The sequence below is a fragment of the Sphingomonas sp. genome (genome assembly GCF_031426035.1).
Classification (GTDB): Bacteria; Pseudomonadota; Alphaproteobacteria; order Sphingomonadales; family Sphingomonadaceae; genus Sphingomicrobium.
The window spans coordinates 1-41,266 of the sequence record NZ_JANPKO010000036.1 but is presented as its reverse complement, the minus strand read 5'-3'; the positions used below and the strand labels follow the sequence as shown (position 1 = coordinate 41,266).

Below are 41,266 nucleotides of genomic sequence, written 5' to 3'. Positions count from 1 at the left end.
CACCGCGCCGAGCACGCCCAAAATGCTGTTGCGGGTGGTGGTCGACTGGCGCGCCTGGGCGTGGTTGGCGGCGATATGGCCGACCTCATGGCCGAGCGCGAAGGCGAGCTCGGCCTCATTGTCCATCAGCGCCATCAGCTGCGGGTGATGTAGACGTAGCCGCCGGGCACCGCGAAGGCGTTCTCGACCGCCGAGTTGAGCACGGTGAAGCGATAGGCCTGGGCGTAATTGGAAGTCCCCGAATGGACCGCGACGCGGCGGCCGACGGCCTCGGCATAGGCGCCGCGCGCGCCGGTCTCGGCGCCGCCGAACTCGGCGACCAGTTGCGGGTGCTGCTTCTGCGCCTCGGCGACATAGCGCTGGTTGAGCGTGCGCGCCGAGCGCTGGGCATCGGCGGCGGCCGGGGCCACGGCAACCGCGACGGCGCTCAGCAGGAGGATCGAAGTGCGCATGGAAATCTCTCTCGTTCTTCGCAAAAAAGCCGTGATAGGTCGCGGCCTTGAACGAGAGATGACTGCGCGCGGTTCCTGCCGCGCCGCGCGGCTCAGGCGATCGCGAGATACTTGGCGCGGCGCTGGGCGAGCAAATCGGCGCCCTTCAATTCGCCCAGCCCCTCCAATTCCTCGAGGATGAAATTCTTGAGCGTGGCGATCGCCGCGGCGGGTTGGCGGTGGGCGCCGCCGAGCGGCTCGGGGACGATGCGGTCGATCACGCCAAGCGCCTGGAGGTCCTGGGCGGTGATCTTCATCGCCTCGGCGGCGTCGGGCGCCTTGTCCGCGGTGCGCCACAGGATCGACGCGCAGCCCTCGGGCGAAATCACCGAGTAAACCGCATGCTCGAACATCAAAACGCGGTTGGCGGCGGCGATCGCGACCGCCCCGCCCGACCCGCCCTCGCCGACGATCACCGCGATCATCGGCACCTTCAGGCCAAGGCATTCGGCGGTCGAGCGGGCGATCGCCTCGGCCTGGCCGCGCTCCTCCGCCTCGACCCCGGGAAACGCGCCCGGGGTGTCGACCAAAGTCACCACGGCGAGCCCGAAGCGGTCGGCGAGCATCATCAGCCGCACCGCCTTGCGATAGCCCTCGGGCTTGGCCATGCCGAAATTATGCTTGAGCCGCGATGCGGTGTCGTCGCCCTTCTCATGGCCGATCAGCACCACTTTCTCGTCGCCGATTCGCGCCAGCCCGCCGATGATCGCCGGGTCGTCGGCAAACGCGCGGTCGCCGGCGAGCGGCAGGAAATCGTCGGTCAGCCCGGCGATATAGTCGTTGAGGTGGGGCCGCTCGGGATGCCGCGCGACCTGCGACTTCTGCCACGGGGTCAATTTGGCGTAGGTGTCGCGCAGCAATTTGCCCGACTTCGCCTCGAGCCGCCCGATCTCGGCCTCGAGGTCGATCGACCCCGCGCTCGCGGTCTCGCGCAGCTCGGCCACGCGCGTTTCAAGGTCGGCAATCGGTTTTTCGAAGTCGAGGAAGGTCAGCATCGCGGCGCGAGGTAGGGCCAGCCCGCTGGCGCGTCAACGAATGCGCGTCGCCAGCGGGTGGCGGGCGTTGACCAGCTCGACCAGCCGCGCGCTGTCGACATGGGTGTAGATCTGGGTCGTCGCGATGTCGGCGTGGCCGAGCAAGGTCTGCAACACGCGCAGGTCGGCGCCGCCCGACAGCAGATGCGTGGCGAAGGCGTGGCGCAGGACGTGCGGGCTGATGCGGTCGGGCGCGATTCCGGCGTCGGCGGCGATCGCCCGCACGATCTGAAACAGCCGCACCCGGCTCAGATGCGCCTTGCCGCTCGGGAACAGCCACAGCCCCGGCGGAACCGCCTCGTCGCGGTAACGCGCGACCGCGGCGTGGGCGCGGGTCGAGACCGGCACCATGCGGTCCTTGTTGCCCTTGCCGCGCAGGATCAGGAACGGCTGGTCGGCGCGTACCGCGGCGCGCGGCAGGCTGACCAGCTCGGTCGCGCGCAGCCCCGACCCGTAAAGCAATTCGAGCAATGCGAGGTTGCGCAGCGCGCGCGGCTCGCCCGACGCGGCCTTGTCCTCGGCGGCTTCGAACAGCCGCGCGACGTCGGCCTCATCGAGGATGCGCGGCAGCGGGCGCTCGAGGGTCGGGCGCGGCAGCGCCGCCGACGGGTCGTCCGCCCGCAGCCCCTCGTCGATCAGGAACCCATAAAACCGCCGCAGCGCGGCCGACCGCCGGGCCACGGTGGCGCGGGCGAGATGCGCCCATTTTTCACCCAGCCGCGACAGGCCCGCGGTGGTCGCGCCGGCGACCTCTCCCCCCAAATCCTCAGCCGCGCGAGCCAGATCCGCGCGATAAGCGCTCAGCGTGTGGGGCGAGGCCCCGGCCTCGGCGGCGAGCATGTCGAGGAAGCGATCGACCAGGGCCCGGTCGTCGGGCGTCACGTCCGCGCGAGCGCCTCGGCGGCGATCATCCTGGCAATGAAATCCTGCCGCGTCCGGCGCAGCGCCGCCACCGCGTGAAACAGATGCGCCGGCGGCAGATCCTCGAAGCTCGCCCCCTGCAGCCCGGTGCCCGCCATCACCAGCGCGCTGCCGCCCTGCCCGCGCGCCGCCGCCCCGTCGATCATCCGCGTCCACCGCGACGCGCGCTCGAGCCGCAGCCCGTGGCGATTGTTGAGCCGCGCCGCGCTGCGCGCATCGAGCCGCCCGCTCCCCGCCAGCGCCGCGACCAGCAGCGCCCCGCGCTTGCGCCCCGGGCTCTTGTCGCGGCTGATGAACGAATTGACCCGCCCATAGCCGATGTCGAGCGCGGCGGGATTGGGCGCGGCCAAGGCCAGCATCGCCCAGCAGCGGTCGGCGAACTCGTCGTCCATGCGCCGCACCGCCCCCGCCCAGCGCGCGGCCTCGCGGTCGTAGCCCGCGGCGAGCATCGAGGCGATCAGCTGCGGCGCGTCGGACTGCAATTCGGGGTCGGGCGCGATGCGCGCCGCCGCCCTGCCGAGCAACGCGCGCGACGCCTCGCGCTCGAGCCGGTCGTCGCCGGCCTTGTCCCACAGGCGCCGCATGGCGGCGAGCCGCGCAGCGCGGTCCTTGCCGACGAACGCCATGCGCAACTGCCACGCATCGCTCTCGCTCAGATCGTCGGGGTCGGTGCGGTCGTAAATCTGGGAATAGAGGTCGATCAGCGACTGCGACGAGAACACCCCGAGCCCGGTCGCCAGCCGCGCCGATGCAAGCCGCGCCTCGGGCGACAGCAAAGGCGCCCGCGCCTGCCACGCGCGCAGCCGCAGCGGCGCCTGGCGGACCAGGTTTTCAGGCAGCGTCATCCCGGTCGCGGTGGCGAGCCCGAAGCGCCAGCTGTTCAATTGCCGCACCGGCTCCCACTCGACGGTCGCCGCGCTGCCGGTGTCGGCGCCCGCCCCGACCACCTTCTGCGCGAGCACCAGGTCGATCCCGCTGGCGAGCCCGCGGCGGCGCGCCGATTCGATCTGCGCCGCGGCCGATTCGGGCTCCCCGGCGAGCGCCGCGCACATCGCCTCGACCAGTGGCATGACGCGCCGCTCGACGTCGCGAATGCCGTCCTCGAGCGGGCACAACCCGGGCGGATCGGCATTGGCCAGCGCGCTCTGCACCGCGACCTGGAACATTTTGGGCGTGAACTCATCGACATCGACCCCCGCCACCAGCATCCGCGCCGCGTCCGCCTCGCCCAGCCGCAGCAGCAGCCAGGCGCGCTCGGCGGTCCAGTCGACGGGATTGACGTGGCGCGGCGCGCGCGCGGCGGCGAGCACCGCATTGCGCAGCGCCATATGCGCCCAGCGCGATGCGATCGGCGTCTCCATCCGCCGCATCAGGGTCGACAGGAAGGCCCCGCTGGCGTCCCCCCACGGGTTGGCGCCAAGCCCGAGCTCGGCCGGATCGAGGGTACCGGCCACCATTGGGTCGCGCCGGGCATGGTCGGGCAATTCGACCGGCGGCGGCGGGGGCTCGAGCGACAGCTCGGAAATATCGACCAGCTCGAACCCGCCTTCGCCGCCACCGGGGTCGCGCGCGGTGCGGGGGGGAGTCGTCGCGGCCGGGCTCGCGCCGGGCGAAGGCTGCGGCGACGGCGCCACGCTGTTCTGCGCCGCCACCGGCTCCGGCCGGTCCTGCGCCAACGCGGGCAGCGCCAGCGCCAGCGCGGCCGACGCAATCAGGAAACGCTTAGCGCGGTTCGGCACTGGTGGTGACGTCTTGCTCGATGGTCCGCGTCGGGACGGGCTCGACGCTGGTCGACAGGAAGATCAGCCCGCCAGCGAGGAGAAGCACGAAGAGGATAAGGAGAAGCGTGGCACGCGGCATCGGCAATCCGTACATGGTGACCCGGGAACGGCGGCCTTTTGCCCGACCATCATGCCCGCTGTATAGCCCCCGACCGTGGAAAAGCTGAGCGAGCGTCTCGACCGTCCGGTGGTGCTGGTGGGCCTGATGGGCGCCGGCAAGTCGACTGTCGGGCGGCGCCTGGCCAAGCGCCTGCAATTACCGTTCGTCGACAGCGACGTGGCGATCGAGGATGCCGCCGGGTTCACCGCCGCCGAAGTGTTCGAGCGCTTCGGCGAGGAGGATTTCCGCGACGGCGAGCGGCGGCTGGTGGCGCGGCTGGTCGAGGGCGAGGTGCGGGTGATCGCCACCGGCGGCGGCGCGTTCGTCGACCCCAGCACGCGCGAATTGCTCAACGAGCGCGCGATCACGGTGTGGCTCGATGCCCCGGTCGAGGTGCTTGCCGACCGCACCGGGCGCCGCGACACGCGGCCGCTGCTGCGCACCGGCGACCGCGCCGAAACGCTCAAGCGGCTATCCGACGAGCGCCGACCGACCTACGCCGAGGCGCATATCCATGTGAAAAGCGGCGAAGGCGCGCACGGCGACGTGGTCGAGGCGATCGTCGCCGCGCTCGAAGATTATCTGGGCGCGGCGTGACGCGTTTTTCCGTCGAGGGCGAGGGCTGGGAGCATCCGGTGCTGGTCGGCGCGCTCGCCGAGGCCGGCGCCGAACTGGCCGGGCTGTCCGACGGAAGGCGACTGCCGCTGGTCACCGATGAACAGGTGTGGGCGCTGCACGGCGCCAGGATTGCGGCGTTGGCCGAGGTCGAGCCACTGTTTGTCCCCGCCGGCGAAGCGGCCAAGACGTGGGACACGCTTCACGCGCTGCTTGAGCGCTTTCACGCGCTCGGCGTCACCCGCGACACCCCGGTCATCGCGTTTGGCGGCGGCTCGGTCGGCGACCTCGCCGGGCTGGCGGCGTCGCTGTTCAAGCGCGGCTGCCCGGTCGTCCACATCCCCACCACCTTGCTCGCGCAGGTCGACAGCGCGGTCGGCGGGAAGACCGCGATTGACGCCTTCGGCCACAAGAATTTGATGGGCACCTTTCATCCCCCCGCGCTGGTCGTCGCCGACATCGGCTTGCTCGCCACGCTCGACCCGCGGCAATTGCGCGCCGGCTATGCCGAGGTGGTCAAATACGGGCTGATCGGCGACGCCGAATTCTTCGCCTGGTGCGAGGCGCATGGTGGGGATCTGCTCGCGGGCGACGACCAGGCGCGCAGCTATGCCGTCGACTACTGCCTCCATGCCAAGGCAGCCGCGGTCAGCCGCGACCTTCACGACCGGACCGGGCGGCGCGCCTTGCTCAACTTCGGCCACACCTTCGCCCACGCGATCGAGGCCGCGGCGGGGCTCGGCGTGGTGCTCCACGGTGAAGCGGTCGCGATCGGGCTGGTGCTGGCGTTCGAGCTGTCGGCCGAGCTCGGGCTGTGCTCCGCCGGCGATGCGCAGCGGGTGCGCGCGCACTTCGTCGCTGCCGGGCTGCCGACCCGCCTCGCCGATTTCGCGGTCGCTGGCCCGGGCCTGCTGCCGCTGATGCTCGCCGACAAGAAAGCCGGGGCCGGCGCCCCGGTGCTGATTCTCGCGCGCGGGATCGGCCAGGCGTTCGTCAGCCGCGACGTCACCGCCGACCAGCTCGCGGCCTTCCTCGGCCGGACCGCTTAGTCCCTTTCGGCCGGCGCTTCGTCGGGCAGCGCGCGGCCGACCGCGAACATCCGCTCCGACGCGGCGTGGAGATCGCCGGTCGCGGCCTGCAGCTCGAGCCGCTCGCAATCGCGCGCGCGATACTCGGCCTCGACGCGGTCGACCTCGCGGATCGCGACGCCGACGCTGAGCAACGCCTTGCGCCCCATCCGCACCGCGCTTTCGAACAGTTCGCGCTGGACGAACTCGAGGTCGAGCCCGTCGAGCTCGATCACCTGGCGGCGGTCGTAGGCGCGGACCAGCACGCGCGCGTGGGGAAACGCCTCGAGGATCGGCTCGAGCGTGGCGCGGCCCGGCCCTTGCCCGTCCTGGCAAAACAAGATCGCCTCGGCGGTCTCCGCGCCCGCCGTGCGCAGCAGGTCGATGCGGGTGCCGTCGCCGTAATAGACCTTGGTCCCGAATTCCTCGCTCAGTTCGATCTGCGACGGCTTGCTGTCGATCAGCGTCACCGGGATGCGCTTGGCCATCAGCATCTGCGCGACGGTCTGCCCGAAGCGCCCGTAGCCGACCACGATGGCGTTGGTTTCGGGCGAGAATTCAGGCCCCTCGAGCGCGGCGTCGGGCTCGGGGATGCGCTCCAGCACCCATTCGGTGAGGCGCATCAGGAACGGGGTCGAGACCATCGACAGCGTCACCACCGCCGCCATCAGCGACGCCGTTCCCGCCGTGATCAATTGCGCCGCCGCGGCCTGGCCGAACAAGACGAAGCCGAACTCGCCGGCCTGGCTGAGCAGCAGCCCGAGCCAGATCGCGCGCCCCGCGGGCATCCCGAATAGTCGCGCGATGGCGGCGATCACCAGTGCCTTGATCGCGATGATCGCCACCGCCAGCCCGACCACCAGCCACGGCTGCGCGGCGACCACCCCGAAATCGAGCAGCATCCCGACCGACAGGAAGAACATGCCGAGCAGCAGCGAGCGGAACGGATCGACGTCGCTCTCGAGCTCGTGGCGGTACGGCGATTCGGCGAGCACCACCCCGGCGATGAACGCACCCAGCGCGGTCGACAGATGCAGCGAGTGCATCAAGGACGCGCTGGCGATCACCGCGAACAGCCCGGCGACGACGAACAATTCGCGCTCGCCAAGCCGTCCGACGAGGCGGAACAGCGGGTTGATCAGGAACCGCCCGGCGAGCACCAGCCCGACGATCGCGCCTGCGGTGTACAGCACCAGCAGCCACCCGGGCGGGGCCGACGGATCGGCCGGAGCGCGCGACATCGCGGCGATGATGGTGATCATCGGCACGATCGACAGGTCCTGGAACAGCAGCACCGAGAATGCCCGCTCGCCGCGCGGATGGCTGAGCTCGCCCGACGAGCGCAGCATCGGCAGCACCTGCGCGGTCGACGACAGCGCCAGCGGCATCCCCAGCGCGAGCGACGCCTCGGGGCTGAACCCCAGCCCGAAGCGCATCAGCGCGGCAAGCGCGGCGCCGCACAGCAGCACCTGGATCAGGCCGAGCCCGAAGATATCCTTGCGCAGCCGCCACAGCCGGCTCGGGTGAAGCTCGAGCCCGACCAGGAACAGCAGGAACGCGATGCCGATCTCCGACACCCGCATCACCGATTCGGGGTCGCGCACGAGGCCGAGAAATTGCGGGCCGATGATCGCCCCGCCGACGATGTAGCCGAGTGTCGCGCCGAGCCCGAGGCGGCGGAACAGAGTGACGAAGATCAGCGCGGCGCCGAGCATCACCGCGCCGTCCATCAGCACGCTGCCGGTGAGGGCTTCGGCGGTGTCGTTCACCGCCGCGCGGCCTTGATCGCGTCAAGCAAAGTTTCGAACGGCAGAACAATTGCCCCGTGGCGACCAATCCGCGACCGCGCCGCGGACAGCGCCGAAAGCCCCGGCCACGTCCCCGGATCATCGTGGTCGCCGCTCAGCCAATTCCGCAAGGACTCAACGGCTTGCGCCACCTCCTCGGCGCTCCGCCCAACCGCCGACGCCGCCACCAGGCTGGCCGAAGCCTGCCCGAACGCGCACGCCGTCACGGCCTGCGACAACCCCGCAACGCGCCCTTCTCGGTCCAGCGCTACGTCGGTGTGAACTTTGCTACCGCAGGTCGGCGAGCGCCGGTCGGCCATGCCATCGATCCGTCCCAACGTGACTGGAGCGGGCAACGACGCCGCCAATCTCAGGATTTCGACCGTATACAGCGGCGCATTCATCCCCGCCTCCAGATCGTCCCGTCGGGCCCGTCCTCGAGCAGGATCCCCTCGCCCGCGAGCTCGTCGCGGATGCGGTCGGCGGTGGCGAAATCGCGGCTCGCCTTGGCCGCCGCGCGCGCCGCGATGCGGCTGTCGATCTCCGCGTTGTCTCCGGCCCCCTGGAACCATTCGTCGCGGCTCAAATTGACCAGCCCGAGCATCCGCGCCGCGCGCAGGCTCGATTGCAGCATGTCCTCGCGCCCGCCTTGGAAAAACTTGTAATCTTCGCTCAGGGGCCCCTGCGCCGAGGTCAGAAATTCGTTGAGCACGGCGATCGCCTTGGGGGTGTTCAAATCGTCGTTGAGCGCCTCGACGAACGGCGCGATGTCGCTCTGGTTGGGCTCGACATCGCCGAGCACCCGGTACCAGCGGTCGAGCGTCGCCTTGCTCTGCGCGATCAGGCTCTCGGTCCACGCCAGCGGCTGGCGGTAATGCGCCGAGAGCAGGGCCAGCCGCAGCGTCTCGCCGTGGTGCCCCGCCGCCAGCAACTGGTCGACCGTCACCACATTGCCGAGCGACTTGGACATTTTCTCCGCGCCCATGTCGACGAACCCGTTGTGCACCCAATAGCGCGCCAGCGGGGCGCCGCCATGCGCGCAGCGGCTCTGCGCCAGCTCGTTCTCGTGATGCGGAAAAATCAGGTCGAGCCCGCCGCCGTGGATGTCGATCGTCTCGCCCAGATGCGCGCGGATCATCGCCGAGCATTCGATGTGCCAGCCCGGCCGCCCGCGCCCCCACGGCGACTCCCACCCGATCACGCCTTCGCTACTCGGCTTCCACACCACTAAATCGGCCGGGTCGCGCTTGTACGGCGCGACCTCGACCCGCGCCCCCGCCAGCATCGCCTCGCGGTCGCGGCGGCTGAGCGCGCCATAATCGGGGTCCGACGGCACGTTGAACAGCACGTGGCCCTCGGCGGCGTAGGCGTTGCCGCGCTCGATAAGCGCCGCGATCATCGCGATCATCGGCGCGATCTCGGCCGTCGCGTGGGGCGCGATGTCGGGGTCGGCCACCCCCAGCGCGCGCATGTCGTCGAGGTAAAATTGCTCGTAGCGCGCGGTGATCACCGCCGGGTCGACCCCCTCCGCCGCGGCCGACGCGATGATCTTGTCGTCGACGTCGGTGACATTGCGGGCATAGGTCAGGCTGCCGGCCCCAAAGGTGTGCCGAATGTGCCGCGCCAGCGTGTCGAACACCACCGCCGGCCGGGCATTGCCGATGTGGGCGCGGCCGTAGACCGTCGGCCCGCACACATACATCGTGATCCGCTGCGGGTCGGCCGGCTCGAATGCGCGCTTCTTGCGCGCCAGCGTGTCGTGGAGCCGGATCACAGCATTTCCTGCGCCGAGCGGCGCGCCTCGACCCAGTCGACGATCGCGCGGCCGCTGGCGTTGAGCAGCGGAAACGTGCGCGAATTGGCCATCCAGTCGGGCCGGTCGGCCTGCGGGCCGTAGAGCAAGTCGGTGGCGAGGTTGGCCAACAGGAAAAAGAGGGTCGCGCCGAGCAGTCCCTTGAGCATCCCGAACCCGCTGCCCAGCACGCGGTCGATCGGCCCCAGCACCGAGCGCCGCGACTTGCCGCCCAGCGAGCGGGCGAGCAGCTTGACGAGCAGGAAGCTGGGCAGGAACAGCAGCGCGAAGGCGACCACGGCCGCGCCGGCATCGGTGCCGACGCTGGGTGCCAGCCCGGCGGTGACCGGGGTGTGGAACAGCTTGAGCACGGCGATCGCGACGATCCACGCGAACAGCGACAGCACCTCATGCACGAACCCGCGCACGAACCCGATCAGCGCGCCGCCGCCGAGCAGCAGGATGACGAAGATATCGAGCGCGGACATGAGAGTTCGGCTATAGCGGCAGAGCTCGAGACGCTACCCCCAATTCCTCCCCGGCATTTGCCGGGGAGGGGGACCAGCGTAGCTGGTGGAGGGGTTCAGGCGCACCCGAACCCCTCCACCATCTGCTCTTCGGCAGATGGTCCCCCTCCCCGCGAAATCGCGGGGCGGAATCACCGCCCCATGATCTGCTCGACGAGGCGGCGCAAATTGCCGAACTCGGCGAGCGCGATGCCTTCCACGCCCTTGACCCCAGCCGGCACCCACGCCGTCTCGAACCCCAGCTTGGCCGCTTCCTTGAGCCGCAACCCGGCATGCGCCACCGGACGCACCTCGCCCGACAAAGCGACCTCGCCGAGCACCACGCAATCGCCCGGCACCGGTCGCTCGGACAGCGCCGAGACCAAGGCCGCGGCGACCGCGAGGTCGGCTCCAGGGTCTGTCAGCCGGTACCCCCCGGCGACATTGAGATAGACTTCGGCGGTGGCGAAGCTCAGCCCGCAGCGCGCCTCGAGCACCGCCAGCACCATCGCCAGCCGCCCCGCATCCCACCCGACGGCGGCGCGGCGCGGGGTAGCCCCGCTCGCCAGCCGCACCACCAGCGCCTGGATTTCGACCAGCACCGGGCGGCTGCCCTCGAGCGCGGGGAACACCGCGGTGCCGCTCACCGCCTCGCCGCGCTGGGTCAGGAACAGCGCCGACGGGTTGGGCACTTCGCTCAACCCCGCGCCCTCCATCGCGAACACCCCGATCTCGTCGGTCCCGCCGAAGCGGTTCTTCATCGCGCGGAGGATGCGGTACTGGTGGCTGCGCTCGCCCTCGAAGCTCAATACCGTGTCGACCATATGCTCGAGCACGCGCGGGCCGGCGATGCTGCCGTCCTTGGTGACATGGCCGACCAGCACCACCGCGCTGCCGCGTTCCTTGGCGAAGCGCACCAATTCCTGCGCCGACGCGCGCACCTGGCTGACCGTCCCCGGCGCGCCCTCGATCAGGTCGGAGTGCATGGTCTGGATCGAATCGATCACCAGCAGCGCCGGCGGCTCGCCCTCCCCCATCGTGGTCAAAATATCGCGCACCGAGGTCGCCGCGGCGAGCTGGACCGGCGCTTGCCCGAGCCCGAGGCGGACCGCGCGCAGCCGCACCTGCTCGGCCGATTCCTCGCCCGACACATACACCACTGGGTGGCCGGCCGAGGCGAGATGCGCGCCGACCTGGAGCAGCAGGGTCGACTTGCCGATCCCGGGGTCGCCGCCGACCAGCATCGCCGAGCCGCGCACGATCCCGCCGCCGATCGCGCGGTCGAACTCGGCGATCCCGCTCGGCAGCCGCTCGGGCAGCGCCGCAGGGCTGTCGAGCCCGACCAGCGCAATGCTCCGCCCGCCGCCCTGAAGGTTATGCTTGGCGGCGAAGATGCTGGAGACCGCCGCGCCCTCCTGGACTAGCGTGTTCCATTCCGAGCAATCGCCGCACTGCCCCTGCCAGCGGCTGCTGACCGACCCGCACGCCTGGCACACATATCGGGATTTGGGCTTGGCCATGGCTCCCCCGGTCTAAAGCCTGCGGAGCCAAGCGCAACGGGCGCGCGTCGGTGTCTTGTTGCCCCCGCGCTCCGTCGCTAGGCCGCGAACGATGCGCATGCTGCCCGAACCGCTGCGAATACCGGCCTTTCGCGCTTACTGGCTGGCGCGGCTGGCGGCGACCATCGCGCAGATGGCGATGGTGATCGTGATCGGCTGGCAGGTCTACGACATCGCGCGCCAGACGATGGATATTCCGGCCGCCGCGTTGCGCCTCGGCTTCATCGGCGTGGTCCAGTTCGTGCCCCTGTTCGCGCTCAGCCTGGTCGCCGGTTGGGCCGCCGACCGCGTCGACCGCCGCTACATCGCGCGGGCCGCGGTCGCGCTGGAACTGGCCTGCGCCGCAACCCTCGCGATCGTCACCTGGGCCGACGCGATGAGCCTCTATTGGCTGTATGGCATCGCAGCCTTGCTCGGGGTGGCGCGGGCATTTGCCGGTCCCGCGCTCGGAGCGCTGGCGCCCAACCTGGTGCCGCCCAAAATCCTCCCCAACGCGATCGCCTTGTCGTCGATCGCGTGGCAGGCGGGCACCGTGGTCGGGCCGGCGGTCGGTGGATATCTGTATGCCTGGACCCCCGCCGCGCCGTACGAGGCGAGCGCCGTCCTGTTCGCTGTCGCGCTGATCGGCCTGTTCACCATCGGCCCGGTCGAGCGGCCGGCGGCGAAGCTCGAAGGCAATCCGTGGGCCGAGGTGCGCAACGGGCTGCGCTATGTCCGCCGCAACCGGCTGGTGCTCGGCGCGATCAGCCTCGACCTGTTCGCGGTGCTGCTCGGCGGGGCGACCGCGATGCTGCCGATCTTCGCCCGCGATATCCTCCACACCGGCCCCGAAGGCCTCGGCCACCTGCGCGCCGCGCCAGCGGTCGGCGCGACGCTGACCGCGGCGTGGTTCGCGTTCCGGCCGCTCAAGAACAATGTCGGGGTCAAGATGCTGGTCGCGGTCGCGGTGTTCGGTGCGGCGACCGTCGTGTTCGGCTTCTCGCGCTCGATGCCGCTGAGCCTCGCCTGCCTGTTCCTGCTCGGCGCGGCGGACATGCTGTCGGTTTACGTCCGCCAGTCGCTGATCCAGATCTACACCCCCGATGCGATGCGCGGGCGGGTCGGCGCGGTGTCGACGCTGTTCATTTCCGCATCGAACGAATTGGGCGAGGCCGAGAGTGGCTTCCTCGCCGCGTTGGTCGGGCCAGTGGTGGCGGTGGTCGGTGGCGGCATCGGCGCGATCCTGGTGGTCGGGCTGTGGGCGTGGCGATTCCCCGAGCTCAGGCTTGCAAGACGCTTCGAACCACCCGATTTACCGCAGTCCGCCCGGCAGGAGAGCGCGCCATGAAAGCAACCACGATCCTCGAGACGATCGGCAACACCCCGCATATCCGCGTCAACCGCCTGTTCGGCGACCGCGCCGAGGTGTGGATCAAGTCCGAGCGGTCGAACCCAGGCGCGTCGATCAAGGACCGCATCGCGCTGTCGATGATCGAGGACGCCGAAAAGTCGGGCAAATTGAAGCCCGGCGGGACGATCGTCGAGCCGACCAGCGGCAACACCGGGATCGGGCTGGCGATGGTCGCCGCGGTCAAGGGCTATAAACTGGTGCTGGTGATGCCCGAGAGCATGAGCCTCGAGCGGCGGCGGCTGATGCTGACCTTCGGCGCCACCTTCGACCTCACCCCGCGCGAGAAAGGCATGAAGGGCGCTATCGCCCGCGCCGAGGAGATTCTGGCGGAGACGCCGGGCGCGTGGATGCCGCAGCAGTTCGACAACCAGGCCAATATCGACATCCACGTGCGCACCACCGCGCAGGAGATCCTCGCCGACTTCCGCGACGAGCCGTTCGACGCGCTGATTACCGGGGTCGGTACGGGCGGCCACATCACCGCCTGCGCGCAGGTGCTCAAGAAGGCCTGGCCGGGGCTCAAGGTGTTCGCGGTCGAGCCGACCCTGTCGCCGGTAATCAGCGGCGGCGAGCCCGCGCCGCACCCGATCCAGGGCATCGGCGCCGGCTTCATCCCCGCCAACCTCGATGTTTCGCTGCTCGACGGGGTGATCCAGGTCGCGCCCGAGGACGCCAAGGAGATGGCGCGGCGGGCGGCGCGCGAGGAAGGCGTGCTGGTCGGCATCTCGTCGGGTGCGACGCTGGCTGCGATCGAGCAGAAATTGCCCGAGCTGGGCCAGCGTCCGCGTATCCTCGGCTTTAACTATGATACCGGCGAGCGTTACCTGTCGGTGCCTGATTTCCTCCCTGACCAGGCCTAACTAACGGGCTGCTAACTGTTTATCTTGACCCCAGTGTTAACCCGCGCGGACTAACGCTCGTACCCCCGTGGACAGCCCCGCGGCGAGGGGTCGACAACGCCGTATGCGCAGATCACGTTTCGCACGCGCCGTAGGAAGCAGCAACGAGGCCCCCGACCGGGCCTCGATTAGCGAAGCGCTGTGGTTCGATATCCGCTCGGCGGACAGCCCCGGCGACGACGCTTTGTCAGCGACCCGGGTCGCCGCGCTCGACCATTGTGCCGTGCTGCTCGGCTTCACGCATCTGGTGGCATGGATCGCGTCCCTGGTCTTCCATCGCGACAGTGCCACCACGCTTGCCTTCTCCAACCCGCTGGTGCCGCTCAGCGGGCTGCTGCTGCTCGATGTCGCGGCCATGGTCGGAATCCGCTGCCGCGACGGTCTCGGGCTCCGGCCTCACCACGTGGTCCAGGCCCTTTGCCTCTATTTTGCGATGGCCGGAACGCTGTGGATCTTCGCCGGCTCGGCAATGGCCGCGCAATCCCATGCGGGGCATCCCTCAATGCCGATCCTGGTGCTTGGCGGCGGAGTGATGATCGCTGCGTTGGTCGCCGTCACCTCGCCGCCATTGTCCGCGGTCAACCTCGTGATGATCGCGATCGGCGCGATGGCCATGGCCCAGTCGCCAGTCGCCGCGGCGGGCGCCGCGCTGCTGTCGCTGATGACCCTTGCCTACAGCATCGCCGGTGCGCGAACGATGATCGCCGCCGGGCGCCAGCGACAGAATCTCGACGCCGAAGCGCGCAAGGCGCTCACGTTCGTCGATGAATTCGAAAACAGCGGACGCGGCTGGTTTTGGGAAACCAACGCCGAGGGCACATTGTCCTACGTCTCACAGCAATTGGCGGACGATTTCGAATGCGACCCCAAGGCGCTGCTCGGCCGGCAATTCACCGACTTGCTGTCGGTCGAAACCGAAGCCGAGCGGGCGGTCGAACAGCACAAGACCCTGGGTTTTCACTTGTCGGCGCGCTTCCCGTTTGCCGATGTGGTGGTGCGCGCGGCGTCGGACCGCGACATCCACTGGTCGCTGTCGGGCAATCCGGTGTTCGACGAGCGCGGGCGCTTTCTCGGCTTCCGGGGGATCGGCACCGACCTCACCGAGCAGCGCCGCTCCGAGCAGGAAATCTCGCGCCTGGCGCGGTTCGATTCGCTGACCGGGCTGCCGAATCGCGCGCTGATGCGAAAGACGCTCGATGAGGCGCTGCGCAACGCCGCTCGGCGGCAAAAGGGCTGCGCTCTGTTCCTGATCGATCTCGACCGCTTCAAGAACGTCAACGATACCCATGGGCACCCGGTCGGCGATGCGTTGCTGCGGCAGGTTGCGGAGCGGCTGAAATCCGTGATGGGCGACCACGGCCAGGTCGGCCGGCTGGGCGGAGACGAGTTCATGGCGGTGCTGCCCGGCAACGTCGACGTCGGAATGCTCGAATCGCTGGCGCGGACGCTGATCGAACAGGTCTCGCGGCCATATACGATCGAGGGCCACCGGGTCAGCATCGGCGCCTCGGTCGGCATCGCCATCGGGGACCCCGGGCGCAGCTGCGCCGACTCGCTGGTGCGCAATTCGGACCTGGCGCTGTACGCGGCCAAGGCGGCGGGGCGCGGCAAACATTGCTTCTACGAAGCCGCGATGCACAGCGAGGCAAGCGATCGCTCGGTGCTCGAAAACGACTTGAGGCAAGCGATCGACCGCGGCGAACTGCATGTCGCTTACCAGCCCATCGTGCTTGCTGCCGGGGAAGAATTGTCGGGCTTCGAGGCCTTGGTGCGCTGGAATCACCCGGTGCGCGGATCGATTTCGCCGGCGCTGTTCATCCCGCTCGCCGAGGAATGCGGAATGATCGGTCGCATCGGCAGCTGGGTGCTGGACACGGCGCTGGCCGAAGCCGCGCAATGGCCGGACACCGTGCGCATCGCGGTCAACCTGTCGCCGATCCAGTTCAACGACCCAACAATCGCCAACACCGTCGCGGAGCTACTGAAGAAAAACGGCGTGCGCGCCGAGCGGCTCGAGCTCGAGATCACCGAGGGTGTGTTCCTCGCCGAGGGCGACGCCACCGACGAGACGTTCAGCCGGCTCAAGGAAATCGGGGTGCGTCTCGCGCTCGATGATTTCGGCACCGGATATTCATCGCTCGGCTATCTCAAGAAAGCGCCGTTCGACAAGATTAAGATCGACCAAAGCTTCGTCCGCGGCGCCGCTTCGGTGACCAGCCGCAACAGCGCCATCATTCGCGCCATCGTCACCCTCGCCGACAGCCTGAAAATGGACACCACGGCCGAGGGCGTGGAGACCCACGACGACCTTCACCTGGTGCGCGAACTCGGCTGCAGCCAGATCCAGGGCTACATCTTCGGCCGCGCGGTGGACGGTGAAGCGGCGCGCGCCATGATCCACGAGGCGACCGTCGATCCCAATGGCTTCCAGTGCGTGCGCGAGGCGCGCCACCGGTTGATGCGCCGGGCGATCGCATTGATCGAGGGTGAGACGCGCGAGGTCAAACTGCGCAATATTTCGGCAATGGGCGCGCTGGTCGAGTGCACCCGCCCAGTGTCGCCCGACACCCAGATCACCCTTGATATCGTTGGGGTGGGGCCGGTCGTCGGCACCGTGCGGTGGGCGCACAAAGACCGCTTCGGGCTCCAGTTCACCGAATTCTTCCCGCTCTCGCGGCTCGCGCCCAAGAAGCAAAAGCGCAACGACGCGATGATGATGCGCCCTTATTATTTGGACCAGCGGGAGGCTGGCTAAAAAGCTTCCGCGGGCAGCGCCATCATGCTCTCGGCGCCCGCCTCGACCTTGCGCCTGAGGGCATTGGCGCCAACCAGCTCACGCTCGGCATAGAAGCGCGCGGTGACCAGCTTGGCGTCATGAAAGGAGCGATCTTCGCCCGGCTCGTCTTTCAGCCGGTCGGCTAGCACGGCCATCTTGAGCCACATCCAGCCGAGCACGACCAGGCCCATCAGATCCATGTAGGAATAAGCGCCGGCCCCGGCATTGTCGGGATCGGCCATGCCGTTTTGCGCGAGCCACATAGTCGCCGCCTGCAATTCGCCGAGCGCGGGCTCGAGCACCGCCGCGACGCCGCCCGGGTCGCCGGCCGATTTGGCGTCGGCGATGTCGGTCGCGATCGCAGTGAACAAGCTGCGCACCGCGCGCCCGCCGTCCTTGCCCAGCTTGCGCCCGACCAGGTCCATCGCCTGGACGCCATTGGTACCCTCGTAGATTTGGGCGATGCGGGCATCGCGGACGAACTGGTCCATGCCGTGCTCACGGATGTAGCCGTGGCCGCCGAAGATTTGTTGGGCGTCGACCGTCACCTCGAAGCCGCGGTCGGTGAGGTAGCCTTTGATCACCGGGGTCAGCAGCGAGACCAGGTCGTCGGCGAGCTGGCGCTCCTCCTCGCTTTGGGCGCGGCGCGACAAGTCGACCTGCAGGGCGCCCCACAAGATCAGCGCGCGGGCGGCCTGGTTGAAGGCACGCGCCTCCATCAGCATGCGCCGCACGTCGGGATGGACGAACAGGGTGTCGGCGCGGGCGTTGGGATCGCGCGCGTCAGGCTTGAGCGCACGACCCTGGCGGCGATCGCGGGCGTAGGCGACGGCGTTCTGGTAGGCGACCTCGCCTTGCGCCAGGCCCTGCAACCCGACGCCGAGGCGGGCGGCGTTCATCATGATGAACATCGCCGCGAGGCCCTTTTCCGCCTCGCCGACCAGCCAGCCGGTGGCGCCGTCGTAATTCATCACGCAGGTCGAATTGCCGTGGATGCCCATCTTCTTCTCGATCGCGCCGCAGCTGACCGCATTGCGATCGCCGAGCGAGCCGTCGGCGTTGACCAGGAACTTGGGCACCACGAACAGCGAGATGCCCTTCACATTGTCGGGGGCGCCGGTGATCTTTGCGAGCACCATATGAACGATGTTCTCGGCGAGGTCGTGCTCGCCTGAGGAAATGAAGATCTTGGTCCCGGTCAGCTGGTAGCTGCCGTCGGGCTGCGGCTCGGCGCGGGTCTTCAATAGGCCGAGGTCGGTGCCGCAATGCGGCTCGGTGAGGTTCATCGTGCCGGTCCATTTGCCCGACACCATGTTGGGCAAATAGGTCGCCTTCTGCTCGTCGCTGCCCTTGATCACCAGCGCCGCAACCGCGCCGGCGGTGAGGCCGTGATACATCTCGAAGCTGTGGTTGGCCGACAGCACATATTCGCTGATCGCGGTGGCCAGAACCTGCGGCAGCCCCTGCCCGCCATATTCCTCGGGCGCCGACAGCGTCGGCCATCCGCCTTCGCAGAACTGCCGATAGGCGTCCTTGAAGCCGGTCGGAGTGGTCACCGAGCCGTCGGCGTGGCGGGTGCAGCCTTCCTCGTCGCCGCTGCGGTTGAGCGGGGCGAGCACCTCGGAGGCGAAGCGGCCGCCTTCCTCGAGAATTGCCTCGATCAGGTCGGGCGTGGCGGACGCGAATCCGGGCAGGTTGGAATAGCGGCCGATGTCGAGCACATGGTCGAGGATGAAGCGCGTCTCGCGGACGGGTGCGGCGTAAATCGGCATCAGTCGGGTCCTTCCTGGAGATCGCCACCGAGCTGGGCGACGAAATTTTCGAGATCGTGGATGGTGGCGTCGATATCGACGCGCTGGCGGCGCATGGCGGCGATGCGGTCGTTGCAGCGCTCGATGGTTACCCGGCGCTGAGTCGCGCGCTGGTCCCCGACATCGTAAAGGTCGAGCATCTCGCGAATGTCGTTCAAGCTGAAGCCGACCCGCTTGCCGCGAAGAATCCAGGTCAGGCGTGCGCGGTCGCGCTCCGAATAGAGCCGCGCGGTGCCGCGCCGCTCGGGCGCGATCAATTGCTCGTCCTCGTAGAAGCGCAGGGCGCGCGCGGTGACGCCGAACGCCTCGCACATCTCGCCGATCGAGAACTTCCGCCGTTCCGAATCCATCGCCGCCCTATGCTTTACGTTTCCGTAAGCGTCAACACAACGAATCGCCCGCCAGGTCGGTGATTTTGGCGGGGGTGTCCGCCGCTGGCTGCAATACGCGGTTGGAGAAATTGGCGCCCGGCCCGCAATAGTAAGAGCAGGCTTCGGACAACGGTCCGAGGCGTGCCTGTTCGCCCGTGATCGCGACCTCGACCCGGCAGTTCGTGTCGCCTTGCGGGGTAATGGTCAATTTGTCCCCTGCCCGATCTGCCTTGCCGGCCAGGCTGCAGTTCGCGTCGCCCGCGCCGTAGGCAATCAGCCCGGCCCGCAACGCTCCCGCCTCGCCCACCAGACACAGGCCATCCCGGCCGTCGCGCCAGGTTTGCGCGACGTCCTCCGGCTCGCTTGAGCAAGCGCCAGCCGAAAACAGCAAAAATACGCCGAATATGCGGACTTTATGCATCACTGGAGAAACCTTCAGTTCACGCGGGTGGCGACAAAGCGCACCGACATCCCTATATGCCCACCAGCATCAGCGCGAGGGCCGAACTTTGCTGACGACCAATCCGTTCGACGACGACAAGTTGCGCGAGGAATGCGGGATTTTCGGCATCTGGGGTGCCGACAACGCCGCCAGCTTCGTCGCACTCGGGCTCCATGCGCTGCAGCACCGCGGCCAGGAAGCGGCCGGCATCACCACTTATGACGGCGCGCACTTCCATTCCCACCGCGCGATGGGCCATGTCGCCGGCGGCTTCGACCGCGAGGACATCATCCGCAAACTGGCCGGTCGCACGGGCATCGGCCATGTCCGCTACTCGACCACCGGCGAGACCGCGCTGCGCAACGTCCAGCCGCTCTATGCCGAATTGAACGACGGCGGTTTCGCGGTCGCCCACAACGGCAACCTTTCCAACGCGATGAAAGTGCGCCGCACGCTCAACCGCCGCGGCTCGATTTTCCAGTCGACCAGCGACACCGAGGTGATCATCCACCTCGTCGCAACCTCGAGCCTGACCGCGCCGCTCGACCGCCTGACCGACGCGCTCAAGCAGGTCGAGGGCGCGTATTCGCTGCTGGTGCTGACGGAGGAAGGGCTGGTCGCCTGCCGCGACCCGCTCGGCATCCGCCCGCTGGTGATGGGCAAGCTCGGCGAGGCGACCATCTTCGCGTCCGAGACCGTCGCGCTCGACATCATCGGCGCGACCTATTTGCGCGATGTCGAGCCGGGCGAGCTGGTGCTGGTCAACAATGCCGGAATCCGCTCGTACCGCCCCTTCGCGCCCGCTGCGCCGCGCCCGTGCGTGTTCGAACATGTCTATTTCTCGCGTCCGGACTCTGTTGCCGAGGGCAAGTCGGTCTACGAAGTCAGGAAGAACATCGGCGCCGAGCTGTCGCGCGAGGCGCCGGTCGAGGCCGATTATGTCGTTCCCGTGCCCGACAGCGGCGTGCCGGCGGCGATCGGCTTCAGCCAAGCCAGCGGGATCCCGTTCGAGCTCGGGATCATCCGCTCGCACTATGTCGGGCGCACTTTCATCCAGCCCAGCCAGGAAGTCCGGCACCTCGGCGTCAAATTAAAGCACAACGCCAATTCGGCGCTGGTCCACGGCAAGCGCATCGTGCTGATCGACGATTCGATCGTGCGCGGCACGACCTCGGTCAAAATCGTCCAGATGATGCGCGATGCGGGGGCCAAGGAAGTCCATTTGCGGATCGCCTCGCCGCCGACCCGCCACAGCTGCTTCTACGGCGTCGACACCCCCGAGCGCGCCAAATTGCTCGCCGCGCAGATGGGGATCGAGCAGATGGCCGATTACATCAACGCCGACAGCCTAGCCTTCATCTCGATCGACGGGCTGTACCGGGCACTCGGCGACCAGCGCGATGCCACCGCGCCGCAGCGCTGCGACGCCTGCTTCACCGGCGATTACCCGACCAGCCTGACCGACCTCGAAGACCAGAGCGGCGGCGCGCCTTTGTCGCTGGTCGCCAGCCGCTAACCCAGAGTCCGCATGACCGACCAGAAGCCTTTCGCCGGCAAGCTCGCGCTTGTCACCGGTGCCAGCCGCGGGATCGGCGCCGCCACCGCTGAGGTGCTGGCCAGCGCCGGCGCGCATGTTGTGCTGGTGGCGCGAACGGCGAGCGCGCTGGAAGCGGTCGAGGACCGTATCCACGATGCCGGCGGCAGCGCGACGATCGCCCCGCTCGATCTCACCGACGCCGATTCGGTGGCCAAGTTGGCGGCGGCGATCGGCGAGCGCTGGACCGCGCTCGACCTGCTCGTGCTCAATGCCGCGATGCTCGGCTCGCTGACCCCGGTCGAGCATATCGACGCCAAGGAATATGGCCGCGTGCTGACCACCAACGTGCTCGCCAACCAGGCGCTGATCGCGGCGTTCGACCCGATGCTGCGCCGCGCCGAGCGGGCCGAGGTGGTCGGGCTGACTTCTTCGGTGGGACGCGAGCCGCGCGCCTTCTGGGGCGCTTACGGCTCATCCAAGGCGGCGCTCGAGGCGCTGCTCATCGCCTACGCCGACGAAACCGCGCACAGCGGCCGGGTGCGCGTCCACGTCGTCGACCCCGGAGCGACCCGCACGCGGATGCGCCAGCTGGCATTCCCCGGCGAGGAGCCGGACAGCGTCAAGGCGCCGGAGGTGGTGGCTGCGGCGATCATGGAGCGGTTGCTCGGGGATGCCCCGACCGGCGAACGGGTCAGGATCGACGCTTAGCCTTTCGTCAGCGTCACTTGCGCGACGTCGATGCCGCCGCCGCGAAAGCCGCCTTCGCAGTACATCAGATAATAGCGCCACAAGCGGTGGAAGCGGTCGTCGAACTCGGCCAGCGCGCCGCGCGCGACCGCGGCGTCGAAGCGCTCGCGCCAGTGCCTGAGCGTCTCCGCATAGTCGAGCGCGAAACCATCGCGGTCGTGCCACGACAGGCCGCGCTGCCGGGCCAATGCCTCGAAGCGCGGTTCGTCAAGCAGCATGCCGCCGGGGAAAATGTAGGTTTGGATAAAATCGGCCGAGCTGGCGTAGCGCTCGAACAGGGGCGACGCGATGCTGATGAACTGCAGCGCCGCGCGGCCGCCGGGTTTGAGGTTGCCGGCGATGCAATCAAGGTAGGCGCCCCACCAGCGCATCCCGACCGCCTCGACCATCTCGACCGAGGCGACCGCGTCGAAGCGCTCGCGCACCTCGCGATAGTCTTGGAGGCGGACCTCGATGCGGTCGGCGAGACCGGCTTCGGCGATCTTGCGGTCGGCCCAGTCTTTTTGCTCGGCGGACAGGGTCAGGCCGACGACCGACGCGCCGCGTTGCGCCGCGGCAATGGCGAGGCTGCCCCAGCCGCAGCCGATCTCGAGCAGGCGGTCCCCGGGTGTGAGATCGAGGCGGTCGAGCAGCAGCGCGATCTTGTGTGCCTGCGCGGCCTCCAGCTCCCCCTCCCGCCAGCGGGAGGGAGTTGGGGGGAGGGCCTGTGAGTCCTCGACATCCCCTCCCCCGACCCCTCCCGCGGGCGGGAGGGGGGAAGCAAAGCGCGCCGCGGAGTAGGTCATCGTGTCGTCGAGCCAGGCGGCGTAGAAATCGTTGCCGAGGTCGTAGTGCGCGGCGACGTTTTCGCGCGCCTTGCCCGGGGCGTTGTCGCGCAGGGCGTGGGCGGCGCGGTTGACCCAGCGGAACACGCCCTTGGCCCGCGCGGTGTCGCCGAGCGCCACCGCATTGGCCATGAACAGCTCGAACAGCACCACCGGGTCGGGCGACGCCCACTCGCCCAATTCCCACGCCTTGTACCAGCCGACCGAGCCCGAGGTCGCCAGCCGCACCAGCGCCATCCAGCTGTGGAGGTGCACGATCGGTTCCGGGCCGGGCGCGCGGAAACCAAGGCGGCGGGGGCTGCCGTCGGGCAAGGTGGCGTCGATGCCGCCGGTGGCGAGGCGCGCGTCGAGCTGGTCGAGCACGCGCGAAAATGCCGGGGCGCTCAATCGGGCAAGCAGGCCGCCGCCGGTCGCAAAGCCGCGGTCGGCACGGACGAGGTGGCGGCCGCGGCTTGCCATCGGATCAGATCTTGTGCGGCTCTTTCTCGACCATCCAGCTTTGCCCCTTGGACACCAGGGCCTGGAGGTCGGGCGTCTTGCCGCTGGCCGCGCTGCGGTTCTGCTCGGCCACCGCGCTTTCGAAGGTCGGCGCGGGGTCGTCGTAGAGCACGCCCAGGGCGACCGGGAAGCCCTCGCCCGGCATTTCGATCAGCATGTGCGCGATCGAGCGGTTTTTGGGGTCGTGGACGATCACCGCGGGATCGTCGGCGGCGACCACCTTCAATGCCAGGCGCTCGACGTCGAGCGCGATGCCCGTGGTGCCGCCGGCGAACAGCATCTTCTCGCCCGCCGCGAGCCACAATTGCTTGTCCGACGCCGCATCGCGCGCAGTGAACGGCGCGAACACGTCGTCGTTGTAGACCACGCAATTCTGGAAGATCTCGACGAAGCTGGCGCCGCGGTGCGCGTGGGCCGCCTTGAGCACGTCGGGCAGCGACTTGTGGACATCGATGGCGCGCGCGACGAACCGCGCGCCCGAGCCGAGCGCGAACGCGCACGGCCGCATCGGGCGGTCGATCGAGCCGTAGGGCGTCGACGGCGAGCGCGTGCCGATGCGCGACGTGGGCGAGTATTGGCCCTTGGTCAGGCCGTAGATCTCATTGTTGAACAGCAGCACCTGGCAGTCGAGGTTGCGGCGCAGCAGGTGCATGGTGTGGTTGCCGCCGATCGACAAAGCGTCGCCGTCGCCGGTGATGATCCACACGTCCAAGTCGGGGTTGGCGAGCTTGACGCCGGTCGCGACCGCGGGGGCGCGGCCGTGGATGGTGTGGAAACCGTAGGTCGCCATGTAGTAGGGGAAGCGGCTCGAGCAGCCTATGCCGCTGACAAACACCGTTTTTTCGCGCGCGACCTGCAAGTCGGGCATGGTCCGCTGGACCGCCTTGAGCACTGCATAGTCGCCGCAGCCGGGGCACCAGCGCACTTCCTGGTCCGACGCCCAGTCCTTGGCGGTGGTGACGGCGGTCATCTCGTTCATCGGCCAACTCCGGACAGCCACACGATCAGGCCGACCACCACGATCAGCATCATCAGCATCGGCCACACATTGATCTGCTTCATTGCAGCGCGCTTTCGATCGCCGCCTCGATTTCGGCGATGCGGAACGGCAGGCCGCTGACCTTGGTCAATGACTTGGCATCGACCAGATACTGGTCGCGCAGCAGGGTCTTGAACTGGCCCATGTTCATCTCCGGCACGATGATCTTGCCGAAGCCCTTGAGCAATTCGCCGAGATTGTTCGGGGCCGGCCAGATGTGGCGGACGTGGACGTGGGCGACGTCGAGCCCGCGCAATTGCGCGCGGCGCACCGCCTGGTGGATCGGGCCATAGGTCGAGCCCCATCCGACCACCGCCAGTTTCGCGCCCTCGCTGCCGAGTGCGATGGCCTGGTCGGGGATGCTGCCGGCGACGCCCAAGACCTTGGCGGCGCGGGTGTCGGTCATCGCCTGGTGGGACGCCGCGCTATAATCGATGTTGCCCGAGCCCGGTGCCTTCTCGATGCCGCCGATGCGGTGCTCGAGGCCGGGCGTGCCGGGCTTGATCCACGGCCGCGCCAGCTCGTCGTTGCGGGCGTAGGGCATGACCCCCTCGCCTTCGGCCGGCGGGGTGTCGTGGAACTTGACCGGGAACGGCGCGAAGCCGCTCATGTCGGGCACCTTCCACGGCTCGGCGGCATTGGCGATGTAGCCGTCGGTGAGCAGGATCACCGGGGTCATGTAGCGGGTCGCGATGCGCACCGCCTCGATCGCGCATTCGAACGCGTCGGCCGGCGAGCAGGCGGCGATCACCGGCAGCGGGGTGTCGCCGTTGCGGCCGTACACCGCCTGGTAGAGATCCGACTGCTCGGTCTTGGTCGGAAGGCCGGTCGACGGCCCGCCGCGCTGCGAGTTGACGATCACCAGCGGCAGCTCGGTCATCACCGCCAGGCCCATCGCCTCGGTTTTGAGCGCGATCCCGGGCCCCGATGAAGAGGTGACACCCAATTGCCCGGCATAGGACGCGCCAATCGCGGCGCAGATCGCGGCAATCTCGTCCTCGGCCTGGAAGGTGGTGATCCCGAACTCCTTGAGCCGCGCGAGATGATGCAGCAGCGGGCTCGCCGGGGTGATCGGGGAGGATCCGAAGAACATCGGCAGCCCGGCCAACTGCGCGCCCGCGACCAGCCCGACCGCGAGCGCCTCGGCGCCGGTCACGGTGCGGTACAGGCCGGGCTCGGCCGGCGCCGGCTCGAGGTGGCGCTGGCGAATGCTGGCGCCGATCTCGACCGTCTCGCCATAGGCGTGGCCGGCGTTCAAGGCCGCGATATTTGCTTCGGCCAGCTCGGGCGCCTTGGCGAACTTGGTCTTGAGCCAGTCGACGATCGGCTGGCGGTCGCGGTCGAACATCCACAGCGCGAGGCCGAGCGTCCACATGTTCTTGCAGCGCAGCGCTTCCTTGTTGCCGAGCCCGAACGGCTTGACCGCGTCGAGCGTCAGCTGGGAGATGTTGAAGCGCACCACTTGCCAGCGCGCCAGGCTGTCGTCGTCGAGCGGGTTGGCGGCATAGCCGGCCTTGGTCAGGTTGCGTGCCGTGAACTCGCCCTCGTCGGCAATGATCAGCCCGCCGTCGCGCAGTGCCTCGGCGTTCACCTTCAGCGCCGCCGGGTTCATCGCGATCAGCACGTCGGGTTCGTCGCCGGCGGTGTCGATCGCGGTCGAGCCGAAGTTGATCTGGAACGCCGAGACGCCAAACGTCGTCCCCTGCGGGGCGCGGATTTCGGCGGGAAAATCGGGGAATGTGGCGAGGTCGTTGCCGGCCAGCGCGGTCGACAGCGTGAATTGCCCGCCGGTCAATTGCATGCCGTCGCCGCTGTCCCCGGCAAAGCGCACGACGACCGCTTCGACCGGCGGCCGCGCGGTCGCTTCTCGTTCGGTAAGTAAATGGGTGGCGGAGGCCATGGTGATCCTGAATCGGGTGTTGGGAGCCTATTAGACCCGCAGCGGGCTCATTGCGAGCGCGGTCGGCGGTGTCCGCCTATCGGTTGCCGACTGCAAGCCCGGGCCCGAGCCGGGCCGCCCAGTCGATCCGGCTCAACTGGTAGAGCGAGATGACATAGGCCAAGGCAATGCCGGCGCTGACGGCGCCGACCCGGTTGGCGGGAAACAGGTGCCAGGCGAGCAGCACGAAGGCGATCCGCATCGCCAGATGGTAGAAGCCGACCGGGTGGCCGATAGTCCACGAGAACACGACCCAGTGCAGCGCGAACGCGATCCCGACCGTGAGCGGAAACAGGGTCGGCGCGTAGACCCACACGGGGATGTGGATCGCCCACGTCGCCAGCGCCATCACCCTCGCTTTGGCCGACAAATCGAACAGCGGGTTGTCGGCAGCACTGCCGACTTGCTCGCCGCGCAGGCGGCTGATCAAGGCGCCGAGCGGCGGGATCAACCAGAAGCACGCCGCGAGCACCCAATTGTGCCACCGCGCGTCGACCAGCAGAGTAAGGATCGCGGCCAGCGAATAGACCAGCACGCCGGTCATCGGCAGCGCCATCGAGCCCTTGCGCCGGGTGATGAAATCGGCGCGCATTTCGTCCAGCGTCATGCGGCTCCTCCCCCAGGCACGACCGAAAGCTAGCGATGCTCCGGCGCCGGCGCTAGTCAGTGGCGATGACCAAGGATCGTTATCGCCGCGGGGTCGGCGTGATGCTGCTCAATGCCGAAGGCAAGGTGTGGGTCGGCAAGCGCATCGATAATACCGACGAGGCGTGGCAGATGCCGCAAGGGGGGATCGACAAGGGCGAGGAGCCGTGGGCGACCGCATTGCGCGAGCTGGAGGAGGAAACCGGCATCCCGCCGTATCTAGTCGAGCGCATCGCCGATTGCCCGGAAAAGCTGACCTACGACCTGCCCAAGGAACTGCGCGGCAAATTGTGGGGCGGCAAATGGAAGGGCCAGGAACAAGATTGGTATCTGTGCCGCTTCCTCGGCGTCACCAGCGACATCGACATCGCCACCAAGCACCCCGAGTTCAACGAATGGAAATGGGTCGAGCCGGCCGACCTCCCCGACCTCATCGTTCCCATCAAGCGTGACCTCTATCGGCGGCTGTTGAGCGAGTTCGCCGAGTATCTGTGATGCCGCCGGCAGCATCGACGCTGTACACCTATCGCTTCGTCAGCGACGCGCTGCCGCCGGGCGCCGGGAGCGTGCTCGAGGTCGGCTGCGGGGCGGGGGCGCTGGCGGCGCTGCTGCAGGCCGACGGGCTGGCGGTGCGGGCGATCGACAGCGACGCGTACGCGGTGGAGCAAGCGCGCCGCGCCGGCGTCGCCGCCGAGGTTGCGCAATGGCCGGCCGAGCTTGGCGCCAGCTACGATGCCGTGCTGTTCACCCGCTCGCTCCACCACATCCACGACCTCGCCGGCGCCGTCGCCGAAGCGCGCCGGGTGCTCAAGCCGGGCGGCCGCGTGATCATTGAAGACTTCCGTGCCGAGGGCGGCACCGCGCGCGCCGATGCCTGGTTCACCGCGCTTGCGCGAGACCTGCATGCGAGCGGTTCACTCGGCCAACCCGTCGAGCTCGACACGGCGCATGACCACGAGCTCCATTCGTCCGACGCCATCGCCGGCGCGCTGTGCGCGTTCGCCACGGTCGAGCGCGCCGACGCCGCATATTATTTCCGCTACCTGGAGCCGCACCTGCGCGAACCGGCGGCCGCTGCGGCGCTGCTCGAGCAAGAACTGGCGACCATCGCGAGCGGCGCGATCGAGGCGCTTGGCCAGCGCTTCGTCGCGTTCGACGGCTAGCCCACGAGGTGTGTGGCGTTCGCCCGGCGGCGCGGCTAGATGAGCCGCCATGGGGACCCTGACCGCGACCGAACAATCCGCCGTCGAGCACGCCGCGGCCGAGCCGATGCTGCGCCAGGTCGAGGCGTGGGCGGCGGTCAATTCGGGTTCGCGCAACCTCGCCGGGCTGGCGACGGTCGCCGGGCTGATCGCCGATGCGTTCGCCGCGCTGCCGGGCGCGTTGGCGCTGGTCGATCCGGCGCCGGTCGACGCGGTTGACGACGGCGGGCGGCGGGTGCCGCTCGAGCACGGCCGCAACCTGCACTTGAAGGTTCGGCCCGAGGCGCCGGTGCAATTGCTGCTGACCGGGCACATGGACACGGTGTTCGGCGCCGACCACCCGTTCCAGGCGCTGACTTGGCTCGAGGACGGCGTGCTGGGCGGGCCCGGCGTCGCTGATATGAAGGGCGGCATCGCGGTCATGCTGGCGGCTTTGAAGGCGGTCGAGGCGAGCGAGCTCGGGCCGCGGCTCGGCTACGAAGTGATCATCAACAGCGACGAGGAAGTCGGTTCGGCCGGCTCGGCGGCGCTGATCGCGGCGGCGGCGCGGGGCAAAAGCGCGGCGCTGACCTACGAGCCGTCCGCGCTGCCCGACGGCACGCTGGCGGGGGCTCGGCCGGGAAGCGGCAATTTCTCGCTGATCGTCCATGGCCGCTCGGCCCATGCGGGGCGCAATCCCGAGGACGGGCGCAACGCGCTGGTCGCGGCGGCGGATCTCGCGTTGCGGCTGAAGGGTGCGCGTTATCAGGGCCTCAGCATCAATCCGGCCAGGATCGACGGCGGCGGGCCGAACAATGTCGTGCCCGACCTCGCTATCCTGCGCGTCAATCTGCGTCCTGCCACCCCCGACGACGAGGCGCGCGCGCACGCGCTGACCGAGCGCCTGGTCGCCGACGTCGCCGCCGAGCATGACGTGACGATCGACGCGCACGGCGGGTTCGGGCGGCCGCCCAAGCCGATGACCGCCGACGCCGAAAAACTGTTCAAGCTGGTCGCCGCGGCCGGCGCCGACCTTGGCCAGGCGATCGGCTGGCAGGCCACCGGCGGGGTGTGCGACGGCAACAACATCGCCGCGTGCGGCGTCCCGGTGGTCGACACCATGGGCGTGCGCGGCGGCAAAATTCATTCGATGGAGGAATATCTGATTGCCGACAGTTTGGCCGAGCGCAGCGCGCTATCGGCACTGACCCTGCTGCGGCTGGCCGGGGCGGCGGCATGAGCTTTCGCGTGCGCGCCGCGCGGCGGGACGACGCCGACGCTATGTTCGAAATGGCCAAGCTGACCGGCGGCGGGTTCACCAATCTGCCGGCCGACCGCGACACGTTGGTCGCCAAGCTCGAGCGCTCCGACGCGTCGTTCGCACGCGCCGGCGACGACCAGCAGGCCGACCTCTACGTGTTCGTGCTCGAGGATCCCGCGCAAGGCATCATCCGCGGCACCTGCCAGGTGTTCGGCAAGGTCGGGGTCAAGCAGCCGTTCTATTCCTACCACCTCAGCACGCTGACCCAGACCAGCCCGGAACTGGGCAAGACCTTCCGCAACCAGATGCTCAGCCTGACCACTGACCTCGAGGGTTCGTCCGAGGTCGGCGGGCTGTTCCTCCACCCAGATTCGCGCTCGGGCGGGCTCGGCACGCTGCTTGCGCGCAGCCGTTATCTGTTCATCCGCCAGCATCGCGCGCGGTTCGGCGAGACCACGCTGGCGGAACTGCGGGGAGTGCTCGACGAGGACGGCAATTCGCCGTTCTGGGACGCGCTCGCCGGCCGCTTTTTCGACATGAGCTTTCCCGAAGCGGACCAGTTCAACGCCATCCACGGCACCCGCTTCATCGCCGATCTGATGCCGCGCACGCCGATCTACGTTTCGTTGCTGGCGGACAGCGCGCGGGCGGTGATTGGCCTGCCGCACCCGACCGGCAAGGGCGCGCTGCGCATGCTGGAGGAGGAAGGCTTCGAGTTCGACCGCTATGTCGACATTTTCGATGGCGGGCCGACCGTCATCGCGGCGACCGACGACATCCGCTCGGTCGGCGGGGCGGTGGCGCGCACCGTGGCCGAGATCGGTGACGGCGGAGAAGAAAAAATGCTCGTCTCGCGCGGGCGGCTAAAAGACTTCGCCGCCTGTTTCGCGACCGTCAGGCAGGTCGGCGACGGGCTCGTCATCGACGCCGCGACCGCCGCCTTACTCGGCGCCCAGGTCGGCGACGAACTGCTCACGGTCGGGCGCTAGGGATGGCGCTGGTCGAGATCAATTTCGACGGCATCGTCGGCCCGAGCCACAATTACGCGGGCCTCAGCCTCGGCAACCTCGCCTCGACGCGCAATGCCGGCCACGTCTCGCAGCCGCGCGCCGCCGCGCTGCAGGGTCTCGACAAGATGCGCGCCAACCTCGCGCTCGGCCTGGCCCAGGGGCTGTTCGTGCCGCACCCGCGCCCGCATCATGCCTGGCTCGGAGCACTCGGCACGTCCTACGCCGACGCCGATCCGGGGCTCGCCGCGAACGCGATGTCGGCCTCGGCGATGTGGGCGGCCAACGCGGCGACCGTCTCCCCCGCGCCCGACACACGCGACGGCAAGTGCCACCTCACCGTCGCCAATCTGAAGACCATGCCGCACCGCAGCCACGAATGGCCGGCGACGCTGGCGCAGCTGCGCCTGGCTTTCGCCGATGCGGTGCATTTCGCGGTGCACGACCCGGTCCCGCCCGCGTTCGGGGACGAGGGCGCGGCCAACCACATGCGGCTGGCGCCGGGCCACGGCGAGCCGGGGGTGGAAGTGTTCGTCTATGGCGTGACCGGCGGCCCGTTCCCCGCGCGCCAGCATGTCGAGGCGTCGCGGGCGATCGCGCGGCTGCACGGGCTCGACCCCGAGCGCACATTGTTTGCACCGCAGTCGGAGGATGCCATCGCCGCCGGCGCATTCCACAACGATGTCGTCGCGGTCGCCAACGGGCCGGTGCTGTTCGCCCACGAGCAGGCGTTCGCCGAGCGCGACGCGCTGGTCGCGGCGTGCCAGCGGCTGGTGCCCGGGTTCGAGTTCGTCGAGGTGCCGGCCGCCGACGTGCCTTTGCCCGACGCAATCTCATCGTATCTGTTCAACGCCCAATTGGTCACCCCGCCCGACGGCCAGACCACGCTGGTGGTGCCCGAGGAAGCGCGCGAGACGGCGTCGGTATGGGGCTGGCTGCAGCGCCACCTCGCCGGCAACGGCGCGATCCGCCGGGTCGAGGTGGTCGACGTGCGCCAGTCGATGGCCAACGGCGGCGGGCCGGCGTGCCTTCGCCTGCGCGTGGTCGCCGACCCGGCGACGGTCGACCCGCGGTTCATCGCCGACCCGGCCAAGCTGGATCAGCTTGCCGAAGTCGTTGCGCGGTGCTGGCCGGAAGAATTCCACAACGACGACTTGCAGGCGCCAGCGCTGATCGCCGACATCGAACGCGCCCGCACCGCGCTGCTGGAAGCGCTCGACCTGACCGAACTCGCTTAGGGCACGACCCGCCGGGCGAATGCCGGGTTGGGACGTGTCCAGTCGGCAGGCGAGAGGCGCACGACGAACGCATCTTCAGACGCGGATCCCAGCCCCTTGCTGTAGCCGGCGGCGATTGCCCCGCCGTCGTCGAGCGCGTGGATCGCCGTGCCATTGTCGTCGGCCGTTGACCCCAGCGTCGCCACGCCGGGCATGAACTCGCCGCGTGAGTCGAGCCGCGCGACGAGCACGTCCCAATCGCCAGCGGAGCTTGCGCTCTTGGTGTAGCCAACCACCCATGCCTCACCGGCGGGGCCTGGCTTCAGCGAAATCGGCCGGTCGTCGCCGGCGCCGCCGAGCAGCGCCTTTTTGAGCAGGACGCCCGCGGGCGAGAAGGTGGCGGCGAGGATGTCATTGTCGCGCGAACCCCAGCTTTTGACATATCCGGCGACGACGATCGTGCCATCGGGCTTGACCAGCAGCCCGTGATTGACGTCCGGGGCGGCCGCCGTGCCGACGGTCCGCCGCCACAGCTCCTGTCCGCCGCCGTCGAGCTTGAGGATGAAGATGTCGCTGTCTTCACCCCGGCGAAGACCACCGGCAACGATCAGGCCGCCATCGCCGGCCGGGGCGACGTACAGCGCGGCCAGCGCGTCGGGGTCAGCGTCGATGGTCCGCTGCCAGACGGCGGACCCGCGCCGGTCGAGCTTGACCGCGAACAACCGTCGGCGCTCGACGTCGGGCGGCTCGCTGTGGCCGACCAGGACGTAGCCGTCCGCGGTTGCGGCCAGGCTGGTGAACCGGTCATAGCCGCCCCCGCCGAAGGTCTTTTCCTCGAGGAGTTTGCCGTCAGCCGCGATGCGTGCGGCCCAGGCGTCGATCCCGCCCGCGCCGATGCGCGAGGTGAAGCCGGCCAGCCAGGTTTCGCCGTCCGCCGCAGCGGCGCCGGCCCAGAAGGCATCGATCCCCCTCCCGGCCCCGAATTCATGGCGCGCGCGGACTTGCCCGTTCTGGGAAATGCGGGCGTAGAGCGAGCGCCAGTCGGCCCCCGCGGCATCGGCGCGGTCGACGAAGCCGGCCAGGCCGAACTCGCCCGGGGCAAGCGCGAAAATATCGTTGATCCAGTCGTCGCCGGGTGAGGCGATGGCCTGCGCCCACTCGATGCGCAGTCCGGAAGGCGCATCCCGCCCGATGCCGACCCGGTTTTCCGCAGCGGGGGCCGAAAGCGCCGCCGCCAGGCCGATCCAGATTGCGGGGGAAGCCATCCGTGGGTCGTGCCACGGGCCGGGTTGAGCGAGGAGGCTTTCCTCGCCGAGACGCGGGACTGCTTCGACCAACGGCGCGAGGTCAATCACAGAGTGCAATGCAGGGCGGCGGCGCCTGCCGCCGCGCCGCTCGTCCAGTATCGGGACAGGACCGGCGGCAAATCCCCTCTGGCAAATGGTTAAGCGCCCCTTTACCAATTCCCTTAGCCTGGAAATGGCGGAACCGCTGGCTTGGCACGGGGTTGGATTAACTTATGCGCAGCAAAATTGCCCGGCTGTTCACGATCAAGACGCGCTTCGAGGCGTGGCTGGTGATCTACGCAATCGCGATGGGCGCGGTCGAGCGCGGGCAGCACTATCTCGAAATCTATCCGGGGACGTTCGGCTGGGTGCTGGCGGCGCTGTGCACCGGCGTGGTGTTCCTCGCCGGCGCCAAGCTCCTCGACTCGGTCACGCCGGCCCGGGCAACCGCCACGGCAGCCGCGGTTCACTCAGTGGCGCCGACGCGGCGCCACCGCCTCAATCGTAATCGACCCAGACAGCGCCCGCTGCACTCCGGCTTAGGGTCACCGATTTCGCTTCGCAAAGATTGACGCCGCTCCACGTCGCGGTGGCGCCGCCATCGAGGTTGGCGCGGATATCGAACGCGCAATCAGGATCGGAGAAGCTCACCGCGCTGCGAGCGCCGGGCGAGGACGGAGCGTTGATCGACTTCCAGCCAGACGTGCCAAAGCGGCGGATTTCGACACTTTTCATGCCGACACCGGTGCCGTTGACGAGGGTGAAGTTTCCAGCGCCGGCGTTAGCGGGCGCAGGGGCCACGGCGACAAGCGCGGCGGCGGCGATCCAGGCGACTCTGCTCATGCGCAATATATACGCTTGAGCAAAGCCGCTTGGAACAGGTTTCGCTATCGGGCTGTCAGGCGGCGTTGAGCGCCGGCTCGAACGGGCGCGAGCGGCGGATCACCGGCGCGGCGGCCGGGCCCTGGCGGTACGCCTCCTGCAGCGGCAGTGCCGTCGCGCAGAACGCGCACTCAGCGAGCACGCGCCCGAGGTACCAGTGGGTGCGCCCGCAGCCCGGGCAGTGGTTGACGGCGTTCTCGCGGTAGACCGCGTGATAGCCGCGGTTGCTCGGGTTGAACGCATTACGGTGGGAGTCGATCGGCATCAGCATAACGTGTTCCTTCGAACCTTTTGCTGCCCAACGAGCGGCGAGTCGTTAGGTTTCGGCGATAATCCGTGAAAACGAGGTGGGTGTCACCACTCGGCAACGCCCCGTCCCGCTGCGGGACGAAAAAAACTGGCGCCACAGAGGGGGAGAACCCTGTGGATATTAACCCTCTCTTAGCCGCTTGCGGGTCATGGTGGCTGCGGGGATCGGGAGTTTGGTCAATGGAGTCCAATCAGCTTTACTATCGACGCCGGGCGATCGAGGAACGGATGGCGGCGCAGCGCGCCATCACCGCGGCAGCGCGCGAATGGCATGCCAAACTGGCAGCCGATTTCGCCGAGCGCGCCAGCATTGCGACGCCGGTCGAGTTTCCGATGGCGTTGTCCGCCTGACCAGGCCGAGGCTGGCCGCGACGCCAGCCTCCCCCTTTCGCCGGTTCAAGGGAACCGCCGCGACCCCCCAGCGATTCTAGCTCCCGGCACCGCGGTTCCCCGCGGGCAGTCCAGTCAAGGAGTTAGGCCATGCCCCGCGAATTGATCGATACTGGAACCGACAAGCGCTATGTGCGGCGCGACGAAGAGGGCCAGTTCAGCGAATCCGACAATGTCGGCAAGAGCCACGCCGCCGACCAGCGCCGGCATTCGGAGACCAAGCCCAAGAAGGGCGAAGGCGACCGCGGCGACCGCTAGCTTTCTCGCCGTGGCGGATGCTGGAAAAAATGGCGCGCCCGGAACGATTCGAACGTCCGACCCTCAGATTCGTAGTCTGATGCTCTATCCAGCTGAGCTACGGGCGCGCGGCCATCAACGGCAGAGCGCGACATAGGGGGATGGGTTTCAGCGCGCAACCCCGCGGCGCCGGGCCGAGGCTGCGCTCGGCGGCAATTGCGTGGCGCGAGGCCGCGGCCTAACACCGCGGCGATGCGCTTCCCGCTCCTTCTTGTCGTGATTGTCGGCGGCTGTTCGACGCCTGCCGTGCGGACGCCGTCGCTGGCGCCGCGCGCGGCCGAGGCAATCGATCCCAGGGTGCCGGTGCGGCCCGAGCCGATGATCGGCGCGCCGGCCGCGGCGCTGGCGGCGCGGCTGGCCGAGCTGGTCGGCGCGGCGCGGGCGAGCGACGCGGCGTTCGCGCCCGCCGCCGACCACGCCGAGCAGCTCGCCGCATCGGCTGGCGCGCCGCACAGCGAAGGCTGGATCGTGGCGCAGCAGGCGCTGTCGGTAGCGGTGGCGGCGCGGCGCGATGCGGCGCGGGCGCTGGGCGACATCGATGCGCTCGGCGCCGATGCGCTCGAGCAGCGCGGCGGGCTCAGCCCGGGCGATCTTGCCGCGATCGAGGCGGCGGCGGACGAAGCCGGCGCCATCGAGCGGCGCCAGGCGGCGCGGGTCGAGGCGATCCAGCGCCGGCTCGGCGGCTAGGCCACGGCGGCGGCGCGCGCCGCCGGCCACTCGGCGGCGTCGATGCGGTAGATGATCGTCGGATTGAGCTCGGGCCCGAAGCGCGGGTCGGTGTAGTCGAGATCCTCGCGCCGCTGCATGCCGAGCCGGTGCATCAGCCCCTGGCTGTCGGTATTGCCCGCAACGGTCAGCGCAACCACGTGCTCGGCGCCGAAGCGGTCGAACGCGAGGTCGAGGCTGGCGATTGCGGCTTCCTTGGCGAAGCCCTGCCCCCACGCGTCCTCGCGTAGGCGCCAGCCGACCTCGAACTCGCGGGTCAGCGCGCCCGCGCCGGGCGAGTTGACGCGTTTCAAGCCGCAGAAGCCGAGCAGGGCCTCATCGGCGATCCGCTCGACGATCCACAAGGTGTGGCCGAACTCGCGCTGATAGCCGTCGATGCGGTCGAACGCCGTGACGTAGAACGCCTCGTCCTGGACGCCGCCGAGCCAGCGCATCACCGCCGGGGTGTTCAAACGACGGACGAATTCGGCGCGGTCGCGAGCGCGCCAGCCGCGCAGGCGCAACCGCGCGGTCTCGGCGACGATGTCAGTCATGAGCGGAGACTGCCGCGACGCCGTCGACAAGCGCGGCAATCATCTCGTCGACATGCTCGAGATGGGTGCGGAAGCAGAGGATCGCGCAGCGCAGTGTGAAGCGGCCGTCGATGCGCGTGCCACTAAGCATCACGCGGCCCTCGTCCTGGATGTGGCGCAGCAGGCGCTCATTGAAGGCGTCATCGGCGCGGTAGCGGAAGGCGACCACGCTGAGGTCGGGCGGGGGGCCAACCTCGAACCCGTCGAGTTCGGCGAGCCGGGCGTGGGCATAGCGGGCCAACGCCAGTTTCTCCTCCTGCGCGGCGCGGAAGGCGGCGACGCCGGCGAGCTGGAGCGGCAACCACAGGCGCAGCGCGCGGAAGTGACGGGTCAGCTCGGGCGACAGATCGGCGGGCGACGGGCCAACTTCGGATTCGCCGAGCGGCCGGATGTAGTCGGCGACCGCGCTGAACGAGGCGAGCAGATGGGTCCGGTCGCGGACCAGCACGGCGCCGGTGCCGTAGGGCAGGAACAATGTCTTGTGCGGGTCGAGCGCGACGCTGTCGGCCTGCTCGATCCCGGACAGGCGCGCGCGGCCTTCGTCACACAGAGCGAACAGCCCGCCATAGGCGCCGTCGACATGGAACCAGGCACCGTGGCGGCGGCACAAAGCGGCGATCTCGGCGAGCGGGTCGATCGCGCCGGTGTCGACGGTGCCGGCCGAGGCGATCACCAGCCACGGCCGGATGCCGGCGGCGGCGTCCTCCTCCAACGCGGCGGCGAGTGCGGCGGCGGACATCCTGTGGTTGGTGTCGGTGGCGATCTGGCGCCGCGGGGCACGGCCGCGCCCGGCGATGTGCAGCGCCTTGTCGATGCAGTGGTGGGCGAAGCGGCTGGTGTAGACCGCGCCGCCGCCGGCATCGTCGCGGGCATCGCGGGCGGCGACGATTGCCGTCAGATTGGCGATGCTGCCGCCCGAGGTCAGCGTACCCGCGGCGGTGTCGGGGAAGCCGATGACCTGCGCCAGCCAGTCGGTCGTGGCATTCTCCAGCCGCACCGCGCCGGGGCTGGCCGAGGCGAAGCCGGAATATTTGTTCGATGCCGCGGCGAGCAGGTCGCCGAGCCCCGAGTGGAACAGCCCGCCGCCGGGGATGTAGGCCATGAAGCGCGGCGAGGTGGTGGCGAAGCCGGGGCGGTCGACGCACTGCGCGACATAATCGAGCACCGCGGCGGGGTCGCGGCCGCCTTCCGCGAACTCGGGGTCGAGGGTCTGGGCGAAGACTTCGGACCACGGGCGGTTGCTCGGCGCCTCCTCGACCTGGTCGAGATAGGCCAGGGCATGGTCGAGTGCCTGGGCGCCGAGCGCGCGGCGGGCGGCGGCGTCGGGCTCGAGCGGCAGCGCCGCTTCGCGCAACCGGGCGATGTCGGCCTTGAGCGCCGCTGTCATCGGCCGATCAGGCGCGCCGCGTCGAGCGCGTGGTAGGTCAGCACGCCGGTCGCGCCGGCGCGCTTGAACGCCAGCAATGTCTCGAGGATCAGCGCATCGCGGTCCCCTGCCCCGGCCGCCGCGGCAGCCTCGATCATCGCATATTCGCCCGACACCGCATACGCGAAGGTCGGCACGCCGAACCGCGCCTTCACCGCCGCCACCACGTCGAGGTAAGCGAGGCCGGGCTTGACCATCACCATGTCGGCGCCCTCGGCGATATCGAGCGCGACCTCGCGCAGCGCCTCGGCGCCGTTGGCCGGGTCCATCTGGTAGCCGCGCTTGTCGCCCTTCAAGCGCCCGGCCGAGCCGACCGCGTCGCGGAACGGGCCGTAAAACGCCGAGGCATATTTGGCGGCGTAGGCCATGATCGCGACGTCGCAATAGCCGCCACCCTCGAGCGCGGCGCGGATCGCGCCGACGCGGCCGTCCATCATGTCCGACGGGGCAACGATGTCGGCGCCCGCCGCGGCCTGGACCAGCGCCTGCTCGGCGAGGATCGCGACGGTGTCGTCGTTGAGCACGCAGCCGCGGTCATCGACCAGGCCGTCGTGGCCGTGCGCGGTGTAGGGATCGAGCGCGACGTCGGTGAGCACGCCGATCCCGGGCACCGCATCCTTGATCGCCTTGATCGCGCGGCACAGCAAATTGTCGGGGTTGAGCGCTTCCTCGGCGCGTTCGGTGCGCAGCGCGGCGGGGGTGTTGGGGAACAACGCCACGCACGGGATGCCGAGGGCGGCCGCGGCTTTGGCTTGCCCGGCGATGCGGTCGACGCTCCACCGGCTGACCCCGGGCAGCGACGCGATCGGCTCCCCACAGTCAGCGCCATCGCATACAAACAGCGGCAAGATGAGGTCGCTCGGGTGGAGTCGATGCTCTGCCAGCAGATCGCGGATCCACGGCGCCGAGCGGCCGCGCCGCATGCGCAAGGCGGGGTAGGACGCGTGGGTCATGTGGCGCGGGGGTTTAGCGCCCCTCCGGGCAGGTGCAAGGGCAGCCTCGCCGCGCTTGTCCGGCGTTTGCAACGGTGACATTCTCTCGAGCGTGCCGATGCCGTCGAACAGGGGATCGATTCCATGCCATCCGCATATTCGCCCGCGCTTATCGCCGCTTCGCTCGCCTTCACCCTGGCTGCCGCGCCCGCGCCGGCCGCAACGCCAAATCCGGTGCTGTACCTGACCAGCACCGAGAATTATTCGGCAAACGGCAAGAACTGGGTGCGTTACCGCTTCGACGTGTTCAACAAGGAGCAGTATCCGGCCGACATGTTCACCGCCGCGCCGACCCTGCCGCCGTGCGGGCTCAACACCAATTCGGCGCGCACCTGGGTCGACATCTTCGATGCGACCGGCAAGCGGCTGTACGGGTTTTGCGCGCTCGGCTCGCCGGACGATCTGGGCAGGCTGTGGTTCGCCTTGGAGGAAGGCGTGGTGCCGCCGAGCTGGATCTACATCGAGCTCAACGACCGCCAGGCCAACACCAAATATAAGTCGAACTTCGCCGACACGGTGATGTAGGCCGTCCGGGGCGGAACCGTTGGTGCTGCTGCCGCTTATGGATGAGTGACAAGCAAGCCTTTGCCCAAACAGGCGATCCTGATCGTCAATGCGATGAGCCGCCGCGGGGCGGACGTGTTCGACGAGGCGCGCGCCAAGCTCGAGCTGGCCGGGGTCGAACTGATCGACGCCATCGCGGTCAACAAGCCGGACCAGATGGACCGCACGGTGATCGATGCGGTGGCGCGCGCGCCGATGGTGATCATCGGCGGCGGCGACGGCAGCCTGTCGAGCACGATCGACCATTTCGTCGGCAAGGACACGGTGTTCGCGATCCTTCCGCTGGGCACCGCCAACAGCTTCGCCAAGTCGATGGGCATGGCGACCGACGTCGATTCAGCGGTCGACGTGATCGCCAACGGGCGGCGGCGACGGATCGACCTCGGCGTCATCGATGGCGACTATTTCGTCAACGCCGCGGCGCTCGGGCTGAGCCCGCTGATCGCCGATACCGTGCCGCATCAGCTCAAGCGCTGGCTCGGCATGGTCGGTTATCTGATCTGGGCGGTGCGCAGCGCGTTCCATTTCCGCCCGTTCCGCCTGCGCGTCACGCTCGACGACGGGTCGCTGGTCAAGGCGTGGGCGACCGAGGCGCGGATCGCCAACGGCACGCACCACGGCGGGGTCGAGCTGGTCGAGAGCCAGGCGGTCGATTCGGGCGAGATCGTGATCCAGGCGGTGACCGGCAAAAGCCTGTTCGGGCTGGCGTGGAGCTGGTTCGCGACCTTGTTCAAGCTGCGCTCGCGCGGCCAGACCACGACCGAGTGGCGGGGAAAGACCCTGCGGCTCGAGGCGCGGCCGCGGCAGAAAATCTCGGTCGACGGCGAGATCGCGGCCAAGACCCCGGTCACGGTGTGCATCGCCAAGGGCGCAATGGAAGTCGCCGCGCCGCGCGAATAGTCACCCCAACCGCGCCAGCGCCGCGCTGAGCCGCTCGGCTTCGGCGGCGCGGGCGGCGTGGTCGGCGCGGGCTTTTTCGACCGCTTCGGGCTTGGCGCGCTCGGTGAAGGCGGGGTTGTTCAAGCGAGATGCGAGGGAATCACGGTCTTTCTCGGCGGCGCTGACGGATTTCGCCAGGCGCGCTTTTTCGGCGTCGAGGTCGATCGCCCCGCCGAGCGGGAAGGCAATGGTCACGCCTTCGACGACGATTTGCGCCGAGCCCGACGGGACAGCGTTGGCGGCGACCGGCGGGTCGAGCTTGGCCATGCGCGACAGCGTGGCGGAATTGGCCGCGAGCCGCTCGAGCATCGCCGCATCGCCGCCGATGACGTGCGGGGTCAGCGCCGCGCTCCACGGGATGGTCAGCTCGGCGCGCACCGCCCGCGCTTCGGCGATCAACGCAACGAGACTGCCGATTTCGGTTTTCGCCGACTTGTCCGCCTTCGCCTCGGGCGCCGGCCATTTCGCGACGATCAACTCATACGGGCGCTCGCCCATGCTGCCCCACAGCTCCTCCGTGACGAACGGCATGAACGGGTGGAGCATGACGAGGATCTGGTCGAACGCCCACGCGGCGACCGCGCGGGTTTCGGCTTGCCCCCCTCCCGCTTGCGGGAGGGGTTGGGGGAGGGCCTGTGAAGCCTCGGACAGGCCCTCCCCTTCGCCGCTTTGCGGCTCTTCCCCTCCCGCTGGCGGGAGGGGGTTAAGCTCACCCTTCACCAACTCGACGTACCAGTCGCAAAAAGTGCCCCAGGTGAAATGATAGATGGCATTGGCCATGTCGTCGAAGCGCAGCTCGGCGAACGCCTTGTCCAGCTTGGCCAGCGTCTCGACCACCTCGCCGATGATCCAGCGGTTGACCGGTAGCTCGGCGTCGGGCGCGGCGATGCTTTGGCTGGCGCCGACGCCGTTCATCTGGAGGAAGCGCGCGGCGTTCCACAGCTTGGTGGCGAAGTTGCGGTAGCCCTCGACGCGCTTTTCATCGAGCTTGATGTCGCGCCCCTGGCTTTCCATCGCGGCCATGGTGAAGCGCAGCGCGTCGGCGCCGTAGCGGTCGATCAGGCCAAGCGGGTCGACGGTGTTGCCCTTCGACTTGGACATTTTCTGCCCGTGCGCGTCGCGGACCAGGCCGTGGAGGTAGAGCGTCTTCCACGGGGGTTCGCGCATGAACTCGATCCCCTGCATCGCCATGCGGGCGTCCCAGAAGAACAGGATGTCGAAGCCCGAGATGAGCACGTCGTTGGGGTAGTGGCGGGCCAATTCCTCGGTCTGTTCGGGCCAACCCAACGTGGCGAACGGCCACAGAGCGGAGGAGAACCAGGTGTCGAGGACGTCTTCGTCGCGGCGCAGTGTGCGGTCGCCGGCCTCGGCGCGCGCCTCCTCTTCCGATTCCGCGACGAATATAGTGCCGTCGTCGTCAAACCACGCCGGAATCCGGTGGCCCCACCACAATTGCCGCGAGACGCACCATGGCTGGATATTTTCGAGCCAGTTGAACCAGGTTTTCGACCAACTTTCCGGCACGATCTTGATCGCGCGCAAGCGGGTTGCTTCGAGCACCGGCTTCACCAGCGTCGCGGCATCGACATACCATTGGTCGGTTAGCCATGGCTCGATCACCACCCCCGAGCGGTCGCCGAACGGGG

42 protein-coding genes and 1 tRNA gene are annotated in these 41,266 nt (G+C 69.0%); 18 read left to right on the top strand and 25 right to left on the bottom strand.

Annotated elements, in window-relative coordinates; all coding sequences use genetic code 11:
* The 5 genes from RMP08_RS02335 to RMP08_RS02315 form a co-directional block, all read right to left on the bottom strand.
* Positions 1-126: M48 family metalloprotease (locus RMP08_RS02335; protein ID WP_310467362.1), on the bottom strand; the 126-nt coding region annotated here is incomplete at its 3' end.
* A gap of 8 nt (positions 127-134) precedes the next feature.
* The gene (locus tag RMP08_RS02330) at positions 135-452 is read right to left on the bottom strand and encodes a hypothetical protein (protein ID WP_310467360.1); all 318 of its coding nucleotides are present in this window, start codon (positions 450-452) and stop codon (positions 135-137) included.
* A gap of 92 nt (positions 453-544) precedes the next feature.
* Positions 545-1,486: an acetyl-CoA carboxylase carboxyltransferase subunit alpha gene (locus tag RMP08_RS02325; RefSeq protein ID WP_310467359.1), complete on the bottom strand. Its 942-nt coding sequence runs from the start codon at positions 1,484-1,486 to the stop codon at positions 545-547.
* Between the two features lie 33 nt (positions 1,487-1,519).
* Complete coding sequence (locus RMP08_RS02320; RefSeq protein WP_310467358.1) at positions 1,520-2,407, bottom strand: tyrosine recombinase; 888 nt, start codon at positions 2,405-2,407, stop codon at positions 1,520-1,522.
* The gene (locus tag RMP08_RS02315) at positions 2,404-4,185 is read right to left on the bottom strand and encodes a hypothetical protein (RefSeq protein ID WP_310467357.1); all 1,782 of its coding nucleotides are present in this window, start codon (positions 4,183-4,185) and stop codon (positions 2,404-2,406) included. The genes RMP08_RS02320 and RMP08_RS02315 overlap by 4 nt, the downstream gene beginning before the upstream one ends.
* Positions 4,186-4,381: 196 nt before the next feature.
* Between RMP08_RS02315 and RMP08_RS02310 the strand changes: the two genes are divergently transcribed.
* Both RMP08_RS02310 and RMP08_RS02305 read left to right on the top strand, forming a co-directional pair.
* The gene (locus RMP08_RS02310; protein WP_310467356.1) at positions 4,382-4,924 is read left to right on the top strand and encodes a shikimate kinase; all 543 of its coding nucleotides are present in this window, start codon (positions 4,382-4,384) and stop codon (positions 4,922-4,924) included.
* The gene (locus RMP08_RS02305; protein WP_310467355.1) at positions 4,921-5,991 is read left to right on the top strand and encodes a 3-dehydroquinate synthase family protein; all 1,071 of its coding nucleotides are present in this window, start codon (positions 4,921-4,923) and stop codon (positions 5,989-5,991) included. Before RMP08_RS02310 ends, RMP08_RS02305 begins: the two co-directional genes overlap by 4 nt.
* On the opposite strand, the gene RMP08_RS02300 is transcribed toward RMP08_RS02305, so the two are convergent.
* The 5 genes from RMP08_RS02300 to radA all read right to left on the bottom strand — a co-directional run bounded on the left by RMP08_RS02300 (position 5,988) and on the right by radA (position 11,614).
* A complete protein-coding gene (locus tag RMP08_RS02300) occupies positions 5,988-7,739 on the bottom strand; it encodes a monovalent cation:proton antiporter-2 (CPA2) family protein (protein ID WP_310467361.1) in 1,752 nt (583 codons plus the stop codon). The two genes, RMP08_RS02305 and RMP08_RS02300, sit on opposite strands and share 4 nt — an antisense overlap.
* A gap of 35 nt (positions 7,740-7,774) precedes the next feature.
* Complete coding sequence (locus RMP08_RS02295) at positions 7,775-8,200, bottom strand: iron-sulfur cluster assembly scaffold protein (RefSeq protein ID WP_310467354.1); 426 nt, start codon at positions 8,198-8,200, stop codon at positions 7,775-7,777.
* Complete coding sequence (gene cysS, locus RMP08_RS02290; RefSeq protein ID WP_310467353.1) at positions 8,197-9,570, bottom strand: cysteine--tRNA ligase; 1,374 nt, start codon at positions 9,568-9,570, stop codon at positions 8,197-8,199. The genes RMP08_RS02295 and cysS overlap by 4 nt, the downstream gene beginning before the upstream one ends.
* Positions 9,567-10,076 carry a CvpA family protein gene (locus tag RMP08_RS02285; RefSeq protein WP_310467352.1) on the bottom strand — a complete coding sequence of 170 codons (510 nt, stop codon included), beginning with the start codon at positions 10,074-10,076 and terminating at the stop codon, positions 9,567-9,569. The genes cysS and RMP08_RS02285 overlap by 4 nt, the downstream gene beginning before the upstream one ends.
* A gap of 170 nt (positions 10,077-10,246) precedes the next feature.
* Positions 10,247-11,614: a DNA repair protein RadA gene (gene radA, locus RMP08_RS02280; RefSeq protein ID WP_310467351.1), complete on the bottom strand. Its 1,368-nt coding sequence runs from the start codon at positions 11,612-11,614 to the stop codon at positions 10,247-10,249.
* A gap of 91 nt (positions 11,615-11,705) precedes the next feature.
* On the opposite strand from radA, the gene RMP08_RS02275 reads away from it, so the two are divergent.
* The 3 genes from RMP08_RS02275 to RMP08_RS02265 all read left to right on the top strand — a co-directional run bounded on the left by RMP08_RS02275 (position 11,706) and on the right by RMP08_RS02265 (position 16,697).
* Positions 11,706-12,980 (top strand): MFS transporter, encoded by a 1,275-nt coding sequence (locus tag RMP08_RS02275; RefSeq protein ID WP_310467350.1) that lies wholly within the window; start codon positions 11,706-11,708, stop codon positions 12,978-12,980.
* Positions 12,977-13,903: a cysteine synthase A gene (cysK, locus tag RMP08_RS02270; protein ID WP_310467349.1), complete on the top strand. Its 927-nt coding sequence runs from the start codon at positions 12,977-12,979 to the stop codon at positions 13,901-13,903. The genes RMP08_RS02275 and cysK overlap by 4 nt, the downstream gene beginning before the upstream one ends.
* A 103-nt stretch (positions 13,904-14,006) precedes the next feature.
* Positions 14,007-16,697, top strand: a complete 2,691-nt coding sequence (locus RMP08_RS02265; RefSeq protein ID WP_310467348.1) for an EAL domain-containing protein — start codon at positions 14,007-14,009, stop codon at positions 16,695-16,697.
* Here RMP08_RS02265 and RMP08_RS02260 read toward each other — a convergent pair.
* Genes RMP08_RS02260 through RMP08_RS02250 form a run of 3 tightly spaced genes read right to left on the bottom strand, consistent with a single transcriptional unit; the run spans position 16,694 to position 19,321 of the window.
* The gene (locus RMP08_RS02260; RefSeq protein WP_310467347.1) at positions 16,694-18,490 is read right to left on the bottom strand and encodes an acyl-CoA dehydrogenase C-terminal domain-containing protein; all 1,797 of its coding nucleotides are present in this window, start codon (positions 18,488-18,490) and stop codon (positions 16,694-16,696) included. The two genes, RMP08_RS02265 and RMP08_RS02260, sit on opposite strands and share 4 nt — an antisense overlap.
* Positions 18,490-18,879, bottom strand: coding sequence for a MerR family DNA-binding transcriptional regulator (locus tag RMP08_RS02255; protein ID WP_310467346.1), 390 nt, complete (start codon positions 18,877-18,879; stop codon positions 18,490-18,492). Before RMP08_RS02255 ends, RMP08_RS02260 begins: the two co-directional genes overlap by 1 nt.
* A gap of 31 nt (positions 18,880-18,910) precedes the next feature.
* The gene (locus tag RMP08_RS02250) at positions 18,911-19,321 is read right to left on the bottom strand and encodes a hypothetical protein (RefSeq protein ID WP_310467345.1); all 411 of its coding nucleotides are present in this window, start codon (positions 19,319-19,321) and stop codon (positions 18,911-18,913) included.
* 88 nt (positions 19,322-19,409) lie between these two features.
* Between RMP08_RS02250 and purF the strand changes: the two genes are divergently transcribed.
* Both purF and RMP08_RS02240 read left to right on the top strand, forming a co-directional pair.
* A complete protein-coding gene (gene purF, locus RMP08_RS02245) occupies positions 19,410-20,858 on the top strand; it encodes an amidophosphoribosyltransferase (RefSeq protein ID WP_310467344.1) in 1,449 nt (482 codons plus the stop codon).
* Positions 20,859-20,870: 12 nt separating this feature from the next.
* A complete protein-coding gene (locus tag RMP08_RS02240; RefSeq protein ID WP_310467343.1) occupies positions 20,871-21,587 on the top strand; it encodes an SDR family NAD(P)-dependent oxidoreductase in 717 nt (238 codons plus the stop codon).
* Here RMP08_RS02240 and RMP08_RS02235 read toward each other — a convergent pair.
* The 4 genes from RMP08_RS02235 to RMP08_RS02220 form a co-directional block, all read right to left on the bottom strand.
* Positions 21,584-22,909 carry a cyclopropane-fatty-acyl-phospholipid synthase family protein gene (locus tag RMP08_RS02235; protein WP_310467342.1) on the bottom strand — a complete coding sequence of 442 codons (1,326 nt, stop codon included), beginning with the start codon at positions 22,907-22,909 and terminating at the stop codon, positions 21,584-21,586. The two genes, RMP08_RS02240 and RMP08_RS02235, sit on opposite strands and share 4 nt — an antisense overlap.
* A 4-nt stretch (positions 22,910-22,913) precedes the next feature.
* Complete coding sequence (locus RMP08_RS02230) at positions 22,914-23,927, bottom strand: 2-oxoacid:ferredoxin oxidoreductase subunit beta (protein ID WP_310467341.1); 1,014 nt, start codon at positions 23,925-23,927, stop codon at positions 22,914-22,916.
* Between the two features lie 79 nt (positions 23,928-24,006).
* Positions 24,007-25,887, bottom strand: coding sequence for a 2-oxoacid:acceptor oxidoreductase subunit alpha (locus RMP08_RS02225; protein WP_310467340.1), 1,881 nt, complete (start codon positions 25,885-25,887; stop codon positions 24,007-24,009).
* 76 nt (positions 25,888-25,963) lie between these two features.
* Positions 25,964-26,533, bottom strand: a complete 570-nt coding sequence (locus RMP08_RS02220) for a DUF7010 family protein (RefSeq protein WP_310467339.1) — start codon at positions 26,531-26,533, stop codon at positions 25,964-25,966.
* Between the two features lie 65 nt (positions 26,534-26,598).
* On the opposite strand from RMP08_RS02220, the gene RMP08_RS02215 reads away from it, so the two are divergent.
* Genes RMP08_RS02215 through RMP08_RS02195 form a run of 5 tightly spaced genes read left to right on the top strand, consistent with a single transcriptional unit; the run spans position 26,599 to position 31,258 of the window.
* A complete protein-coding gene (locus tag RMP08_RS02215; RefSeq protein ID WP_310467338.1) occupies positions 26,599-27,066 on the top strand; it encodes an RNA pyrophosphohydrolase in 468 nt (155 codons plus the stop codon).
* Positions 27,066-27,734 (top strand): methyltransferase domain-containing protein, encoded by a 669-nt coding sequence (locus RMP08_RS02210; RefSeq protein ID WP_310467337.1) that lies wholly within the window; start codon positions 27,066-27,068, stop codon positions 27,732-27,734. The genes RMP08_RS02215 and RMP08_RS02210 overlap by 1 nt, the downstream gene beginning before the upstream one ends.
* A 49-nt stretch (positions 27,735-27,783) precedes the next feature.
* On the top strand, positions 27,784-28,992 hold the full coding sequence (locus tag RMP08_RS02205) for a hydrolase (RefSeq protein WP_310467336.1): 1,209 nt from the start codon (positions 27,784-27,786) through the stop codon (positions 28,990-28,992).
* Positions 28,989-30,002: an arginine N-succinyltransferase gene (locus tag RMP08_RS02200; RefSeq protein ID WP_310467335.1), complete on the top strand. Its 1,014-nt coding sequence runs from the start codon at positions 28,989-28,991 to the stop codon at positions 30,000-30,002. The genes RMP08_RS02205 and RMP08_RS02200 overlap by 4 nt, the downstream gene beginning before the upstream one ends.
* A gap of 2 nt (positions 30,003-30,004) precedes the next feature.
* On the top strand, positions 30,005-31,258 hold the full coding sequence (locus tag RMP08_RS02195) for an N-succinylarginine dihydrolase (RefSeq protein ID WP_310467333.1): 1,254 nt from the start codon (positions 30,005-30,007) through the stop codon (positions 31,256-31,258).
* Here RMP08_RS02195 and RMP08_RS02190 read toward each other — a convergent pair.
* A complete protein-coding gene (locus RMP08_RS02190; protein ID WP_310467332.1) occupies positions 31,255-32,592 on the bottom strand; it encodes a hypothetical protein in 1,338 nt (445 codons plus the stop codon). The genes RMP08_RS02195 and RMP08_RS02190 overlap by 4 nt on opposite strands.
* A 164-nt stretch (positions 32,593-32,756) precedes the next feature.
* On the opposite strand from RMP08_RS02190, the gene RMP08_RS02185 reads away from it, so the two are divergent.
* A complete protein-coding gene (locus tag RMP08_RS02185; RefSeq protein WP_310467331.1) occupies positions 32,757-33,095 on the top strand; it encodes a hypothetical protein in 339 nt (112 codons plus the stop codon).
* Here the strand turns inward: RMP08_RS02185 and RMP08_RS02180 are convergent.
* Both RMP08_RS02180 and RMP08_RS02175 read right to left on the bottom strand, forming a co-directional pair.
* Positions 33,022-33,366: a hypothetical protein gene (locus RMP08_RS02180; protein WP_310467329.1), complete on the bottom strand. Its 345-nt coding sequence runs from the start codon at positions 33,364-33,366 to the stop codon at positions 33,022-33,024. The two genes, RMP08_RS02185 and RMP08_RS02180, sit on opposite strands and share 74 nt — an antisense overlap.
* Before the next feature lie 55 nt (positions 33,367-33,421).
* Positions 33,422-33,676 carry a hypothetical protein gene (locus RMP08_RS02175; protein WP_310467327.1) on the bottom strand — a complete coding sequence of 85 codons (255 nt, stop codon included), beginning with the start codon at positions 33,674-33,676 and terminating at the stop codon, positions 33,422-33,424.
* Positions 33,677-33,894: 218 nt separating this feature from the next.
* Here RMP08_RS02175 and RMP08_RS02170 point away from each other — a divergent pair, with 218 nt between their 5' ends.
* The gene (locus RMP08_RS02170) at positions 33,895-34,065 is read left to right on the top strand and encodes a hypothetical protein (RefSeq protein WP_310467326.1); all 171 of its coding nucleotides are present in this window, start codon (positions 33,895-33,897) and stop codon (positions 34,063-34,065) included.
* Between the two features lie 129 nt (positions 34,066-34,194).
* Complete coding sequence (locus tag RMP08_RS02165; protein ID WP_310467325.1) at positions 34,195-34,362, top strand: hypothetical protein; 168 nt, start codon at positions 34,195-34,197, stop codon at positions 34,360-34,362.
* Positions 34,363-34,392: 30 nt separating this feature from the next.
* On the opposite strand, the gene RMP08_RS02160 is transcribed toward RMP08_RS02165, so the two are convergent.
* Positions 34,393-34,469 (bottom strand) — tRNA-Arg (locus RMP08_RS02160).
* A 124-nt stretch (positions 34,470-34,593) separates the two neighbouring features.
* On the opposite strand from RMP08_RS02160, the gene RMP08_RS02155 reads away from it, so the two are divergent.
* Positions 34,594-35,088, top strand: coding sequence for a hypothetical protein (locus tag RMP08_RS02155; protein WP_310467324.1), 495 nt, complete (start codon positions 34,594-34,596; stop codon positions 35,086-35,088).
* Here RMP08_RS02155 and RMP08_RS02150 read toward each other — a convergent pair.
* The 3 genes from RMP08_RS02150 to hemB are packed head-to-tail and all read right to left on the bottom strand — an operon-like array spanning position 35,085 to position 38,078.
* Positions 35,085-35,660, bottom strand: coding sequence for a GNAT family N-acetyltransferase (locus tag RMP08_RS02150; RefSeq protein WP_310467323.1), 576 nt, complete (start codon positions 35,658-35,660; stop codon positions 35,085-35,087). The two genes, RMP08_RS02155 and RMP08_RS02150, sit on opposite strands and share 4 nt — an antisense overlap.
* Positions 35,653-37,086, bottom strand: coding sequence for an aminotransferase class V-fold PLP-dependent enzyme (locus tag RMP08_RS02145; RefSeq protein ID WP_310467322.1), 1,434 nt, complete (start codon positions 37,084-37,086; stop codon positions 35,653-35,655). Before RMP08_RS02145 ends, RMP08_RS02150 begins: the two co-directional genes overlap by 8 nt.
* Positions 37,083-38,078 (bottom strand): porphobilinogen synthase, encoded by a 996-nt coding sequence (gene hemB / locus RMP08_RS02140; protein WP_310467321.1) that lies wholly within the window; start codon positions 38,076-38,078, stop codon positions 37,083-37,085. The genes RMP08_RS02145 and hemB overlap by 4 nt, the downstream gene beginning before the upstream one ends.
* Before the next feature lie 123 nt (positions 38,079-38,201).
* Between hemB and RMP08_RS02135 the strand changes: the two genes are divergently transcribed.
* Complete coding sequence (locus RMP08_RS02135; RefSeq protein ID WP_310467320.1) at positions 38,202-38,642, top strand: hypothetical protein; 441 nt, start codon at positions 38,202-38,204, stop codon at positions 38,640-38,642.
* Positions 38,643-38,687: 45 nt separating this feature from the next.
* Positions 38,688-39,581 carry a diacylglycerol kinase family protein gene (locus RMP08_RS02130; RefSeq protein ID WP_310467319.1) on the top strand — a complete coding sequence of 298 codons (894 nt, stop codon included), beginning with the start codon at positions 38,688-38,690 and terminating at the stop codon, positions 39,579-39,581.
* Here the strand turns inward: RMP08_RS02130 and RMP08_RS02125 are convergent.
* A partial coding sequence (locus RMP08_RS02125; protein ID WP_310467318.1) for a class I tRNA ligase family protein occupies positions 39,582-41,266 on the bottom strand: 1,685 nt, incomplete at its 5' end.

What these genes read in the sequence shown, in the direction of transcription:
- RMP08_RS02180 (WP_310467329.1), bottom strand. Translation starts at nt 33,366, where the DNA reads ATGAGCAGAGTCGCCTGGATCGCCGCCGCCGCGCTTGTCGCCGTGGCC.
- RMP08_RS02205 (WP_310467336.1), top strand. Translation starts at nt 27,784, where the DNA reads ATGGGGACCCTGACCGCGACCGAACAATCCGCCGTCGAGCACGCCGCG.
- RMP08_RS02210 (WP_310467337.1), top strand. Translation starts at nt 27,066, where the DNA reads ATGCCGCCGGCAGCATCGACGCTGTACACCTATCGCTTCGTCAGCGAC.
- RMP08_RS02275 (WP_310467350.1), top strand. Translation starts at nt 11,706, where the DNA reads ATGCGCATGCTGCCCGAACCGCTGCGAATACCGGCCTTTCGCGCTTAC.
- radA (WP_310467351.1), bottom strand. Translation starts at nt 11,614, where the DNA reads ATGGCCAAGCCCAAATCCCGATATGTGTGCCAGGCGTGCGGGTCGGTC.
- RMP08_RS02265 (WP_310467348.1), top strand. Translation starts at nt 14,007, where the DNA reads ATGCGCAGATCACGTTTCGCACGCGCCGTAGGAAGCAGCAACGAGGCC.
- RMP08_RS02235 (WP_310467342.1), bottom strand. Translation starts at nt 22,909, where the DNA reads ATGGCAAGCCGCGGCCGCCACCTCGTCCGTGCCGACCGCGGCTTTGCG.
- RMP08_RS02225 (WP_310467340.1), bottom strand. Translation starts at nt 25,887, where the DNA reads ATGGCCTCCGCCACCCATTTACTTACCGAACGAGAAGCGACCGCGCGG.
- RMP08_RS02200 (WP_310467335.1), top strand. Translation starts at nt 28,989, where the DNA reads ATGAGCTTTCGCGTGCGCGCCGCGCGGCGGGACGACGCCGACGCTATG.
- RMP08_RS02220 (WP_310467339.1), bottom strand. Translation starts at nt 26,533, where the DNA reads ATGACGCTGGACGAAATGCGCGCCGATTTCATCACCCGGCGCAAGGGC.
- RMP08_RS02215 (WP_310467338.1), top strand. Translation starts at nt 26,599, where the DNA reads ATGACCAAGGATCGTTATCGCCGCGGGGTCGGCGTGATGCTGCTCAAT.
- RMP08_RS02330 (WP_310467360.1), bottom strand. Translation starts at nt 452, where the DNA reads ATGCGCACTTCGATCCTCCTGCTGAGCGCCGTCGCGGTTGCCGTGGCC.
- RMP08_RS02240 (WP_310467343.1), top strand. Translation starts at nt 20,871, where the DNA reads ATGACCGACCAGAAGCCTTTCGCCGGCAAGCTCGCGCTTGTCACCGGT.
- RMP08_RS02230 (WP_310467341.1), bottom strand. Translation starts at nt 23,927, where the DNA reads ATGAACGAGATGACCGCCGTCACCACCGCCAAGGACTGGGCGTCGGAC.
- cysK (WP_310467349.1), top strand. Translation starts at nt 12,977, where the DNA reads ATGAAAGCAACCACGATCCTCGAGACGATCGGCAACACCCCGCATATC.
- RMP08_RS02135 (WP_310467320.1), top strand. Translation starts at nt 38,202, where the DNA reads ATGCCATCCGCATATTCGCCCGCGCTTATCGCCGCTTCGCTCGCCTTC.
- RMP08_RS02285 (WP_310467352.1), bottom strand. Translation starts at nt 10,076, where the DNA reads ATGTCCGCGCTCGATATCTTCGTCATCCTGCTGCTCGGCGGCGGCGCG.
- RMP08_RS02195 (WP_310467333.1), top strand. Translation starts at nt 30,005, where the DNA reads ATGGCGCTGGTCGAGATCAATTTCGACGGCATCGTCGGCCCGAGCCAC.
- RMP08_RS02155 (WP_310467324.1), top strand. Translation starts at nt 34,594, where the DNA reads ATGCGCTTCCCGCTCCTTCTTGTCGTGATTGTCGGCGGCTGTTCGACG.
- RMP08_RS02300 (WP_310467361.1), bottom strand. Translation starts at nt 7,739, where the DNA reads ATGGACGGCGCGGTGATGCTCGGCGCCGCGCTGATCTTCGTCACTCTG.
- RMP08_RS02295 (WP_310467354.1), bottom strand. Translation starts at nt 8,200, where the DNA reads ATGAATGCGCCGCTGTATACGGTCGAAATCCTGAGATTGGCGGCGTCG.
- RMP08_RS02325 (WP_310467359.1), bottom strand. Translation starts at nt 1,486, where the DNA reads ATGCTGACCTTCCTCGACTTCGAAAAACCGATTGCCGACCTTGAAACG.
- RMP08_RS02145 (WP_310467322.1), bottom strand. Translation starts at nt 37,086, where the DNA reads ATGACAGCGGCGCTCAAGGCCGACATCGCCCGGTTGCGCGAAGCGGCG.
- RMP08_RS02260 (WP_310467347.1), bottom strand. Translation starts at nt 18,490, where the DNA reads ATGCCGATTTACGCCGCACCCGTCCGCGAGACGCGCTTCATCCTCGAC.
- RMP08_RS02165 (WP_310467325.1), top strand. Translation starts at nt 34,195, where the DNA reads ATGCCCCGCGAATTGATCGATACTGGAACCGACAAGCGCTATGTGCGG.
- RMP08_RS02150 (WP_310467323.1), bottom strand. Translation starts at nt 35,660, where the DNA reads ATGACTGACATCGTCGCCGAGACCGCGCGGTTGCGCCTGCGCGGCTGG.
- hemB (WP_310467321.1), bottom strand. Translation starts at nt 38,078, where the DNA reads ATGACCCACGCGTCCTACCCCGCCTTGCGCATGCGGCGCGGCCGCTCG.
- RMP08_RS02170 (WP_310467326.1), top strand. Translation starts at nt 33,895, where the DNA reads ATGGAGTCCAATCAGCTTTACTATCGACGCCGGGCGATCGAGGAACGG.
- RMP08_RS02185 (WP_310467331.1), top strand. Translation starts at nt 32,757, where the DNA reads ATGCGCAGCAAAATTGCCCGGCTGTTCACGATCAAGACGCGCTTCGAG.
- RMP08_RS02255 (WP_310467346.1), bottom strand. Translation starts at nt 18,879, where the DNA reads ATGGATTCGGAACGGCGGAAGTTCTCGATCGGCGAGATGTGCGAGGCG.
- RMP08_RS02250 (WP_310467345.1), bottom strand. Translation starts at nt 19,321, where the DNA reads ATGCATAAAGTCCGCATATTCGGCGTATTTTTGCTGTTTTCGGCTGGC.
- RMP08_RS02175 (WP_310467327.1), bottom strand. Translation starts at nt 33,676, where the DNA reads ATGCTGATGCCGATCGACTCCCACCGTAATGCGTTCAACCCGAGCAAC.